The following is a 57,671-nucleotide window of genomic DNA, read 5'->3' as shown; positions in this document are numbered from 1 at the left end:
CCGATTGGGTATGTCCGGAAGGATATTTGGATACGGATGTTTCCGCCAAGGTCGTCAAATTTCTGAGCGGGCAAATACGAAGGTAAGACAGTAGGAGGGTAAAGCGAATGTTCACAAACAGCACTTTTTTTGTCACTGGGGGGACAGGTTCTTGGGGACATGAGCTGGTGAAACAGCTCCTCTACAAAAACCCGAAGGAAATCGTCGTGTTTTCCCGCAACGAAACGAGCCAAGTGGCTATGAAGCGGGCCTTCGACGATCCTCGGCTGCGGTTCTGCATCGGGGATATCCGGGATAAGGAGGCGCTTGTCGCGGCCAGTGAGGGAGCGGATTATTTTTATCATCTCGCTGCGCTGAAGCATGTACCGGTTTGCGAAGATCAGCCTTTGGAGGCCCTTAAGACCAACGTCACCGGAACACAAAATGTCATCGAGGCGGCCATCGAGAACAAGGTGAAAAAAGTGATTTACATTTCGACGGACAAAGCCGCTAACCCGTCGAACTTTTACGGCATGACGAAGGCGATCGGAGAAAAGCTGATCGTGCACGCCAATCTGCTGAAGTCCGAAACGAAATTCGTTTGTGTGCGAGGCGGCAACGTGCTTGGCACGAACGGAAGCGTCATTCATATTTTCTTGAAGCAAATTCGGGAGAAAAATGAAATCGGCATTACGGATACGGAGATGACCCGCTTCTTCCTGACGCTGGAGGATGCGATCGAGCTGCTGTTCAAGGCTTCGGAGGAAAGTTTGGGCGGTGAAATTTTCGTCATGATGATGCCGACCTGTAAAATCTTAGACCTCGCCGAGGTGCTGATCGAGGCGCTCGGGCGGAAACACGTAACGATTAAGGAGCTGGGCGTACGTCCGGGAGAAAAAATACATGAAATTTTATATTCCGAATATGAAAGTCCGAATACGATCGCTTATGACAGCCAATATTTAGTTATTCTGCCGACGCTGGAAATCCCGGGCTTAAGGCAGGCTTATGCCGATTATCCCTCCGCAGGGATGCTGAACTACAGCTCGAACGAAGGGTTGATGAATAAGGAAGAGATTCGCCGGCTTCTAGTCAAAGGCAGGTTTTTGCCATGAGAATACTCGTATTGGGCGGAAAGGGAATGGCCGGTCATATGCTTGTCGATTATTTGAAGCACAGAACCGGTCACGAGGTGGCTTTCACGGCGAGAGATACAGATGATCCGCAAGGGTTTTTATGGGATGCGGCCGACTTGCCCGGCATCGAACGGCTGATCGAACGAATAAGACCGGATGCGGTCATTAATGCGATCGGGATTTTGAACGATCATGCGGCAAGAAACGAAGAAACGGCATTTTACGTGAACGGTCTTCTTCCGCATCATTTGCGACGGATCTCGGAGCGGGCGGGCGCGAAGCTCGTTCATATCAGCACCGATTGCGTATTTTCGGGGGAGAAGGGCGACTACGAGGAAAGCGATTTGCCTGATGGAACATCCGTTTATGCACGAAGTAAAGCGATGGGAGAGGTGCGAAGTCCGCTGCACTTGACGATTCGCACCTCGATCATCGGCCCGGAAATCCGCGAGAGCGGAATCGGGCTGTTCGCATGGTTCATGAAGCAGGAAGGCGTCGTTAAAGGCTACACGCATTCCATTTGGAACGGCGTTACAACGCTTCAGCTTGCTAAATCGGCTATATGGATGATCGAGAACGACGTGTCGGGGCTTTACCATCTTACGGCTCCGGAGAAAGCAAGCAAATACGAGCTGCTTCGCATGTTTCAGCAAACGTTCGGCAAGGAAGACGTGACGATCGTGCCGGACGATGTCCTGCGGCTCGACCGTACGCTTCGAAATACGCGTCTCGATGAAGCCCAAGCCCACGCTGTCCCTTCGCTTTCCGCCATGTTGAACGAGATGCGCGACTGGATGGAGGGAAATCGATGACGGGCAGCCGGATTCTCATAACGGGTGCGGCCGGTTTTACCGGCCGTCACGCCTGCCGCCACTTTGCGGCTGCGGGATTTGACGTGTATGCGGTTGTGAGGCAAGGTGCGGGAGAGCCGTTCGACGACGGCTGCCGTACCTTGGCTTGCGAATTGACGGACAGTTCGGCCGTACGGAAGCTTGTAGACGGCGTGAAGCCCGATTTCGCGCTGCATTTGGCCGGCATGAACGCCGTTGCCGAATCGTGGAAGCGGCCCGCCGATTGCATGGAAACGAACTTGCTTGCGACGATCTATTTACTCGATGCCGTAAGGCTCGCCGTCCCTGCCTGCCGTATTCTTGCCGTCAGCTCGATGCTGAATTTCTCGATGACAAGCGGGGCGCCCAAGCCTCCTCATCCATACAGCTTGAGTAAAACGATGCAGCTTCTGGCAGCACAGGCGTGGGCTCATTTATTCGGACAGCCGGTGTTGTTTGCGCAGCCTTCGAATTTGATCGGACCGGGGCCTTCGAACGGTCTTTGCGGCTTACTGGCCAAATGGGTTGCCGATGAGGAATCGGGGGGGGCGTCCAGGCCGTTCACGCTGTCGTCATATGAGGAAAAACGGGATTTTCTCGATGTCAGAGATGCGGTAGCGGCGTATTCCGCGATTCTGCAACGGGGGGAAGAAGGAGCCGTTTACAAAATCGGTTCTGGTTTACAGCGGTCGCTAGGCGATACTGTCGAAGCGTTCAAACGGCGATCGGCAGCGGACCTGGCGGTAACCCTTCGCCCGAATCCGCTTGCGCCTCCGGATCCGGACGAGGTTGATTTGACTTTTATTTCCGGGCTCGGCTGGCGGCCGGCCATTCCGTTCGAGCAATCGATCGAAGATGCGCTTGCCTATTATCGACAAAGGAGAGGATAAACCATGCTGCCGAAAGTATCGATCGTTATCCCGTTCTACAACTGTCCGTATGTCGACCAAGCGATTCAAAGCGCAGTCAATCAGACATACCCGAACGTGGAGGTCGTCGTCGTGAGCGACGGCTCGACGCAGCATCTGGGCAGAGTAAAGCCGTATATGGACCGAATTAAGTTCATCGAGAAGCCGAACGGCGGGACGGCAAGCGCGGTCAACCGGGGTATCGTAGAGGCTACCGGCGATTACTTTGCCTGGCTCAGCTCGGATGACCGTTTTTATCCGCATAAGGTGGAGCATCAGTTATCCTATATGATGACTCACGGCGCTCGCGCCTGTTTTACGAACTATGACCGGATCGACGAGAAAAACCAAATTTTCGCTCATTCCGCCTCGATGCTGTTTCGGAACATTACGGAATTTTACACTACGTTCATGTCAGGCGACCCGATCAACGGCTGCACGGTCATGACGGACAGAAGCCTGATCATGGAGCTCGGTTATTTTAATCAGGGGCTGGCTCTAACCCATGATTACGATATGTGGTACAGAATCATCTTGAATGGCGTCGATTTTCATTTCTTGAATGAAACGTTGACACTTCACCGCACGCATTCGCGAATGAGAGAAATTACTCGTGCCGGGGAAGTGCTTCACGAATCGGCAATGATTCATGGAGCATACAATGCGCGAATGGCCGCCTATCTCCATCATCTGCATCAGATCGGGGTTTATTGACGATGCGTGTGTTGTTTATGTATATCATCCCGGGCGGAGGCGTCGATACGCTGAACCGGCAGCGGTGCCACGCATTGGCCAAGCGCGGAATCGAATGCCATTGTCTCTATTTTCATCCGGGCAGCGGATTGCAGAACATTAATGCCGAAGGGATCACGACCTTCATTACTAAGGAGCCGAACGAAATTATCGGAATCGTCAACCATTATCAATACCAAGCGATTATTGTAACTTCCGCTTATATGGAAGTGCGTATGCTTCGTTTGAAAGGGTTCGGCGGAAGAATCATTTTCGAAAATCAAGGTCTGGGAACGCTGGAGTGGGCTAGGCATGAAATGAAAAGCGGGAGCCCGCATATCAATGCATACGCCGATGGCCTTCTCCTTCCCAGAACGCCGCATTTGCTCGAGCTGACCAAGGAGTTTTGTCCGAACAAGCTGACGTTCAGCTTTAATAATCCGATCGATACCGATACGTTCTCCTACAGGAAGAAAGATAAGCTTCCATACCCGGTTCTCGCTTGGTTCGGCCGGATGGAGTACAACAAAAACTGGCGGGATTTTTTGTTCATCGGTTATCACCTGGTGCAGGAGTATCCCGATATGAAATTGTGGATGTTCCATGACCATACGCTAGCCCAACCCGGCGAAACGGAAATGTTCGAGTTGACGGTCAAGGATCTTGGCCTCGGCGACCATGTCGTGCTTCGTTCCAACGTCCCTCATGCGTCCATACCGGAAATTTTTTCGGCGATCGGGGATTCAGGCGGGCTGGTTTGTTCGACGTCGCGGGTAGAAGGCGCGGGATATGTCGTTTATGAAGCGATGAGCTGCCGCTGCCCGGTGCTGACGACCGATTCCGACGGTGTGAAGAGTGCGGTTGTTCACAATGTGACCGGCAAGTTTTACAATCACGGCGATATTGACGGAGCGGTACTTGAGGCGCTTGAATTGATGAGAGATACAGGGCTTCGCGAAAGGATTCGCATGCAAGCCCGGTCGCTTGTGGAAAACGAATTTTCCGTTGAGCGGTATTGCATCAACTTCTTCCATATGCTGCAAACAGTCGGCGCCATGTAAAATTCGAGGAGCGGGGTGAACCTATATGCGCGTATTGTTTGTTTACATCATACCGGGGGGCGGCGTCGATACGTTGAACCGTCAGCGCTGCCACGCGCTCTCTCAAGAAGGAATCGAGTGCCACTGCCTCTATTTCCAGCCCGGGAGCGGTTTGCAAAATGTCGAGGCGGAGGGCGTCCCGACTTTCGTAACGGGCAATCCTTCGGAAATGATCGCCATTATCAATCACTACCAGTACGAAGCGCTTGTCGTCACTTGCGCCTTTATGGAAGTGCGGATGCTCCGGCAGTTGGGGTATGGCGGGAGAATCGTTTATGAGATCCAAGGACTCGGCACGATGGCCGAAGCAAGACAAAAAATGGCTGACAGCCATCAGTATATCGCTGCCTATGCCGATGCCATATTGGTGCCGGCTACGCCTCATGTGCTCGATCTGTGTGCGGAGACGTTCCCGAACAAATTGACGTACAGCTTCAATAACCCGCTCGACACGAAAACATTCACTTACCGTAAAGTGCCCAAGCCCGATGCGCCCATCGCAGCTTGGTTCGGGCGGCTCGAATACAATAAAAATTGGCGCGATTTTCTCTTCATCGGCTACCACCTTGTACAGCAGAAGCCGGAGACGCAGCTCTGGATGTTCCACGACCATACGCTGGCGCAGGCGGATGATGCCGCGCTGTTCGAGCTGACGGTTGCGGATCTGAAGCTTCAGGGAAATCTCGTCATCCGCTCGAACGTACCGCATGCCGAAATGCCTGCGATATTCTCGACGATCGGCGACTCCGGCGGATTTCTGTGCGCCCCGTCGAGGGTCGAAGGAGCGCCTTATGCGGTAATCGAAGCGATGAGCTGCCGCTGTCCGGTGCTGACGACCGATTCCGACGGCGTGCGAAGCGCGGTCGTCCATAACGTGACGGGCAAATATTTCGATCACGGCGATATTGACGGCGCGGTAAGGGAGGCGCTCGAGCTTATGAACGACAAAACGCTCAGGGAACGAATCCGCCGTATGGGTCAAAAGCATATCGAGGACAGCTTCTCGATCGAATTGTACTGCCGATATTTTGTAGAGATGCTGCGGGAGGTAGGAGCATTATGAGTAAAGTGCTCGTTACGGGCGGCTGCGGCTTTGTCGGTTCGCATATTGCGGAGCGATTGGTCCGGGACGGGTTCGAGGTGGCGGTGGCCGATAATTTAAGCACGGGTAGACTGGACAATATCGCGGGCTTGAACGTACGGCTGTACCGGTGCGATATTTTGGACCCGGCGTTTCAGCAGGCTGTCGACGATTTTCTCCCGGATTATATCGTTCATGAAGCGGCGCAGGCGAGCGTGTTCAAATCGACGGAAAATATGACGCATGACGAAGCGGTGAACATTCAAGGCACGATACGGGTTATTGAAGCGGCTAAGCGCTGCGGAGCGAAAAAGATCGTGTACGCCGGATCGGCGGCGATATATGGCGATCCGGCGTATTTGCCGGTCGACGAAAAACATCCGGTAGGACCGAATTCGCCGTACGGCATTTCCAAATATGTAGCGGAAATGTATTTGCGTCTTGCCGCCGCACAATTCGGCATCGCATACACCGTCCTGCGCTACAGCAACGTTTATGGTCCGCGCCAAAACCATATCGGCGAGGGGGGCGTCGTCGCTAAATTTACAGAAGCTTTCCGCACGGGCAGCACGTTGACGATCCATGGAGACGGCGAGCAGACGCGAGATTTCGTCTACGCAGGCGACGTCGCGGAAGCGAATGCGATCGCCTTGAATGCAGGAAGCGGTGAAGCTTTTCATGTGTCTACCGGTACGAAGATCAGCGTCAACACGCTTCTGACCGAAATGTCGGAGCTGATCGGCGTAAAGCCCGATGTCCGCTACGAGCCGCCGCGTCCCGGCGATATTCGGCACAGCGTGCTTTCCAATGAGCGAACCGTCCAAAAGCTCGGATGGATGCCGCAAGTCACACTGCGGGAAGGGTTGAAACGAACGATCTCGCATTTTGGCATTTGATCGGGCGTTTCCAATGCGGCTTTTTCCGAATTGCGCAGGCTTCCTTTCATCTAGGAGGAACCGGTTTTATGCGAAATAGGAATGAGCATGTCTGTTCGAACAACCTTTTAATGGCGGGGGAGTGCTCGCATGTTAACCAGCATCGTCATTATTACGTTCAACAATCTTCATAAGACGATAAATTGTATCCAGAGCATTCGCACCTTTACATCACTGCCTTACGAAATCATTATCGTCGATAACGGCTCATTGGACGATACGGTTCCTTATCTGGAGCGGTTGGGCGGTTTGACGATCATTGCGAACAAGCGGAATAGGGGCTTCGCGGCCGGGTGCAATCAAGGAATGAAGGTTGCGAAAGGTGAGCTGCTGCTGCTCTTGAACAATGATACGATCGTTTCGCATCGATGGCTGGACAATTTGCGGCTGACGCTTGAGAGCGAGCCGAATGTCGGCATTGTCGGACCGAAATCGAATTGGGTCATTCCCGTGCAGACGGTCAAGCCGGTTTACGCTTCGGAAGCGGAGTATCATCAATTTGCCGATGCCTTTAATCGTCATGATCCGCTTAAATGGCGGGAAGTGACTTGCTTAAGCGGCTTTTGCATCCTATTCAGGCGGTCGCTGTACAAGAGGATCGGCGAAATGGACGAAAGCTTTATCTACGGCGTGCACGAGGATACCGATTATTGTTACCGGACGATTCGAGCGGGTTATAAGCTGCTTATCGCAGGCGATACGTTTGTTCATCACGAAGGCAATTCCGGATTTAAGGGAGGCTCCCTCGATATGAACGCGATTGCCGCTTATAACCGCCGTACGTTTCTGAAAAAATGGGGCGTCGATCCCGATAGGCTTGCGTATACTTGCGACGAGCTGTTTTTACCTGAAAATCGGGGACCGGCGGTGAAGACGTCACGACTGCCCGGCGGAATATTGGTTAAAGGAGCCGGCGATACGATCTATTATTTGGAGAGGGGCAGGAAACGGCCGATCGTTCCCGGCGATACGTTTTTTTGCTTCGGCTTCCGGCGCGAGCGCATTATTACGGTGCCGGATAACGAGCTTTCCGAAATACCTGACGGTCTTGCGATCGATTACGCTGGACCGTTTCCCGCCTATTTTCCGAGGACGTTCGTGGCGAAGGACTCGGGCACCGGCGTATATGTGGTCGCTCACGGCATTGTGATTCCAATTGCGAGTTACGAGGATTTTATTGCAATGAAATTTAGCGCAGACGAAATCGTACAAATTCCCGATGCCTATTTTTCCGGCCTTCATTACGGTTATGGACCGGGGCTTGAACCGGACAATGCATGCCAGGAGTACGAATTGATCGATTACAAATTATATGAGGCGCCTGGCGGAGGTTTGTACTATTCCGAAGGGCTGGAGCTGCGAGAGATCGCAGACGAAAGGTTATTTGACTGCTATAAGTGGAGTCCCGAGCGTGTTATGCGATTAACGGAGGAGCAGTTCGCCGCATGCCGAATCGGCAGGCCGATTGAGCGGGCGGCTGGCGAAAAGTAGACGACAAAGTTAGTTTCATAGGGTTCGGGGAAAGCCCGCGGGCAAAACGGCATGTTTCGCTGCAGGCATTGTTTCAGGCTGCCGACGGTTCGGCAGCCTGCACTTTTTTTAGTGGATCAGCGACGTATAGAAGAAGAGACTCTAGTTTTACGGTATACGCAAACGTTATAACGCCGGTGAATCATGTTTTATCAGCGTAACTCGCGGAAGCGGCTCTAAATCTCGGTAAACTTGCACGATCTTCATTTAAAGATCCTGTTTGCTTCTATGTAGGGGAGTTCTTGCAAACATGAAGCAGGCTTGCGCCTGCTTTATGTTCCCTTTTTTTTGCAAACGGCAACGATGTATTTCGGCTGCTCGTTTTTGACTTCGCCGAGGGGCACCAAGCGGGGGCCGACGATATGCTTCAAGTTTTTGGGGATGTAATGAACCTCCATACCGAACAATTGTCTTGTTAAATGGATGCCCATCGAATCGGTATCCTTCACGAACGTTTGTCCGTACAACTCCATAATATCGTATTCCTTCAACAGCTCGCCCACCAGCTCCGGAACGGTATATTCATAAAAATGATATTTGTTGTAATAAGGCCGCTCGCATAAGTATGTTCCCGGGTATGTTACGCTGCGATTCGGCGTGGAGACGAAAAAGAGGCCGCCCGGTCTAAGGACTCTCGCCGACTCTTTGATCCAGACGGAGCCGTCGGGAATGTGCTCGATCGTTTCATAGGAAACGACGACATCGACGCTTTCATTGTCCAAAGGCAGGTGCTGAATATCGCCTTGCCTAAAATGGGTATTCTCGCCGCCGTAATCTTTTTCCGCTTGAATGACGCTTTCCTCCGAAATATCGATGCCGTACACGCTGCCCGCGCCGGCCATCTGCAGCATTTTCGTTCCGTACCCGGCACCGCTCGCCGCATCAAGCACGATCTTGCCCTTAACGAATGCGCAAGCGAGCTCGTATCGGTACAAATGCTCGATAAGCGCATCGAAGTAGTTTTCTTTCATATCGTCGTTGACGACCATACGCTCGCCTGTGAATGAAACTTGGTTTTGCTCCAGCTTGCTAATAAGTTCTCGGTAAGCGATAAAAGGGTCCGTTGGGGCTGTAAGAACCCGATCGTTGAAGTGACGAAGCGTACGATACAGTTGGCGCTCTTGCTCCTTCTTGGAGAACGTCATACCGATTTGATCCTCCTTCATATCCCCCGTAAGCCAGGGAAGTCCTGGAAAGTATATTCTTCAGCCAGTTTATCGTACGTTTGAAATCGTTGTATTGCTTGGACGCTTGTACAGGGAGGCGACGATCGGGATGCTTCGATACGTACAGCAGCGGAAGCAGAAGCGGCTTCCCGCGCATATGCTGAGGATAGGAATGCGTTCTTTGCCTTCACCGCGAAATCAAACTATTGACGGGGGTTGTTCGATTGGATCAGCAAATAACGACTGTCATTTCCCACATGGCAAAATCCCATCTCGAGCTTGCCAGAATTATCGAAGCCAAGCGGCAATCGGTCGTTCACGCGGCGAAGCTTGTAACTGCGATTCCGAATGAAAATCCTTCGGTGGAAGGATTTGAGGGTACGACGGATTTTGCGCTGCAGGTAACGAAAAACGTTACTTCATACTTAAACAGTCTGGCGGATCTTGAAGAAGCTCTCGCTGAAAATTTGACGCAAGTGATGAAGGAATTGAACAGCAATGAAGGGGAATAATCGCAGAGGCAATAACCGCAAGGAAAATAACCCGACGCCCGGTCGAAACGAATCTTACATTCGTATGCTTGAGGCTTCCGCGAAAATTCAATATAACATAGCCGCCATTCTTGAGGCGAAAGCATATGAGGCGGACAAAGCCAAAAGCTGGATATGCAGCAATCTGCATCCTTCCCGGTATAAATCGCCGGATGAACTTCATAAGCAAACGCTTGATATTCACGATACGATCGTAGAGGTAATCGACGGAATAACCAAGATGGAGCAAGGCCTCGCCAGAAATCTGAAAATCGTTTTAGGCGGGGGGGAGAATGATTCCGAAGGCTATAACGACATGTTCGAGGACGACGGTGACCAATAATGAGCTACTACAGCAAGCAAAATGAGGCGAAGCTGCATATTTTGCAGTCGCTTGCAAGAAGTCAAAGGGCGCTTGCCAGAATGATTGAAGCATTGGCGGATATTCAGTCGGAAAGAGCGCGGAGTCTTTTTTCGGATGCCCGATCGGATCGGCCTTCTTCCGCCGGTGGAGGACCGCCGGGGCTAGACCGCCAGCTGGCGGAAAGCATTAAAGCGATTGCTGCCTGCCAGAAGGTTTTGGCTTTCAAAATGACAGGCGTTCGCGTTAACCGGATACGGCGAAGCCGGCCCGGGAAAATTTGGTTGAACCGCTCGATAGTATCATGTGCGAAGCAAGAAGGATAACCTGCCGTGTTAGGCAGGTTAGTTTGTTTTGTCAAACGTTCGGTTAACCGGCGTCCAAAAAGGAGAAAACAAGGTGATAGTCTCCATTCTATAATCACAGAATCTATCCCTTGTACATATAATGTTTAAGATTAGAGGCTTCTCTTCTGAACCGGCCCCCGTGATTCCAGCTCTTGTTGCATAAGAAATTTACTGCTGCTTTAGGATTGGTTATCGGCACTCATGGTTATTTTACTAGAATCTTGTTGAAGTAGAAACGAATTACTTCACTATGGATCAGGAAGTCAGGGGGAGAAATATGAATAACTTCTACACGCATACCGAATTACATGAATTGGGGTTGGCCGGATTCGGCAAAAACGTTTTAATAAGCCGTAAAACAAGCATTTATGGCGCAAAAGATATGCTGATCGGCGACGATGTCCGTATTGACGATTTTTGTATCCTTAGCGGGAAAATTAATATTGGAAATTATATCCATATAGGAACTTACACTGCTTTGTACGGTGGAGATAAAGGAATCGTAATAGAGGATTTTGCAAATATATCGTCTAGAGTTTCCATTTATTCAATAGGCGACGATTTTTCGGGTGAAACCATGACAAATCCGACGATCCCCGAAAACTATAAACAGGTAACCAGAGAAAGGGTAATCATTCAAAAGCATGTAATGATAGGCTGTGGAAGTGTAGTGCTGCCTGGGACAACGCTAAAAGAAGGAAGCGCGTTTGGCGCGCTCAGTCTCGTTAATAAGGACCCTAATGAATGGTCCATTAATGTTGGAATCCCCTTTAGAGAGATCAAAAAGAGAAGTAGAAACGTCCTTGAACTAGAAAGGAAATTTAAAGAAGAGAGAGACTATCGTGAATAAGTCTAAGCCGATTTATGTCACTCGTTCATCGCTTCCGCCTTTTGAAGAATATATAAATGAAATAAAATCTATATGGGATACGGCTTGGCTTACCAATATGGGAAAGTACCATAACCAGTTAGAACAAGAACTTATCGAATATTTGGAAGTGGACAATATTTCCTTATTTACTAATGGACATCTGGCATTAGAGCTTGTATTGCAGGCTATGAATTTAACTGGCGAAGTGATTACAACGCCCTTTACATTTGCTTCAACGACTCATGCGATTGTTAGGAATCGATTAACTCCGGTATTTTGCGATGTAAATCCCAGTGATTATACAATTGACGTGACGAAAATAGAAAATTTAATAACGGATAAGACAAGTGCTATTTTACCCGTTCATGTTTATGGAAACATTTGCAATGTATACGAAATTGAGAGAATTGCGAAAAAATATGATTTAAAAGTGATTTATGATGCCGCGCATGCTTTCGGAGAAAAAATTAACGGCCAAAGCGTAGGTTATTTTGGGGATGCATCTATGTTCAGCTTCCATGCTACTAAGGTATTTAATACGCTTGAGGGCGGAGCTGTTGCATTTGCCGATGAAAATATCGGAGAGCAGCTTTATACGTTAAAAAACTTCGGAATAAAATCAGAAGTGCTGGTTGAAGGGGTAGGATTAAATGCAAAAATGAATGAATTTCAAGCAGCGATGGGGATATGTAATCTGCGGCACCTGACGGAAGAAATTTCAAAAAGAAAAACTGTCGTGGAAAAATATCGAAATCGGCTGTCCGGTGTGAACGGAATAAAAATTATGCATGATGTAGAAGGAGTGCAGTCCAACTATTCCTATTTTCCGGCCGTTTTTGATGAACTGGCATTTGGATTTACCCGAAATGAAATATATGACAGGTTAAAACAAAATAATATTTTTGCAAGAAAGTATTTTTATCCCTTAACGAATACTTTTCATTGTTATCCGGAGCAATACGATGTAAATAACACTCCAGTAGCCCGGCACGTTGCCAAACGAGTGCTTACATTGCCTCTTTATGCCGATTTAGATTTAGAGGATGTCGATAAAATTTGCGATATTATACTTGAGGGTTAGGCGATCGAAAAAAGTTTTGAAAGGGGCTAAATCACGTGATCATACATGTTTATGCTATTTGTTGGAATGAGGAAAAAATGCTTCCGTTTTTTTTTGAACATTATGATCATATAGCGGATCAATACTATATTTTTGATAATGGCTCAACTGACAAATCCTTATCCATGTTAAGATCACATCCCAAAGTCAATGTCGAGAAGTTTGACGTGAACGGTAATTCTCTTGTGCTGTCGGCTATGGAGCTATTCAATCAGTTTTGGAAACAAAGCAGAGGCAAGGCCGACTGGGTTATTGTTTGTGATGTGGACGAACATTTTTATCACTTCGATCTTAGAGCATATTTGCAGAAATGTCTTTCTCAAGGAATAACGCTGGTAGTTCCCTGCGCATATGAAATGGTTTCGGATTGTTTTCCGAGTAAAAACAAACCGTTATATGAAACGGTAAAACATGGTGTAAGAAACCCCTTTTATGATAAACCTCAAATATTTAATCCAAATGGGATTCAAGAAATAAACTTTATTCCCGGCAGACATCAAGCCCACCCTGTTGGAAATATCATAACCCCCCCTATAACTGAAGTCCTGCTTTTACACTATAAATATTTAGGGTATGACTATATTACTTCCCGATATTCAACTCTGAAGCAAGGATTGCGTTCAGATGATATTGCGAATGGATTTGGAAGTCAATACTTAAGGAACAATCAAGAACTGTTAGAGATTTATAGCTATTTGATCAATCATGCTGTAAAAGTATTGTAGATCGAAACGATGAAATTTATGAATCATCCAGTGGGACTGTCCGAGGGTAACGATTAAGCGGGTCCCGGCTAATAGGAAAAACGCCTCCAAAACCGTTATACAAATGGCGATGGAGGCGTTTTTTGGCTTAAAGCCTCATAAAAAGAAGTCATCGGTTAGGCAGGGTTCATACGGGGTTTATCGATCCCCCACCGCAGCAGCAAGCCCGCATGGACAAGTCCGCCGCCGAAGCCGTAGAGCAGAACAAGATCCCCTTTTTTCACTTTGCCTTCTTGTACGCCGAAATCAAGCGCGAGCGGGATGGATGCGGCGGAAGTGTTTCCGCAGGTGACCAGGCTGTGCAGCGTTTTTTCGACAGGAATGCCGGTTTTCTCGCAAATGGACTCGATAATGCGCATGTTGGCGCTGTGCGGAACGAGCCAGTCGATGTCGTCCGTCGATATGCCGGCTTTGGCCGTTATCGTGCGGATGCCTTCGGTTACCGTGCCGACCGCCCACTTATACACTTCCCTGCCGTTCTGGATAAAACATTTCGTGTCGACGAGCGGCACGCCGTTCATCGTGTTGGAAAGTCCCGTTCTGTACACGTGAATGCCGCCTTTGCCGTCCGTTCCCATATGGGCAGCAAGAAACGACGGCTGTTCTTCGTCGCGCTCGACGAGGACGGCTCCCGCGCCGTCGCCGAATAAAATGCAGGTGGTACGGTCGGTATAGTCCGTAATTTTGGACATCGTATCGGCACCGACGACAAGAATTTTGCTGTGCAAGCCCGAGGCGATCAAGCCGCCCGCCATATGCACGCCATACGAAAAGCCCGCACACGTGGCATTCAGATCGACGGCACCTGTGGAGCGGATGCCGAACTTCGCTTGAAGCAGCGCGGATACGCCGGGGAACGGGAAATCGGGCGTATGCGTGGCGACGATGATCATATCGACGTCGTCTACCGATTTGCCGGACGTTTCGATCAGGCGCTCGACGGCCGAGGTGCATAAATCGCTCGTGTATTGATCCGCGGCGGCGATGCGGCGTTCGCGGATGCCGGTTCGCTGGACGATCCATTCATCGGTCGTGTCGATCATTTGTTCCAAATCCGCGTTCGTCAGCTTCCGTTCCGGGGTATAAGAACCGATTGCCGTTATTTTCGCATGGGCTGGCATTGGGGCACTTCCTTCCATGATGATTACCTAGTTATAGTACCTGGTACTAATTATATGTATAACGTAGCGTATTTATTTGCGATTGTCAACGCCGCGATTCCGGAAACGTTTACTTCACGCTTGTCTTTTGGATGATAGGCGAGTACATGTGCGCAATCGCTAAGGAATAAGGCCAAGCACCGCCGCGTTCGTCACGAATAACGGAAGTCAAAGGTCACGGAAGTCTAGTTTCGCGATTGCTTCCGGTATACGGTCGGGGGCAACCCTTTCGATTTAAGGAACGTGCGGGAGAACGTCTGGAACGAGCCGAAGCCGACCTCGTATGCAATTGCCGAAACAGGCAGGTCGCTTGACGACAGAAGTCCGCAGGCATGGCGGATGCGCAAGCCCTGCAGAAAACGGACAAAGTTTTGCCCGGTCCGGATTTTAAACAATTCGCTCAAGTGTGAGGCGTTGTAGTGATATTCGCGGGCGAGCTGCTCAAGCGTTATCTCTTCGCGATAGTTTTTATGGACATAGTGAATGATTTGCCAGAAGCTCGCTTTTCCCGGATGGCGGACTGTCTCGCCGCTAGGCCCGATTTCGGCACCATGCTGACGAATACGCAGACGGTCGAATAGAACGAGCGCCTCGAGCAGCTTCGATTGGATCATGACGCTGCGCATCCGCTCCTCGCTTATGTATTCCCCCATCATATCGTCGAATATTTCGAATATTCGGATCCATTCCCGATCCTTCAGTTGGACGTATGGAGGCAAAGTTGCAGAATCCTCCAGCACCATGGAAGCTAACCCGAGCTCGCCATATTTCGAATGAAACAGCAGCTCCAGATCGAAATTGCAAATGAACAAGCGAAACGGGGCGCCCGGGTCGCTTTGTATCGTATGAAATTGATAGGGCAGCAAAAAGATCAACGTTCCCGGCTCCATCCGATGCTCGGTTCCGTTGACGGATTCAAAGCCGCTGCCTTCGAGAACCAGGATCAGCTCAAGGAAATCATGGCGATGCGGGATTACCGTTTCGACGGTCTCGATTTTGAGGCTGAATGGAAATGAGGTGTGCATATTCGGATACTCGGTCAAATAGAGCGGATATTGCGGCATATTTACCTCCGGATGACGGCGGATGATGTTGCATGACGACCCGTTCATTATACCAAAAAAATGAGATGTTTGGCCGGACGGATGGCATGCGTCCGGTATTTTGCTGCGGATATAATGGGGCTGTACAAAACTAGGAGGTTGCAAATATGACGGATCGAAGAGGCATTGTAATTGATCTTGACGATTTACACGACGGCTGGCCCGACCTGATGAGCAAGGCGAATCTTAACGTGCTGGGCATTCATAACTGGAACCCGGAGCATTTGATAAGCGCCAAAATCGATACGCTCATCCGTTATTTCCAATCGGCCGAAGGGGCAAAGACGGTGGATCGGCTGGACAAGCTGAATATCGGACTTGAATTCGAGCTTCATGCGATGAGCTGGCTTTTGCCGAGAGAGCATTACAACGCTTTCCCGAACTGGTTTCGAATGGATGAGGATGGGGAAAGGACGGCGAAGGACAATTTTTGCCCGTCCAATGCGGAAGCGCTGGAGGTTGTCAGGACGAATGCCGTTACGTTGGCGAGGCGGCTGAAGCCGTCGACAAATCGTTATTACATGTGGCAGGATGATAACAAGCCGTGGTGCAATTGCGAGGAATGCCGAAGCTATTCGATGAGCGAGCAAAACTTGCTGGTCATGAATGCCATTCTGGAAGCCCTACAAACGGTTGATCGCGAGGCTGAGCTTTCCTATTTGGCCTATATGGCGACGCTCGAATCGCCGCCGGAGAAGGTGAAGCCGCGCGACGGCATATTTCTCGAAATTACGGGTCCGGGCATTCACCAAATGGACCAAGCGAACCCGCAGGGCATACACAATGACGGAAAATTTCAGCTTGCGCTGGCGCGGAATCTGCAAGTCTTCGGCGCTGCGCGCACGCAGGTGCTTGAGTACTGGCTCGACGCCTCGCTTCAGTCTCGGTGGAAAAAACCGGTAAAAAAGCTGTTTTTCGACGAAAAGACAGCTTCGAAGGACATCGAGTATTACAATTCGCAAGGTATAGGTTCCATCACTTCATTTGGCGTCTTTCTCGACGAACGATACTTTCGGGAATACGGCGAGCCTCCGGTTGAAGCGTATGGCCGGCTGCTGACGGAAGCGGATCGGGCAAGCGACGTCTGATGGGGAATGTCTCACTAGGGAAATGTGCAATCATAGCAGAATCGAGAAATGAATAAAGAAAAGGTTAGGCAGCTCGTTAAGACTGCTTAGCCTTTTTTAGTGCAAAGTCATAAAGTAAGGTAGTCTCCCGCTTCGCCGGAACGGCGCCCTCATGAATGATATTCGCTTCGCCGCCGCACCTTCCAAGCTGATTCAGGGTAGAGTGGGAAATGTGATGACGCCGCGACGCCCGTTCCCGTTTAGCATATAATATATCAAACGAAAATGCGGCATTCCCGCAGTAAAAACGCCGGCAATAGCTAATGTAAGCTATATTGCGGACGCGCTATTGTTATCGTCACCGGCGCATGCTAGACTAATTTGGAAGAGCGGAGATTTTTCAATTTTTTAGAAGGTATACCGGGGAGCGGCTCTAAATCTCGGTAAACGAACTTATCCCTAAGCTTAGACTTACGAATTCGCTTTCTGCGAAAGCGTTTAGGACGGCGAAGCCGTTTCTCCTTGGGTTCGAATCCGGGGGATCAGCGTCGGGCGCGTACTAACAGAAACGTTATAGCGGATGAAACGGTACGCAGCAATACGGAAGCGTTTACCTAATCGATAAACGGCAATGAGCGGCGTACCATACAGTCGCTTTATTCGTTTGTCCGGGAAGCGGGCGGCGATTCGGTACAAGGCCGGCCGATAAGGTCGATTTAAAGACGTGAAGCGCTCCCGAATCCATAGCATAATTGGCTTATAAGAGAAAACTTCCTTTCACTTTATTTTGGGCTGAGGTCCGGACATATTATGGCTACTAGGCAAACAGGAGGAACCGGGTATGCGCTTTAAAGATGTGTTTTCAATCATCGGACCGCCGATGGTCGGTCCATCGAGTTCTCATACAGCCGGCGCCGTACGAATCGGCCGTGCCGCCCGGCAGCTGCTTGGGGAAATGCCGACGCATGCCGATATCCAGTTTTTCGGGTCGTTTGCGGAGACGTATCAAGGCCATGGCACCGATCTGGCGATCGTCGCGGGGCTGCTTGATTACGATACCGACGACTTGCGCATACCAAGATCAATCGCAAACGCCGAGGAAGCGGGAATGACGATTGTATTCGGGCGAGGCAAGGGCATTTTTTCACACCCGAATACGGCGCGATTAACGATTTCGGCTAACGATAAAACGGTTATTTTAACGGGCGTATCGATCGGCGGAGGCAATATTGAAGTGGTGAGCGTGAACGAATTTATCGTCAAATTCACCTGCATTTACCCTACGCTTATTCTATCCCATGAAGACCGTCCGGGTATGATCGCGGAGGTTACGCGGATTATGATGCGGGAAGGCATCAATATCGGCTCGATGTGCAACGACCGTAAAGGCCGCAGCGGCGAAGCGATGACAGTGCTTGAGCTGGACAGTGCGATTACGCGGGAGCTAATGGCGGAGCTGGAGGCGATCTCGACGGTTCGCGAGGTGGCAAAAATCGATTTTTCGGAAAGGAACGGAAAGGGACAATGAGATTCCGCACCATTAAGCAAATGGTCGAAATATGCGAGCAGGAGGGCTTGACCTTCGGCAGTCTGATGCTGCAGGAGCAGGCGAAGCAGGCCGGGCAATCCGAAGACGAACAATTCGCCATTATGGCCAAGTATTATGAGATTATGAAAGAGGCCGTTCATAAAGGACTGACCGAAGATACGACGTCCCGCAGCGGTCTGGTCGGTCTCGATGCGCAGCGGGTTCAGAAGCGGGTAACGGCCGGGGATGCTTCTCTTGGAGGAGATGCAGGGACGGCGATGGCTTATGCGCTTGCGGTATCGGAAGTAAATGCCTCGATGGGCCGCATTATTGCGACGCCTACAGCCGGTTCATGCGGAATCATTCCCGGCGTTTTTGTCAGCAGTCAAGAACGGTTCGGCTGGGATGACAAGCATATGACGACGGGGCTGTTCAGCGCAGGAGCGATCGGCTACGTCATCGCCAATAACTCATTCGTTTCCGGCGCGGAAGGAGGCTGCCAAGCGGAGGTAGGCTCTGCGATCGGCATGGCAGCCGGCTCATTAGTCGAGCTTCGCGGCGGAACGCCGGCACAAGCGGCGCATGCGGTAGGGCTCGCACTCAAAAATACGCTGGGACTCATCTGCGATCCGGTAGGCGGCCTCGTAGAAATCCCGTGCATCGTCCGTAACGGTTTCGGTGCCGTCACGGCGCTGGCAGCGGCGGATATGGCTATGGCCGGCGTTCGCAGCGTCATTCCTTCGGATGAGGTCATCCAGGTTATGCTGGAGGTAGGAGCGGCAATGCCCGAGAAGCACCGCGAAACGGCGCAAGGCGGTCTGGCGCAAACGCCGACAGGCAAACAAATTATGAAGAAGCTTTACGGCAAAGGCTAATGCCGGTTTGCAACAACAGACGGCGTGGCGAACGGCACGGCAGCTTAAAAGAACGGCAATCAGGCCGTCTGCAAAGGATTATTATCCTGCAGACGGTTTTTTGTTATGAATGACAAGATCTTCAACGACCCGCACACCTCAGCCTCCGAATATATGGGGAATAATGAACCTTGGGGCATGTGCGGTTACTTTTTATTCTCTGATATGCGTAAGCACGGAAGCCGTGGAATCCTAATACTGGCTGCCGACATCTTCCGCAAACGCCGACGATAAAGCGACTAGGGCTTTCTCCTCACACCTTTTTCACGATTCGAACGATCGTTCAAATTATATTAATTTGTGCTTGAACGATCGTTCGACTATAATTGTGAAAGAGATTGACCAGTCGGTTGAATCGTTCAAGCTGAGAAGGAATTGCTGACAGCAGACGGCAGGCGGCAGGCGGTCGTAAAAAGAAAAAGGAGTGGAGTCGGTGAGGGGAATCATCAATTTTTCATTGAACAACAAGTTTGCCGTGTGGCTGCTGACGATCATCATTACGGTAGCCGGATTGTACGCGGGAACAAGCATGAAGCAAGAAACGCTTCCTAACTTGGATATTCCGATTCTGACGGTTACCGGGGTGTACCCGGGAGCATCGCCTGAGCAAGTCGTTGAAGAGCTTACCAAGCCGTTGGAGCAAAGACTCAAAAATTTGAACGGCGTTTCCCAAGTAGATTCGACTTCTATGGAAAACGTATCGTCAATTATTATCCAGTACGATTATAGCAAAGATTTGGATAAAGCCACCACCGAGGTACGGGATGCTTTGGCAGGCTTCGAGCTGCCTAAGGGCGTACAGGCTCCGAGTATCAACCGGATCAGCCTGAATGCTTTCCCGGTTATTTCGCTCAGCGTTTCCGGTGAGGGCAAGTCGCTGGAAGATCTGACGAGTCTCGTAACGAATGAAATCAAGCCTGCGATTGACGGGATTTCCGGCGTGGCCAGCGTAGAAATTTCCGGCCAGCATGTGAAGAACGTTGAGCTTGCGTTTAATAAGGAAAAAATGGCGTCGCTCGGCATTACCGAGGATACCGTCAAGGGCATCATTCAAGGCTCGGCGTTGAAAGTGCCGCTTGGCGTCTATCAAATGGGCAAAGAAGAAAAAACGGTCGTCGTCGACGGGAATATCGTTACGCTGGACGATCTGAAAAACTTGAATATACCGGCTATTCCGTCATCCGCCGGCGGAGCCGCTGCTGGAGCAGGCATGGGAATGGGAGCTCCCGGTGCGGGCGCTGAAGCTCAGCCTGGCGCGGGTCAAGGCGGAGCGGGACAAAATCCTTTGGCCGCAGGGATCCCGACCGTCAAATTGTCCGAAATTGCGGACGTTAACGTAGTCGGCAAAGCCGAGTCGATCTCGCGCACGAACGGCAGCGAATCGATCGGCATTCAAATCGTCAAAGCGGTTGATGCCAACACCGTCGAGGTCGTTAACAAAGTCAAAGATGAAGCCGCCAAAATCGAGAAAGAAAGACCGGGCGTCAAGCTGACGACGATGCTCGACCAAGGCAAGCCGATCGAGGAATCGGTCAATACGATGCTGAGCAAAGCGGCATTCGGCGCGCTGTTCGCCGTCATCATCATCATGCTGTTCCTGCGCAATATCCGGACTACGATCATTTCGGTCATTTCGATTCCGCTTTCGCTGTTAATCGGCGTTTTGCTGCTTAATCAAATGGATATCACGCTGAACATCATGACGCTCGGCGCTATGACAGTCGCTATCGGACGCGTCGTGGACGACTCCATCGTCGTTATCGAAAATATTTACCGCCGCATGTCGCTCCAATCCGAGAAGCTGAAAGGCAAAGAGCTGATCCGCGAAGCGACGCGTGAAATGTTTATGCCGATCATGTCGTCGACGATCGTTACGATTGCCGTATTCCTGCCGCTTGGCACGGTTAGCGGACCGATCGGCCAGCTGTTCATGCCGTTTGCGCTGACAATGGTTTTTGCGCTTTTGGCTTCGCTTGTGGTCGCCGTAACGGTCGTTCCGATGCTCGGTCATTCGATGTTCAAGAACGGCTTGAAAAACAAAAATAACCATGATGAAAAGCCGGGTGCGCTCGGGAACACCTATAAGCGGCTGTTGAACTGGTCGCTTAATCATAAGGCGATCGTGTTCGGACTTGCGATCGTCGTGCTGGTCGGCAGCTTGTTCCTCATTCCGCTTGTAGGCACAAGCTTCCTGCCGGAAGAGAAGGAAAAATATACGATGATCACGTATTCCCCGGCTCCGGGCGAGCTGGTTGAAGACGTAGAGAAAAAGTCGCTGGAAGCCGAAAAGCTGATTCTTAAACGCGAAGGCCTTATGAACATGCAATATTCGGTCGGCGGCAAAAATCCGATGAGCCCGGGACCTTCCAAGTCCGCCTTGTTCTACATTCAGTACAAAAATAATTATCCGAACTTTGAAGAAGAAACGAAGCTGCTGCTCGAGGATCTCCGCAAGCTCGAGCCCGCAGGCGGAGAATGGAATACGATGGATATGAGCGGCGGCTTCGGCGGCGGCGGTCTGAGTCTCTCCGTATTCGGCGAATCTCTGGACGATATTAAGCCTGTCGTCGATCAAATTCAGGGCATCATGGCAAACGACAGCACATTCGAGAAGGTTGAAAATACGATTTCCAAATCGTACGATCAGTACACGCTTGTAGCGGACCAGCAGAAGCTCAGCAAATTCGGCCTGGTAGCCGGTCAAATTGCGATGAAGCTTAGTCCGGTGCGGGATAATCCGGCGCTGACGACCGTGAAAGCGGACGGAAAGCAGCTCCAAGTGTTTATTCAGGTAGATAAGAAGTCGTTTAATTCGATCGAAGACATCAAGAACACGACGGTTACCTCGCCGCTCGGCATGGAAGTGCCGCTTAAAGATATCGTTGAAGTGCAAGAAGGGGCTTCCCCGAATACGATATCGCGCAAAGACGGCGTCATGCATGTCGATATCAAAGCAAATATTACGACGGCTAACGTAGGGAAAGCTTCGAGCGACCTGCAGGCCAAAGTAGATGAATTGAAGCTTCCCGACACTGTGAAGGTGGAGTTTGGCGGCGTTACGGAGCAGTTGAACGAAACGTTCAAGCAGCTCGGACTGGCCATGGCCGCGGCAGTCGCGATCGTTTATCTCGTACTTGTCATTACGTTCGGCGGCGCGATGACGCCATTTGCGATCTTGTTCTCGCTGCCGTTTACGGCGATCGGCGCTCTTGTCGGTTTGCTGTTCGCAGGTGAAACGATAAGCGCTGCAGCCATGATGGGTGCGTTAATGCTAATCGGTATCGTCGTCACGAATGCGATCGTATTGCTCGACCGCGTTATTCATAAAGAACGCGAAGGCCTCACTACGCGCGAAGCGCTGCTTGAGGCGGCCGGAACGAGGCTTCGTCCGATTTTGATGACCGCCTTGGCGACGATCGGAGCGCTGCTCCCGCTTGCTTTCGGCTTCGAAAGCTCCGGCATTATTTCCAAAGGACTTGGCGTTACCGTTATCGGCGGCTTGACGAGCTCTACGCTCCTCACCTTGCTGATCGTGCCGATCGTATACGAGTTCCTCGCGAAGTTCGGTAAGAAAAGAAGAAGGGCTCCCCTTCAAACGGAAGTCTAAGGATGTGATGCGCCGTGAACGATAAAAAACGCCTTATTCTCGATACGGCGATCAAATGTTTTGCGAATAAAGGCTATCACGCCACATCGATTCAAGAAATTGCCGATACGGCGGGCATCGCCAAAGGCTCCTTGTACTTTTACTTCAAGTCCAAGGAGCATCTCTTAATCTCGATCTTCGAGCACGGATTTACCGAATTTATGACCAAAATGCAGGCGATCGCCGGCGACTCGGACATCGAGCCCCGCGAAAGACTCATCCGTCTGACCGAGGTGCAGTTCGAGCAATTCGTCGAGAATCATGATTTTATTATGATGCTGTTCAAAGAGCATGCGCTCCATATCAATGAAGATATGAAGCAGTTTCTTTTCGGTCTGCGGGCTCAGACGATCGAGACGTACCGTTCGCATATACTCGCGATTTACGGCGAGGAAGCGAGGCCATACATGCTGGACGGAGCTTCGTTATTCAGCGGATTGAACCATGAATACTCGCAATATGTGCTGTTTGCTCCGGAAAGTCTCGACTTCCGCAAGCTGGCCGAGTTTTTGGCCGATCGTTTGGACGATGTCATGTTCAGCATGATAGCTAAACGGCCGGAGCCCATCCTGAGCGAAGCGAAGATCGAACAGTTTGCCGAGAAGGCTAAAATGTTTTCGTTCAAAAAAGCGCGTACCGTTTATGACGAAATATCGCTTCTTCGCAAGCTTATCGAAGGGCTGCAGCTCGAAAGCGCGCAGCGCGAGGATTTGCTTTCCAGTATCCAGGTGCTGGAAGCCGAATTCGACAAGCCGAATCCGCAGAAGGTCATCGTCAAAGGGATGCTGGCCGTACTAAAAAGCTGCAAGGAGAAAGAAATTCGTCAAGTGCTGCAGCATATCGAAGCCTATTTATAGTTCGGTTTAAAACCGCAGACGCCGTCTGCGGTTTTTTTTGCATTTGCCGTAGTACTTTTACCTCCGCTCGGGAATAGTAAAGTTGTCCGCCTCAGGCATAAGCCGATGTTTTTCGGGGCAAGCGGACTACAGATCAGGATACAGGGAGTGAATAACTTGTCAGGAATGTATCGCCGAAGTAAAAAGCTTTTCCTAATCGGGCTCCTCTCCATCGCACTGATCGTTGTGCCTACCCTTACGGCGCATGGATTCGGCGGGGGCTCGCAAGGGCCCGACGTATTTGCGGTACAAGGGATGCTGAAATCGCTCGGTTATTACGCGGGCCCGATTACCGGTTACTACGGAGAGCAGACGGTACAGGGGGTAAAAGCGTTCCAGAAAGCTTACGGGCTTCCCGCGACCGGAGCAGTGGACGGAAAAACGCTCGAGTCGATTTTATGGGCGTATGGCAATTTAAAAATACCGCGGCCGAAGCCTACTCCTAAACCGACGCCTAAGCCGCCGACACCGCAACCGCCGACGCCTGCTCCGTCAAAGCCGCCGACAACAGGCCTAAGCGCGGAAGAGCAGCAGATGGTCGATTTGGTCAATCAGGAACGTAAAAAAGCCGGTTTGGCGCCGCTAGCCGTCGATTCCGCCTTAGCGAATTCCGCTCGCTTAAAAAGCAAGGATATGGTCGATTTGAATTACTTCTCCCATGATTCGCCGACCTACGGCTCGCCGTTCGATATGATGAAAAAATTCGGCATATCGTACCGCACAGCCGGCGAGAACATCGCGTGCAACTCGTCCGTCGCTAAAGCTCATACTTCGCTGATGAACTCGACGGGGCACCGCGAGAACATTTTGAAATCGAGCTTCACTCACATCGGAATCGGGATCGTTGACGGCGGTCCGTGCGGCAAAATGTTTACGCAGCAATTTATTGGCAAATAACATGGCGCAGGCACAGTTACCGGAAACATTCATGGTCCGATTTGCGAATACCCCTCTGTCATGCTTCGTTATCGGAGGGAGCTTTATAAACAACCTCTAATAAGGAGTGGTTGAGTATGAAACATATTGTGAAAGGCATTGCGATGTCCATGCTGACACTAGCGATGATATCGGCGGTTTCCGGCTGCGGACGCGAGCAGCGCCAAGGCGGGACGGATATAGCGCATAAGGCGTCCGATCGGGGCGTGATGCCGAATGCTACAGGCAACGTCCATGGCTTGGGCAACCACTATAACGCTCAGGGCGGAACGGCTTGGCAGTCGCCGGGACCGTACAATACGCCGGCGCCGCTTAATGTGGCGGGTGACGGAAATACGAATCTGGAGAACAGTCAAGCGATCGCCAATGAAGTGGAAGCGATGGACGGCATCAAGTCGGCAAACGTGTTCGTCTTAGGCCGAACCGCCTTCGTAGGCTGCGGGCTCCATCCGGGAGCGGGCGTAACCAACGGCAACGATCCGTCGACGAATAATAAAACGATCGTTGACGTAACGGACCAAATGAAGACGCAGATCGCGGATAAAGTAAAATCGATGAACAAAAATATCGACAACGTATTCGTATCCGCCAACCCCGATTTCGTGCAGCGGATGGACGTCTACGCCCAGGATATCAAGAACGGCAAACCCGTATCGGGGTTCATCAAAGAGTTCTACACGACAGTCGAGCGCATCTTCCCGTTCCAGGCAGGCACGCCGGGACGGTAAGCAACAATAAAAGAACTTCCGCCGTTTGGCGGAAGTTCTTTTATTTCGGTAGGAGGTTCCGTAAATCACCAGTTGCCACTTAGGAACCGGTTCTCCATTTCGCATCAGGGAAACCACTGCCGATGTTCCTTACACAAAACTCAAAGAACCTTCCATCGCCCATCCGCCGTATAAAACAGCAGATGGAGGAACAGAAGGTTGGGTTGAGTGAAAGGGGCATCCGTTAAATCTTTAATTCCCCAAGCTTGATCAGCTCGACAACTGCTTGTGAACGACCTTTTACGTTCAATTTCTGCATCACATTGGAAATGTGGTTGCGCACGGTTTTTTCACTGATAAAGAGCTGCTGTGCAATATCTTTGGTCGTTTTGTCTTGCACCAGCAGTTCGAAAACCTCGCGCTCACGATGCGTGAGTAAAAACTTGCTTTTGTGGTCGCTGCCCTTCAATGTGTCACCCCTCCTTGCCTGGGATTTAGATAGTTACAAGGTAAAGGGATACAGTCAAATCATATTATGAGCGGCCATGACTTAAGGTGCTTTATATCATGAAAAATGGGCTTCAAACCCGTTTAAGGCTGATTTCCAAGGTACAAGTGGACCTGCAGGTATAGCTTTAACGGATTTCAGAATGGTAATTAGCAGAAGATGGGGAGATTCGTGCTTTCTGATTCTGGCGTACATACCCGAAGATGCTCGAATGAACGGAATAATGTGATAAAATGAAATCAGGACTAAAGTAGTTTAAGGGGGAATTACGATGAAATGGCAGGAAGTCAGAGATTTGTTTCCCGACCAATTTGTACTGCTTACCATACTTGACTACAAAGAAGAAGATGACCAAAAAATAATTACCGAAGTAGCGCCTATCCGGGCGGTATCTGAGAAGGATGCGAACAGAGAGTTTTTTGGCGCTGAACCAGGGAACATCGTTTATCACACTTCTAATAAGGATTGTGTCATTCATTTGCGCAAGGATCCTTTGTTGAGAGTGAGACGAGGCTCATGAAGATTAAATATGACGGACAACTCCTTACTACTACGATAACGATATGTTATCGCGGGAAAATATTGCAGATCGCAGATGCTGTAATTGATACAGGCTCATCGCATACCGTATTCAGCCCGGATGTGTTGGAGGTAATTGGTGTTACATATGAGAATGGTGACCCGGTTTATGAAGCTTACGGAATCGGTGGAACGGTACCTTTTTACACTAAAGTGATGGATTATATCCATGTTGATACTCTTAGGATAGAGCAGGTGGAAGTTGATGTCGGGATCCTCCCTAAATCGCATAAAGGATTGCTTGGATTGGATATTTTGAAAGCATACGGTTTTATTGTGGATTTGGATAAACTGGAACTTTACTCACCTCAGTGCAATGACCTTTAACCGCGACAAAAATACGGTGCGCTACTCCTCGAATTCTAATCTTCTTAAACTTGAAAATGGAATCCCAAGCTTCAAAATCTACCATTCCTATGTTACCTTTATTTGTATCCTTTACTATAAAACGATTCAAGGTGGGTAACGATGCGTGTTACGCAGCTAGAGATGTTTCGCGGATTGACGGCGATCGAGCAGGCGCGGCTGCACGGGAAGCTGGAGCAGATGAAAGCTTCGCATGGCGAAGTTATTTTTAATCAGCATGATGAAGGCGACAGTATGTTTATCATATATGCCGGCCAAGTCGAGCTGTTCACGCAAGGGGATGACGGACAGCTCCATCCCCTCGTTTTGCTGCGGGAAGGCGACACGCTCGGTGAAATGGCGCTACTTACCGGAGAGCCCCGAACGGCGACGGCTTTGGCGCAAGGCGACACGACGCTGCTGCGAATCGATGCGGCGACGTTCCTGGAGCTGACGAATGAAAGCCCGGCCATATCGGGCTATTTCATCCGCTTGTTGTCCAAGCGGCTCGTTTCGACTAACCGCGAGCTGCACAGCTCGAAGGAGGAGAAGCAGAAGCTGGTAGGCGACGAGCTAAACGCGCTCCCTGAACCCCTGCGGCGGAGTCTTCTGTATAGCGCTGCGGCGCCGTTTGCCAGTCTTCGTTTTCTCGCGTGCTATCTCGGTAATCCGGCTTTGCCTGAAGCATGGGAGGAGCACCGGAAGCTTGCCGTATTCGTCAATGCCGATCGTTTCGACCGCGATCGGATTACGATCGATCCGGCTTTTCGGAAGACGTTAGGCGAAGCTTTCGCTAAAGAGTTCGGGCATGAAGAGAGAACCGCGTACATTCGCGAGCTGGCGACTTATTTGACTGACGAGGGAAACGCGCTTGAAGCGGTCCGCTTATTGGGCGAGAGCGAGGAATGGAGGCTGCTACTCGAGTTGATCGACCGACTCGAAGAAGACGGGAAAGATAGCGTTCAAGACGACTGGCGGACGCCTGCGTTCGCATACATGGATCGCTGCCCGGATGCCGTGTTATTTGGCCGTTATGCGATATTCCTTCAATATGTAACGCATGAACTCGATTCCGCGAGCGATGCCGCTTTCGCGAAGCTGGAGGCGGCCTTGAGCGGCCGCAAGCACTATTTTACGGATGCTCAAGCCGAGGAGCTGTATCAGCTCGGCGCCGACTTTTGCAGGCGGCGAAGCGACCCCGACAAAGCGCTCGAATATATTAATATGGCGGCGCTTTTATCGGAAACGGTTCCGCATTCATCCACCGATTCGAATGGGGAAGGTGGGCGTTCATATTGGCAAGCAAAGCTGTCGCTGGACAATCTCAAGCGCAAAATCCGCGTGGAAGAGGCGGGCAAACGCTTTATCGGCCAAAACGGCTGGGGTGCGGTCATCGCCGTCCTGCTCGCAGCCGCATGCGTGCTGTTTTTCCGTTTGTCCGATCCGATCGGCGGTTTATCGCGGGAAGGAATGGATTTTGTCGGCGTAGCGCTTGCGGCTGTGCTGCTCTGGATCGTGAACATCGTTCCGGATTTTCTGGTCGCGTTATTTATGGCGATGTATTGGGTGCTTAGCGGCATCGCGGAGCCGAACGCGGCTTTATCCGGCTTCGCCGAGCCTGTTTGGTTTTATATGCTTTTCATTTTGGCGTTAGGTACGGCGATTACGAAGTCCGGCATTTTATACAGGCTTTCGCTGATCGCGCTGAGGGCGTTTCCCAAGAGCTACAACGGGCAGCTTTGGGGAATTACGATTAGCGGACTGCTGCTTAATCCGCTTATTCCATCCTCCACGGCCAAAGCTACGCTCGGCGTGCCGATCGCCAAGACGATTTCCGAATCGATGGGCTTCGCTCACAGAAGCAAAGGCGCAGCCGGGCTCGGTCTTGCGGCAATGGTGTTTTACGGTTTTATGGCGCCGTTTTTCCTGACCGGATCGTATACGAACGTGATGGCCTACGGCTTAGTACCGGGCCAGAACCAGCTTTCCTGGTTTGCCTGGATGGGCTATGCGCTGCCACCGCTCCTGCTTTTCGTCTTGGGGATGAAGCTTTGCATCAAGCTGTTTTTTAAACCGGATTCGCCCGGCAAACCGCTGTCGGACCAAGTACTGCAGGAGCAGTTTCGCATTCTCGGCAAGCTGACTAGGGACGAGAAAACGACGCTTGCCGTAACGATCGGCTGCATCGGTCTCATGATGCTGCAGCCGCTGCATGGCATCGATAACGTATGGATCATGCTCCTCGGGTTTGCGGCTTTGATCGTTGGCGGCGTGCTGGACAATAAGACGCTAAAAAGCGGCATCGATTGGCCGTTCCTGCTGTTTATCGGGGTTGCTTTCAGCTTTACGCAGGTCGCTGCGCAGCTTGGCGTCGTCGATGTGCTGACGGGTTCGCTTGCGGAATATATGGAGCCTTTTATGGGGTCGCCATATGCGTTTTTGCTCGCCGTTATCGTGATTTCGTTCCTCGTTACGCTAGTGATCCGGGACGATCCGGCGGTCATCGTGCTGGTCATGTCGATGCTGCCATTGGCGGCGCAGATCGGCATTCACCCGTGGGTGCTCGTGTTTGTCATTTTGCTGTCGACGGACCCGTTCTTTTTCCCTTATCAGTCGCCTACTTATTTGACGGCCTATTACAGCAGCGAGGAAAAAGCGTTCACGCACAAGCAGGGGAAACGTGTGGCGTTATGTTATGCGGCTGTCGTCGTCGCTCTCGTAGCGCTTTGCGTGCCGTACTGGAAGTTCATCAATCTGATCCTGTAGCCTATAGCAGGCCGCAAGAGAGCGGTTATAGCGTTACAAAGCTTGGGTTTCATTGCTTACCCCCGGGCAAATCGTTACAATGGGATATAGCACGGAGAGTGGGGAGCGTTCAGTAATGACTGCGTGGTATGAACAAAGCTTTGGCAAAGATTATTTGACCGTATACAAGCATCGGGATTTGGAATGCGCCATGTCCGAGGTACGCAAAATGATCCGCTGGCTCGATCTGCCGATGGGGGCTGAGGTACTCGATTTATGCTGCGGGATGGGCCGCCATTCGCTCGCGTTGGCCGAAGCCGGTTATCGGGTGACGGGGATGGATTTGTCGGATGCGCTGCTCAGACAGGCTACAATGTACGATACCGAGCATTCGGTTACCTGGGTACGCGGCGATATGAGGGACGTGCCGCTTAAAGGGCCTTACGATGCTGTGGTCAACCTGTTTACGTCTTTCGGGTATTTTGCGGATGACCATGAGAATATACGCGTTCTTCATGAAATCGACAGGCTGCTGGAGGACGGCGGCAGGTTCATTATCGACTTTCTGAATGCGTTTTACGTTGAACGGCATCTCGTGCCTTTTACGAAGCGCGAGGATGGAGCTCATATTATAGAAGAAAGCCGTTCGATCGAAGACGGCTGCGTGCGCAAGCTGATCGTCATCCGTGAAGAAGGAAAGCCGGAGCGCCGGTATATGGAGCAGGTTAAGCTGTACCGGATCGGCGATTTCGAAAGGATGCTTACGGCTACGTCGCTCAAAATAGACGGTATTTTCGGCTCGCCCGACGGGACGCCATTTCAAGAATCGGCATCCAAAAGACTTATTTTGGTCGGCACGAAAAGAGCGGGGGAGCAGCATGGCGGTTAATCCGATTATACGCGGTACGAAAATATGGGAAGACGGCGTGCTTCAGGTGAAGGTCCCGCTGCCTTTTCCATTAAGGTGGGTAAACGGCTATATTTTGCGGGGGCAGCAAGGGTTCACCGTCATCGACCCGGGTTTACATACGAAAGACGCCGAGACGATTTGGGAGCAAACGCTAGACGAGAATGGCATCGGTTTCGGCGATATCGAACAGGTTGTGCTGACTCATCATCACCCGGATCATTACGGGATGGCGGGCTGGTTTCAGGAGCGCAGCCATACGCCTGTCCGCATGTCGGCCGCAGGATATGACCAAGTCAAGCAGCTATGGCGGGACGGCATGCCGATAACGCAAAAGATCGCCGACTTGTTTCAAAAGCACGGCTTGACAGGCGAGCCGGCTGAGCGGCTTGTGCCCCATCTCGACAGCTTCGTCCCCCTTGTTTCGCCTCAGCCGGAAGTTGCGGTTATCGAGCCCGGAGCTGCCGTGCAGCTTGGCTCAAGAACCTTCGAGACAATCCATACGCCTGGTCATGCCGAGGGCCATCTATGTTTTTATGACAGGGAACGGCGTCACATGTTTTGCGGGGATCATGTGCTTCCGCAAATTTCTCCCAACGTCAGCTATATTCCAGGTTTTGATGAAAACCCGCTTAAATCTTTTCTGGATAGTCTTCGCGACATGCAGCAATATGAAACGGACAAAGCGTATCCGGGTCACCGGGAGCCGTTCGCATCGTTCGTACGGCGTGCCGGCGAGCTGATCGCGCATCACGATGAGCGGCTCGCGCTCATGCATGCCCGCTTAGCCGAGCCCATGACGGCATATGAGCTTTGTATTCGGATATTCGGTACCCGGCTATCGATTCATCAGCTTCGGTTCGCCTTATCGGAGACGCTTGCGCACCTGTTTTATTTGCAGGCATTGGAGCGCATCCGTGAAGAGCAACGGGACGGCATCTCGGTGTTTCGGGCTTGTTGAGGCAGACGAGCCGTGACGTAAAGAATTGTTGCCTTCAGGCAAAAGGTTTCCATTGACAAAAAAAGATTGGATGCCTACAATTTAAATCAGGAACCTAATCTTTTACCGCCTGCATAGGATAAGTAAAGCTCGACAGCTAGGCGTTCGTTCCTTTGAGCCCCAAATTTCCAACCTCTAACAGCCGCTTATTCGTGATCCGGAGCAGCGACAGTAGAGGTGTTTTTATAACTCAGTGTTGCCCTTACGCAACAAATTTAGCTAGTACCATGTTTTGCGGTTTTGCATATACAAGAACGGAGATGACACAAGATGAGCCAAGACACAGGAATAGGGCTCGCGCAAGAGCAACAAGCCGGACAGCCGAATGCAGCATGGCGTATCAATGACGGAAGGGCGTCGCTGCCGGAAGTGCACCGGTCGCTCAAAGTGCCGGTGAACGGCTCGTGGTTCAAAAAGTTTTTAGCCTTTGCCGGGCCGGGATATTTGGTTGCCGTCGGTTATATGGATCCGGGTAATTGGGCGACGGACATCGCCGGAGGCTCGGCATTCGGCTACACCTTATTGTCGGTCATCCTGATTTCCAATTTGATGGCGATTTTGCTGCAGGCGCTCGCCGGCAAGCTTGGCATCGTCACGGGAAGGGACTTGGCGCAGGCTTGCCGCGATCATTATCAGAAGCCTGTCGCATTTACGCTGTGGCTGTTGTGCGAGCTTGCGATAGCGGCCTGCGATCTTGCGGAGGTTATCGGCTCGGCGATTGCGCTCAACCTGCTGTTCGGCATTCCGCTCGTATATGGCGTAATGATAACGGCAGTTGATGTTTTGATCGTGCTGCTGCTGCAAAATAAAGGGTTTCGTTATATCGAAACGCTCGTAATCGTGCTGATCGTAACGATCGGCGGATGCTTTCTCGTGGAAATGTTCCTGGCGAAGCCCGATATGGGCGGCATCGCCAGAGGGTTCGTGCCAAGCGCAGAAATCGTAACGAATCCGATGATGCTTTATATCGCCATCGGGATTTTGGGCGCGACGGTTATGCCGCATAACTTGTATTTGCATTCGTCGATCGTGCAGACGCGCAGCTTCGAGCAAACGAGCCTCGGCAAACGTCAGGCGATCAAATACGCCACTTGGGATTCGACGATCGCTTTATTTTTCGCTTTATTCATCAATGCGGCCATTCTGATTATCGCTGCGGCTACGTTCCACAGAGCCGGCATGACGGAGGTTGCAGAAATCCAGGAGGCGTACAATTTGCTGACGCCGCTGCTGGGGACGACGATCGGCAGCATTCTTTTCGGAGTCGCGCTGCTGGCTTCGGGGCAAAACTCGACATTGACGGGAACGCTGGCCGGGCAAATCGTTATGGAAGGTTTTCTGAACCTGCGGCTTGCGCCGTGGCTGCGCCGGCTCATCACGCGTTTGATCGCGATAATCCCCGCCGTGATCGTAACGGCCATGTACGGGGAGAGCGGGACGGCGCAGCTGCTTATTTTGAGCCAGGTTATATTATCGCTGCAGCTTTCGTTTGCGGTCATTCCGCTTGTGAAATTCACGAGCGACAAAGCAAAGATGGGCGAGTTCGTCAATCGGCCGTGGCTGAAGGCGCTGGCTTGGACGGTCGCGGTTATTATCGCCGCCTTGAACGTTTATTTGCTGGTTCAAACGTTTTTCGGATGGTAAACGAAGGGGTTGAACAAACCGGATTAAGCTCCAATAAAATGGGCCATGAGCTTCAATACGACAGCTTACCGTCAGCGTGCAAATCAAACCGCCCGCGAGGCGGTTTTTTTGTTCAAATTTTCCGGTTACCACGCCGGTCCTTTAAAGGAGGGCAAAGCCGTTCATTCCTACGCTGCCATTAAGGCTCCTCTATATGCTTTAGTCCGAAAATAGCCCGCTTGGAGCAAGGAATCGAGGTTCGCCAAACGCTGGAGTCCGAATTAGCCGGCTTGGAGAACGGATTTACCGGTGTGCCTAGCAAAATACCCGCTGGAAGCAGGCGTTTTCGGACTACGGGCGGGGAAAGGAAGCCGGACTCGATTCCAAGTGGGCAAAATCGGACTGCAAGCGACGAACAGGATGGGCAAGCGGGTATGAATACCGGTTAGAGGACGGTAAATGTCAGACGTGACAGGAAGCGCCGAAGACGAACAAGAGGTAATGGGGATGGGGCACCAAAGGAGCTTAGCCATGGCCACATTTGAAATCGTGTTTCTACCTCGTAATAGCCGTTTATCCTTGTTGAAATCCGTTCAAAAACTTGGACAAAATATGGTTATAAAATATCCGGGGGCTCGTATACATAGTAGTACAAACAGGCACTCGGCGAATTGTCGGGATGCCGGACATTCGGGCAGCAGGTTTAGCGACTTGCCGCTAACGATACTGCGTTTCGGTCGAAACGCTCGAGGAGGAATCGTAATGGCTATGAAAGGACGAATGCGCTGGCTGGCCGCAGCGGCGATTATCGTCGTGCTGACGTCCGGTTGCTCGACATTCAAGGATAACACCAGCCAAGGAATCGATCCGCCGCCGATCGGGGCGGAGGAAATGATGAACGGCGGCAAGCAGGCGGGAACGGAGACGAGCGCTCCGGTATCCGCCGCGGAGTCTCAGCAGGTAACGGTCTACTATAAGAATGAGAAAGGCTTCATCGCGCCCCTCAGCATCAACGTTCCCAAGAAAGAGGGGATCGCGGCGCAAGCGCTCGAATATTTGGTGGACGGAGGGCCTGCCCAAAGCATGCTTCCCGCAGGCTTTACGGGCTTGCTGCCCAAAGGAACGAAGCTTACGGTGAACATCAATAGCGAGCAAAAGCTGGCGACGGTCGATTTTTCCAAAGAATTTGCCGCATATAAAGCCGAGGACGAGCGAAGACTGTTGGAAGCCATTACTTGGACGCTGACCGGCTTTACGACGGTGGATAAAGTGCAGCTTCGGTTAAACGGCAAGGATCTCAAGGAAATGCCGGTCGCCAAAACGCCGCTCGACGCTCCGCTCACCAGAGCGAAAGGGATTAACATGGAGCTCGCGCCGGGAGCCGAAATCGGCCAATCGACGCCGGTTACGGTATACTTCTCGAATACGGATGCGGACGGCAATCGTTATTTCGTTCCGGTTACGCGGATGATCAACCGGACGGAGCAGGATCAAGTGGCGAAAGCCGCCATCGATCAGCTTATTAAAGGCCCGTCCTCCAGCAAAGGGCTGTCCAAGGTTGTTGCGCCGAATGCAGAAGTGCTGGCCGTCAAGCTTTCGGAAGATAAGAGCACGGTAACCGTCGACTTTACGGATAAAATATTGGAGCAGGACAAAAAAATATCCGCTGACGCGCTGCAAGCGGTCGTTCTCTCGGTAACCGAGAATACCGGAGCCTCCAAGGTGCAAATCATGGTTAACGGGGATGTAAAAGTAACGGCCGCGAATAACGAGAATTTAAGCAAGCCGGTGATAAGGCCGACAAACATTAACCCAGTCAAAATGTAAAGGGCCATTATCCGCTGCCGAATCGAAGAAGAGGGCGAAGGCCCTCTTTTTCCGCGTTTGATCCGGAGATCCCGTGATGCGGCAGCAGCTGCTCAAAACTAGGCATCTTGGGGTTCCTTGATCGGTTTTGGTAAAATGAAGTATACTTTACGCTGAGGGGGACGACTGTTATGAGAATAGACGGAAGGGCCGGCGACCAGCTGCGGCCGATTACGATAACGACAGATTACATAAAACACGCGGAAGGCTCCGTGCTTATCGAGGTTGGGGATACGAAGGTCATTTGCACCGCGACGGTGGAGGACCGCGTTCCGCCTTTTATGAAGGGGCAAGGCAAAGGCTGGATCACGGCGGAATATTCGATGCTTCCGCGCGCCACTCAGGTCCGCAATCAGCGCGAATCGGCTAAAGGTAAGCTCGGGGGCCGGACGATGGAAATTCAGCGGCTGATCGGGCGCGCGCTTCGTTCCGTCGTCGAGCTCGATAAAATCGGCGAGCGCACGATTACGCTCGATTGCGACGTCATTCAAGCTGACGGAGGAACGCGCACGACATCCATTACGGGGGCTTTCGTCGCCATGGCGATTGCGATTAACAAGCTTGTCGAGGCGAAGCAGCTGGCGAAATTTCCGATTACCGATTTTTTGGCGTCGGTCAGCGTCGGCATAGTGGGCGGCGAGCCCGCGCTTGATTTGTGTTACGTTGAGGATTCGTCCGCTAAAGTCGATATGAACGTGGTCATGACCGGCCAAGGCAAATTCGTCGAGGTGCAAGGAACGGGCGAAGAAGCCCCGTTCTCGAGAGACGAGCTTGACAGCCTGCTGGAGCTTGCAGAATCGGGCATCCAGTCGATGATCGAGCTGCAGCGTCAGGTGCTTGGTCCGATTGCGGGACGAATTGGGGGAACGGCGCATGCGGCAACTGTTTCAGGCAAATAAAACGCTTGTCATCGCCACGAGGAACCGCGGGAAAGCAGCAGAATTCGCCAAACTGCTTCAGCCCTTCGGCATCGAAGTGAAGAGCTTGAACGAGGTGCCGGATATGCCCGATATCGTCGAGGACGGGGCTACCTTCGCGGACAATGCGCTGATCAAAGCCCGCACGATCGCCGAAAGGCTGGGCGAGCCTGTTCTGGCCGACGATTCGGGACTTTGCGTAGATGCGCTTAACGGAGCGCCCGGCGTCATATCGGCGCGTTACGCTGACGAGCATGCGACCGACGCTATGAACAACGCGAAGCTGATTGCCGAGCTGGGACAGCGCGTACAGCCGCATGAACTGCCTGCGCAAGCGGGCGGCGAAACGGCCGGCGGCGAGCGGCATCCGCTCGTGCTGAGCGGCGCCGCCTTCGTCTGCGCGCTTGCGCTGTACGATCCGGCATCCCGCGAAACGCTGCATGTCGAAGGCGAGTGCCTCGGCTTCATCATCGGCGCTCCGCGCGGCGAAGCCGGCTTCGGCTATGACCCGCTCTTCTATGTGCCCGAGCTGGGCCGCACGATGGCGGAGCTTTCCGCCGAGCATAAAAATAAAATCAGCCACCGCGGCGAAGCGCTGCGGAAGCTGACGGCAATACTGGAGAGCGGGGGATAATCCCGCTCTCTTTACTTTATAGTGGGAACTGTTGTCTGCGCTTGAGTCCGAAAATATCCGCTTGGAGCAAGAATTCTAGGTTCCCTATCACTGTAATTCGATTTCGCCTGCTTCGCGAATGGATTCGCCGATGTGCCGGGCCAAAAAGCCGCATCAAGCGGGCAATTTCGGCCTGCATGCGAGGAGGCGAATCCGGAATCGATTGCAAGCGAGCAAAATCGGGCAGCAGTGTTGCAAGCGATGAGCGAGGGACTCCGCAACGCGCGCCTCCCGTCGCACGGTGCTCGGTCACACGTCGGCGGTCGAACCTTCTTGTTAATCCTTGTTTAAAACGTTCAGTACCCGCGCTCGTATTGCTTCGGCAGCTGCGGTTTTCCGCCGAGCGCGCGAAGCGCATGCGTCGCCCAATACGGATCGCGCAGCATGCCGCGTCCGACGGCGACAAGGTCGGCATCGCCATTGGCGACGGTCGCTTCTGCAAGCTGCGGCTCGTCAAGCAAGCCGACGGCGATGACGGGGACGTTTAGCTTCTCTTTCACCGCGCGAGCGAACGGCACCTGATAACCGGGATAATTGCCCGGCTTCCGCGGTCCGGCGGGCCCGCCCTCGCCACCGGTGCTAACGTGGAACAGGTCGACGCCGGCTTCCTTATACCGTTCAAAGACCGCAAGGCTATGGTCCAGATCGTACCCGCCTTCCATATATTCGATCGCCGATACCCGCATGAGAAGAGGCATGCCGTCCGGGAGGACGCTTTTGACCTCGCGAATGATTTCACAGCCGAATAATGCGAGATCTTTGCCATATTCGTCGTCTCTCCGATTCATGCCGGGAGAGTGGAATTGGTGGATTAAATAACCGTGCGCCCCGTGAAGCTCGATCGTGTCGACGCCGGCTGCGACGGCCCGTCTTGCGGCTTCGCGGAAGCGGCCGACCATATCGCGTACCTCCGCGGTTTGCAGCGCACGGGGCATTTTGGCGTCCGCAGCGAAAGGGATCGCAGACGGCGCTACCGGAACGGCCGCATCAAGCGCCTTTCTTCCGGCATGGGCGATTTGAATGCCGATCTTGGACCCGTAGCGATGCACTTCGGAAACGATGCGCGCAAAGGCCGGGATGTGATCGTCCGACCAAAAGCCAAGGTCGTAGTCGGAAATGCGGCCGTCCGGCTCGACATCCGTCATTTCGACGATAATTAGGCCGGTACCGCCAACAGCACGCGATACGTAGTGCACCAAATGCCAGTCGTTCGGCTTTCCGTCTTTATCCGCTACGGAATATTGGCACATCGGGGGCATGACGATCCGGTTGGACAAGGATAAATTTTTGAGCGCAAAAGGCTCGGCTAAACGCGGCATGGCTGCTTTCTCCTTTTCGATGAGTTAATAGATATTGTACGCAATAAACTTTATTTTGAAAAGTCGTTTACCTTTCATGCATAGCCATCGAAAAGGAAGTGAATATCGATCGGGAGGGGGCAACCTGCGATCTGCTCAGAAGTGTCGTCGAATAGCGGTTGGGCGTCGTCCGACCCGCATCGCAAAAAAAACAAGCGGCCGTTTTCGGACGTCCGCTTGCTTCGGGATATAAGACAACTACATGCTGATTTTATAGGTTCGCAGCCAGGTGTCCATCTGAATCAAATACGCGAATAGCTGCGGCGTGCTCATCAGCTGTCCGAACCAAGGAAAGTTGGAACGCGGCGTCGCCGTGTCGATCAGTTCTCGTATATTGGCGGCATTGATTAGCGGGAGCAGCGGAGAAGTAGAGTCGTTCACGATATCGCCGAGCCATACTCTAACTTTTTCGAGGTAATTCGGGTTATGCGTTTTCGGATAAGGGCTTTTTTTGCGGGTGAGCACATCGTCAGGAAGAATGCCGGCCATCGCTTTGCGGAGAATGCCTTTTTCCCGGTCGCCGGCCGTTTTCAGCTCCCAAGGAATATTCCAAACGTATTCGACAAGCCGGTGATCGCAGAACGGAACGCGGACCTCCAGTCCGACCCCCATGCTCATCCGGTCCTTGCGGTCCAGAAGCGTGGGCATGAACCGCGTAATGTTCAAGTAGGAAATTTCTCTCATTTTCCGCTGCTGCGGTGTTTCGCCGTTCAAATGGGGAACCTCGTCGAGCGCTTGCCGGTACCGATCCTTCAAATACTGCTCCGGCTTCGTCCAATCGATCAGCTCGGGCGACATGATTTGCAGGCGTTCCGTGAAAGCGAGAGACCATGGGAACGTTTCGGCCTGCAGCGCATCTTCGCGATGAAACCACGGGTACCCGCCGAAAATTTCATCTGCAGCTTCTCCGGATACGGCTACGGTTGCGCCTTTTTTGATTTCGCGGCAGAACAGGAAGAGCGATCCGTCGATATCGGCCATACCGGGAAGATCCCTTGCCTGCATGGACGGAATCAGCGAATCCGCAAGCTCCGGCGTATCGAATTGGTACGAATGCGGCTGCGTACCGAGAAATTCGGTCATCCGTTTTATCCAAGGCGCGTCGGAATTGGGCTGATAAGAATTGGCCTGAAAATGCTTGTCGTTGTCCACGTAATCGATTGAATAAGTATGCAGATTCCCTTGGTTGTTCCGTTTGTAATAAGATGCGGCAATCGCGGTCAGCGCGCTCGAATCGAGACCGCCCGACAGCAGCGTACAAACGGGGACGTCGGAGACAAGCTGGCGTTCCACCGTATCGATAAGCAGCTCTCGTACGCGTTGTACCGTAGCGTCCAAGTCCTCGGAATGCTCCGAACCGACTAACGTCCAATAAGGACGAATGCTCGAGCCGTTGCGGTCGAATACCATCGCATGTCCGGGCTTCAGCTCATTCAACTTTTCGTAAACGCCGACACCCGGCGTGCGTGCAGGGCCGATCGCGAACAATTCGGCGAAGCCCTGCGCACCGACTTTGGCGGGGAAGTCGGGATGAGCGAGTATCGCTTTCGGCTCGGAGCCGAATAGAAGCACGCCGTCCAGCTCCGCGTAGAACAGCGGCTTTACGCCTACTCTGTCGCGTGCCAGAAACAGCGACTGCTCCTGATCGTTCCACACGGCAAACGCAAAAATGCCGTTCAAACGGTCGAGGCAAGCCCTGCCCCACTCGATGAACGCGACAAGCAGCACTTCCGTATCGCAATGCGTCGTAAATTTGTACCCGCGCTGAAGGAGCTCCTGGCGCAGCTCGATCGCGTTATACAGCTCCCCGTTATAAACGAGCGTGTAGGCCACATCTCCGTTCAGCCGGGTCATCGGCTGCGCGCCGTTCTCCGGATCGATGACGCTGAGACGCCGATGACCGAGAGCGCAGTGCCTCGAGATCCACGTCCCGGAGGCGTCCGGACCGCGGGCGGCCATCGTTTCGGTCATATTTACAAGAATGGAAGGATGGCGGGTCAAATCGTTTTGCCAATCGATCCACCCCGTTATTCCGCACATTCGCAATCATCTCCTTCCAGCTTACTGACATCAAGCATCGATGCCCGATTCGACATCAGCGACCATAATGATACAGGGTATGCGGCAAAAGCGGAGAAGATGTCTGTCCGGAAATGCGGCGGTCGGGTGAGACGTGGAGCGAGCGTGTGCAAACAAGCAGGACTTTGGACAAGTGAAGGGTACGCGAAAATGCAATGTATAGGCGGGGATCCACCGCGGAACGGGTTTAAGGGAAAGCTTGCGGGACTCCGGACAAATGAAGGGGTGCGTGCGTTATACAAAGTATGCGGGATGCGGACAAATGAAGGGGGACGTGCGTCATACAAAGTATGCGGGATGCGGACAAATGAAGGGGGACGTGCGTCATACAAATTATGCGGACGCGGACATGCAAAAGGCGGGATCCATTGTCCCGCCTTGCTTCGTACCTCGGAGAGCCTGATAGCGGCGAGGCGAGGTAGCGCCAGTGTGAAAGAAGCCGCTCATGTATGAAGATGAAGCTTACAGCTGGCTTTCTATGACGCTGCATGCTTGCTTGATTTTTTCGACCTCATTGCGAATGTCCATTTCGCCCGTCGTATTTTGCAGCTTATTGCAGCTTTCTTGAATTTTGCGGGTTTGCTCCTTGACTGCCGTGCTTGCCATCCGGATCACCTCCAATGTGAAAATGTCGTTACCCCGACGGTTGTAGTATGACTGATCGCGGCGTTTGCTATGTACGTTTTTTTGGGAAGCGGTCCGAAAGGCGAAATCCAGATGGTGCGGCGTGACGACGAGACGGCTTCATGTTAGACTGAAGGGGAGGCGGCCTTACAGGGAAGGGCATTTTTTAATAGCTTACAATTCGACGGTAAACGCCGGCAGGCGGAATATCCGTGGCCTGTATTTTTTATCGAAGCCGTACGATGCAGCGAGGTGACTTTAGTGGCGATCAAATGGGATGGTCATACGCATACGAAATTTTGTTATCACGGCAGCAGCGCCGAAGAGGAGCTCTATATCGAGCGCGCTCTAAGCTTAGGGTTCGAGCGTTACACAATTAGCGAGCATCCGCCGCTTCCAACACGCTGGATTCCGTCCAACGACAAGCTGATGGCGGAGCTGGCGATGTCGGAGGAGGAACTCCCCGCTTATATCGCTTATGCCCAGGAGATCAAAAAGCAATATGCCGGCAGGATCGAAATTGCGGTCGGGCTGGAATTCGATTATTTGCAAGGACGAACCGATTACACCGAAATAATGGTGGACAAGTGGTATAAGGAGCTCGAAGACGTCGTTTATTCCGTTCATTATTTGCCCGGCGTCGACGGGATGCGCTGTATCGATTTTACGCCTGACGATTTCAAGGATGGACTTCTCGCCCATTACGGCTCGATCGCGAATGTCGTGGACGAATATTATAACCATGTCGAGGCGGCTATCGCCTTTGCAGCAAAGCTGCCGATGCGCAAGCGGATCGGGCATATCAATTTAATCGAGAAGTTCAGACTGGCGCTTCCGGAGTTCGACGATACGCAAATCCGAAGCAGGCTGGAAGCGATCATTCCGCAGTTGGAAGCGGGAGGAGTAGGCATCGACGTCAACACGGCGGGGCTTCGCGTTCCTACCTGCGGCAAGCCTTACGTACCGGAATGGTTTTTGCAGGAATGCGTAAAGCGGGGAATCGAATGCGTATACGGCTCGGATTCCCATCGTCCCGATCATGTCGGAAGCGGCTGGGACTGGTACGAAGCCCGAATGATCGAAGCGGAAGCACGAGGGTGAACGGCCAGCCTTTATCGCGCTTGTAACCGGAACTGCAGGAGGCGCAGGGCAAATAAGTAGTGAATGCTTCAGAACATGGAAACCGCCTGAGCCTACGAGCTTTGCAGCGGTTTTTTTATGCGCGCCGGAACCGGCATATTACGCGGAAGAGGATGTCGAGGCGGCTCGGATTTCCATGAACTTTTGCATAGGTCGTTTCGGCATGTACTGGGTTGATGACGAAATATGCCGGTCTGCTGCCATACAATTTCTTCTCCACACAAATTAAAAAAGCGCCCGTTCAAGGAACGGACGCCCGGTAGAATAAACGCGGTAAGCTTACATTTTTTTGCCCAAAACGTGATCGAACGGAATGAAGCCGATCTCGCGGCTATCCGTGCTGTGGTTCCGGTTGTCGCCCATGACGAAGATGTGATCATCCGGCACGACGTATGTTTTTTCGGCGGTCGGGTTCATTTTTTCTTTCACGTACGGTTCATCGAGAAGCTCGCCGTTTTTGTATACTTGCTGGTTTTTGATTTGGATGGTATCCCCGGGTTTTCCGATAACCCGTTTCACGAAATAAATGTGATCGTCTTCCTTACCGGTGATGAAGCTCAGCAACCCGTTCTCCATCAAGTCGTCCTTGAATGTCCGCTTGCGGTCGACGCGGCTGTCGATGATCACGATATCTCCATAGTCCGCCTCAAATGCGAAGGTATGGGTCAGTTTGGATACGAAAATACGTTTGTTGTCCTGCAGGGTCGGATCCATGGAATGCCCGAGTACTTTAGTCGGCTGAACAACGAAGGTGCTGATCAGTAGCGAAATGATGACGGCAATGGCAATCGAGCTGCTCCAGCTCCACACTTCACGCAAAATTTTTTTCATATGTTACCTCCGTTGACAGATCGCTGAAAGGTATGTGCGACCAAGCTGCTATTCCACCAGTATAACGCGCCAAGAATCATGCCTGCAAGTTATGCATAATTTGGAAACGAAACCCTAAGTGGTTTAACCGCGCCCGCTACAAAATTATGGTGCATTATGGATAAATGGAATTGACGCCCGAACCCCAATTATGCTACTATTAACCTCACGATTATCATATGCGGGTGTAGTTCAATGGTAGAATGCCAGCTTCCCAAGCTTGAGGCGAGGGTTCGATTCCCTTCACCCGCTCCATAAATGAAGAAGCAATGAAGGAAGAGAACCCGATCGAGGGGACGACCGTCCGTGAAGGCTTCGAGGAAATACATAAACAGGACGAGCGTCAGAATCTACCGCCAGCAGCTCCGAGAGGAGCGAATTTCAAATCAAGATTCTGAGTATTCCCTTCACCCGCTCCATAAATTAATAATCATTTATGAATAGTTTGAAGGGAAGAGAACCCGATCGAGGGGACGACCGTCCGTGAAGGCTTCGAGGAAATACATAAACAGGACGAGCGTCAGAATCTACCGCAAGCAGCTCCGAGAGGAGCGAATTTCAATCAAGATTCTGAGTATTCCCTTCACCCGCTCCATAATGAAGAAGCAATGAAGGGAAGAGAACCCGATCGAGGGGACGACCGTCCGCAGCGGACGTTTTTTTATTTAAAGGGAGTATGAGGATAGCCGACTACCCGATTTCAAAAAAAAAATATGGAAAGTCTTGCGTCATCCGGATATTCGTGCTATATTATAGTTCGCTTGTGTCCCAGTAGCTCAGTTGGATAGAGCACTCGCCTTCTAAGCGAGTTGTCGGGGGTTCGAATCCCTCCTGGGACGCCATTTCATAATTAACGTTCAGCCGCCTTCTTAGAGGGCGGTTTTTATGTTGTCCGGCGATGCGGCCATATTCCTAGAATGCCGGCGTGCAGGATCGCAAGGATATTGCCGTCAGGCCCGTACTCGCCAATGCCGGTGAATGCCGCTGGCCCCATGCTCGCTAAAGTCTGCTGAACGAAGCAGGCTTCCCGACAATTTTTGCAATTTTTCTCCGTTCGCGGTACGATCAAAGGCAATACTACATACATGATTGGTGGAGATGGATGTGACCGACATGGAGAAAAGCAATGTGGTCTTGCTGCCGCAGTCGATCGACTTCTACCAAATCGAGCTGACGCGCATGCTGGAAACGGACCGGTTTGCGGAAGCGGCCGGCTTGCTCCGTTTCCTGATCGGCTGCGAAAGCGGAGACCCGCGCGCTGACGAGGAATGGCTGTCGCTGCTGAACTGGCTGGAAACGACGTTTCCGGGGGTTAGGGAGCCGAACGGCGGCGGATTGGCGGATGCCGGATCCGGGCGCTTCGATGCGTTCGAGGAACAGAGCGAAGATGCAGACGAAGAGGAATCGGAAGCGGATTTGCTCAAACGCCGCTTGAACGATAAAGCGGACACGGACGACGCCTTCGTCTTAAAGCTGCTTGAGAAGCTTGAGCGGGCAAGCACGCTGCCGGAGCAATTGATCGCGCTTGAGCAGCTTGCGCTCATTCGCGGCGACGACGAGCATATCGAAGCTGCGCTCATTAAATGGCTGCAGGCGGCTCCGCTATCGCCGATCGATCAGTTTACGGCCCTGCAGGCGCTCGGACGAAGAGGGGTGAAGACGGAAATTATACTGGCGAGACCGGGCGGGCAAATTCGGGTGAGGCCGAACCAAACGCCGCAAAATCCCGAGCAATTTCCGGAAGCCGCGAGAAAGCCGATTTCCGTATTCGCCGAAGCGAGCGGAGATGCCGATCCGATGCTTACCGCGTATGCTAGGCAAACATGGTTCGATTTTTTGGCATTTTATTACGGTACGGATATTTACGATCGCTTGAAAGGCGGGGACGAAGGCCAAAGCCGCATTTGGGCGGCGGCGCTGCATAAACAGTCCCTTGCTGCGCTGCAAGGAGAAGGAGCTGCGGCGGACGAAGAGCTTTACGCCCGTTACGGGCTGCTTCCTGAGCAGGAAAACGACTGGCGGGACGCGCAAAAAGCGCTGAAAGCTTTTACGCCGGGGATATAAAGCTGATTAGCTTGAAATGAAAACGGTTTGTGATATAATGGAATGGTTATAATGGCGGACAAGACGACCGTAGTGCGTTGTCCAAAGCCAGTACGTGATAAAACGACGGTACATTTTTTGGAGGGGAAGGCATAAAATGAAAGCAAGCTGGGAAAAAATAGAGAAGAACCAAGGTGTTCTTACTGTAGAGGTTGACGCAGAGCAAGTTGCTGTCGGATTGGACAAGGCGTTCAAGAAAGTTTCCGCTAAGGTAACGGTTCCGGGCTTCCGTAAAGGAAAAGTGCCGCGGGCGCTTTTCGAAAAGCGTTTCGGCGTAGAAAGCCTTTATCAGGATGCGATCGATATTTTGCTGCCTGAAGCTTACATGGATGCAGTAAAAGAAACGGGCATCGAGCCGATCGATCGTCCCGAAGTCGACGTCGAGCACATCGCCAAAGGCGAATCGCTGAAATTTACGGCGAAGGTTCTCGTGAAGCCTGAAGTTTCGCTTGGCGAATACAAAGGCATCGAAGTGGAAGAGCAGAACGCTGAAGTGACAGCGGAAGAAATCGAAGAAGAACTGAATCGTTTGCAGCAGCGTCATGCCGAGCTGAATGTAATCGAGGAAGGACCGGCTGAGAACGGCGACATGACGGCCATCGACTTTGAAGGCTTCGTAGACGGCGTTGCATTCGACGGCGGCAAAGCGGAAAACTATTCGCTCGAGCTTGGCTCGAACAGCTTCATCCCGGGTTTTGAACCGCAAATCGTCGGCATGGCGAAAGGCGAAGAGAAGGACATCGAAGTAACGTTCCCTGAAGAGTACCACTCGGAAGAGCTGAAAGGCAAAGCTGCGGTATTCAAAGTGAAGGTTAACGAAATCAAGCGCAAATCGCTTCCTGCACTCGACGACGAATTCGCCAAAGACGTCAGCGAATTCGATACGCTTGACGAGTTCAAGCAGGACATCGAGAAACGCTTGAAGGAGCGCAAAGCGGAAGAGCTGAAGCGTAATCAAGAGAATGCCGTGATCGAGAAGGCGGCTGCCGCTGCGGAAGTCGAAATTCCATCCGTCATGATCGAAACGGAAATCAACGGCATGCTCCAAGACTTCGAGAACCGTCTTCGCATGCAAGGCATGAACCTGGAAATGTACTACAAATTCTCCGGTCAAGACGAGCAACAGCTGCGCGGGCAAATGCAGGAAGACGCTGAGAAACGCGTACGCAACAATCTGGTGCTCGAAGCGATCGCCAAAGCGGAGAACATCGAAGTATCCGAGGACGATCTGAATGCAGAACTGGAGAACATGGCGCAGCAATATCAGCGTTCCGTTGAAGAGATTCGCACGATTCTCGATGCTAACGGCAACCTGGCAGCCATGAGAACCGATTTGGTCGTTCGCAAAACCGTAGATTTTTTGGTTGAGCATAGCAAAAACGGATCCAGCGCTGCGTAATCATAAGTGAAGAAGCATCCGAGGGGCACGTCGCAGAACGTGCCTTTCTTTTCAGTCTCTCAGTGAAGCAAATTGTGGAAGCGGCTCGAGACCTGCGGTAATCGTCTGCGTTAAAGAGGTCGGTAGTCGTTTCTCCTTGAATCAGGCCCATTTTCCCGTCCCGCAGGCGAAAATGACTTTGCCAAACAAACATGCTACAATGAGAAGACGGTTATCGCATCGTTTCATTATTGCCGGCAGGGGTTCTCTCCTTAAGGGTAGTGGACGGCGCGGCAGCTCGAGCTTCATTTTGTGGAGCTTATTTGACCAGGAAAGGGGTTGGCTGTATGAGTCTAATACCTATGGTTGTGGAGCAGGAAGCTCGCGGAGAGCGGTCATACGACATCTATTCCAGACTCCTCAAGGACAGAATCATCTTTATCGGAAGCGCGATCGACGATGATGTAGCCAATCTTGTCATCGCTCAGCTGCTATTTCTGGACGCGCAGGATTCCGGGAAAGATATTTTCCTGTACATCAATTCACCGGGCGGTTCGGTAACGGCCGGACTCGGCATCTACGATACGATGCAGTTCATCAAGTCGGATGTATCGACAATATGCGTGGGTATGGCCGCAAGTATGGGCTCTCTCTTGCTCACGGCAGGCACCAAAGGCAAACGTTTCGCTCTGCCTAACAGCGAAGTGATGATCCATCAGCCGCTGGGCGGGGTAAGAGGCCAGGCGACCGACATCAAGATTCACGCCGATTGGATCATCCGCACGAAGCAAAAGCTCAATCAGATGTATGTCGAGCACACGGGACAGCCTTATGAGAAAATCGATCGGGATACCGATCGCGATAATTTCATGAGCGCCCAAGATGCGAAAGCGTACGGCTTGATTGATGAAGTCATCTCTCGCAAGGACTTGATTTAAAGGGGGGATTGGATTGTTCAAATTCAACGATGAAAAAGGACAACTGAAATGTTCGTTCTGCGGCAAGTCGCAGGATCAAGTGCGTAAACTTGTAGCAGGACCGGGCGTTTATATATGCGACGAATGTATCGAGTTGTGCACGGAGATCGTCGAGGAGGAGCTCGGTCACGATGAGGAGCTCGATCTGAAGGACGTTCCGAAGCCGAAGGATATCCGGGTCATTCTCGATCAGTATGTCATCGGACAGGATCAAGCGAAGAAATCGTTGTCGGTGGCTGTTTACAACCACTACAAACGGATTAACTCGCAAAGCAAGCTGGAAGACGTTGAACTGCAAAAAAGTAATATTTTGCTGCTGGGCCCGACAGGTAGCGGTAAAACGCTGCTGGCGCAAACGCTCGCCAAAATTTTGAACGTACCGTTTGCGATCGCCGATGCCACTTCGCTTACCGAAGCCGGTTATGTCGGCGAAGATGTCGAAAACATTTTGCTGAAGCTGATTCAAGCGGCCGATTACGATGTGGAGAAAGCCGAACGCGGTATCATTTATATCGACGAGATCGATAAAGTGGCCCGCAAGTCGGAAAATCCTTCGATTACCCGCGACGTATCCGGGGAAGGCGTTCAGCAAGCGCTCCTGAAAATACTCGAAGGTACGGTTGCTTCGGTTCCTCCGCAAGGCGGACGTAAGCACCCGCATCAAGAATTTATCCAAATCGATACGACGAACATCCTGTTCATCGTGGGCGGAGCCTTCGACGGCTTGGAATCGATCATCAAGCGCCGTATCGGCAAAAAAGTGATCGGCTTCGGCACGGACGGCATGAAAGCCGACTTGAAGCCGGGCGAATATTTGTCCATGGTGCTTCCGGAGGACTTGCTGAAATTCGGCTTGATTCCGGAATTCGTCGGCCGGCTGCCGGTTATCTCGACGCTGGAGCCGCTTGATGAAGCCGCTTTGGTCCGGATCTTGTCCGAACCGAAGAATGCGTTAGTCAAGCAGTATCAGAAGATGCTCGAGATGGACAACGTGAAGCTGGAATTCCAGAACGATGCGCTGGAGGCGATCGCGAAGGAAGCCATCAAGCGGAATACCGGTGCAAGGGGCTTGAGAGCGATCATCGAGGCGGTCATGCTCGACGTCATGTTCGAAGTGCCTTCCCGCACCGACGTTTCGAGCTGCCTGGTGACCGAGGAAGTCATCCAGCAGAAGGTTGCTCCGGAGCTGATTACCAAAGAAGGCAAAGAAGCTGCCGGCAAGTCGAAGAAAAAAGAAGAGAGCGCGTAAGCGTATCATAAGCGCATAAACTCCTCCAATCCGGAATGCCTCAGCAGAGGCTTTTGGAGCGGAGGTGTTTGGCGTCATGGGAGAGAGACGATCATGTATCATAGAACCGACACCGTACCCGTCAAAGTGGGGAATTTGACGATCGGCGGGAACAATGATGTGATTATCCAGAGCATGTGCACGACCAAAACGGCCGACGTAAAAGCGACCGTTGCGGAAATTCACCGTCTCGAAGAAGCGGGCTGCCAGCTTGTTCGCGTAACCGTCAACAACAAGGAAGCCGCGGAAGCGATCAAGGAAATCAAGAAGCAGATTTCGATTCCGCTCGTATCGGACATTCATTTTGATCACCGCCTTGCGCTGATCGCCATTGAGAACGGGATCGATAAAGTGCGGATCAACCCGGGCAATATCGGGAAACGGGATCGTGTAGAAGCGGTCGTGCGCGCCTGCAAAGAGCGGGGGATTCCGATTCGCATCGGGGTGAACGCCGGATCGCTCGAGAAGCATTTGCTCGATAAATACGGGTATCCGACGCCGGAAGCGATGGTGGAAAGCGCGCTTTTCCATATCGGCATTTTGGAGGAGCTCGATTTCCGTGATATCATCGTTTCGCTGAAAGCCTCGGACGTGCCGATGGCCATCGCGGCTTATACGAAAGCGGCCTCCGCTTTCCGCTACCCGCTGCATCTTGGTATCACCGAGTCCGGAACGCTTTTCTCGGGTACGGTCAAAAGCGCGGCAGGTCTCGGAGCCCTGCTGTCTCAAGGAATCGGTTCGACCGTACGCATATCGTTAAGCGCCGATCCGGTCGAAGAAATTAAAGTTGCGCGTGAAATGTTGAAGGCGTTCGGCCTTATTTCGAATGCGGCGACGCTGATTTCTTGTCCGACCTGCGGGCGTCTCGATATCGATTTGTTCTCGATCGCCAATGAGGTTGAAGAATACATTTCCAAAATAAAGGTGCCGATAAAAGTGTCCGTTCTGGGCTGTGCCGTAAACGGTCCGGGTGAAGCCCGCGAAGCCGATATCGGAATTGCGGGAGCGCGCGGAGAAGGCATGCTGTTCCGCTACGGGGAAATGATCCGGAAGGTGCCGGAGCATGAGCTTTTGGCCGAGCTGAAAAAAGAAATCGACATCATCGTTAAGCATTTCGAAGAAACCGGAACGATTCCGGGTCGTCGTCACTAATCGTAAAGAGCTGCACGCAACGGGCAACCGGAGCTGCAGCTTTTTTTGTTTGTATCGGCATAACTTGTACCCTATAATACCCTTTCGTTTGACGCTTAAAAACATCGTTGAAATTTTTAAGCCTCTTCGCATAGTTTGCCATCCATTAACAAATAACAAGAGGAAAGCATATTTAACCATAAATAAAAGGAGAGTTACGGATGGCGGCTTGTTTACGTATTGTACGCATGCTTATGGCTGCGGGATTGATCTTCGCGGGGGTAAACGGCAATGGCATGTTTGCCGCTGCAAGCGCGGACCCGATACATTCGAACGGGGGCTCTAGCGAGCCGGCTGCAAAGCCCGCCAAGCGGGGGGTTATCGTCATCGACGATTTCGGCAGCGACATGAAAGGGACGAAGGAAATGATGGAGCTGCCGTTTCACGTAACGGTAGCGGTTATGCCGTTTCTGCCTACATCGAAGCGGGATGCGGAGTGGGCGCATAAGGTCGGGCATGAGGTCATCGTACATATGCCTATGGAACCGCTGAAAGGAAGGAAGAGCTGGCTGGGGCCTGGAGCCATTATGACCTCGATGTCGGACGAGGAAATTCGCAAGCGGGTAAATGAGGCGATCGACGCCGTTCCGTTTGCGGTAGGCATGAACAATCATATGGGCTCCAAAGCGACAGGCGATGAGCGGGTGATGACGATCGTATTGGAGGTTTGCCGGGAGCGCGGTCTTTTCTTTCTGGACAGCAAAACGAATTACCGCAGCGTCGTTCCGGTATTGGCAGCCAAAATGGGCGTAAAAACGGTCGATAATCATATGTTTTTCGACGACATCGCGACACAGGCTCATATCTCGAAGCAAGTAAGGCTGTTTCAAAAGCATTTGCGTGAAAACGACCTGACGGTTGCCATCGGGCATGTAGGCGATTCGGGCAAACAAACCGCGGCCGTCCTGCTTAGGCATTATCCGGACTTGGCTAAAGAAGCGCAATTCGTTCCCCTAGCCAATGTCGCTACCGTTCATGCGAAGAACGGGAATTAGCCGATTCGGTATAGGTAAAGTATTGATCGATTGCCGAACGTAAAGCATCGACCAACTGCTTCTGCTTTTCGGGAACGGTGAGCTGCTGCCTGTCGCCTTCGTTAGATATAAAGCCCATTTCGACAATGACTGTCGGACATACCGAATGGTTCAAAATATAGAAGGTTTTGCCGAATTCCGGCTGGGTAGACTGTTTGTACAATTTATTCATGGATGCCTGAAGAAAATTGGCCAGCAAAATACTGTGGCTGTTGTTCTGATGGAGAACGACGCCGCCGGTTCTGCTGCGGCTTTTGGACCAGTTGACATGCAGGCTGATCATGATTTTGGGGTACAGCTGATTCGCGATCAAACACCGCTGCGCCAGGTCGCGGCGGTGACGGCTTGACCGCAGCCAATGATTGTCTTCGCTGAGCGCATAATCGCCTGTGCGGTTCAGAACGGTCCGGTAGCCTTTGCGGTTGAGCTCGGCGTAAAGCATTTTGGCCATCTCCAGGTTAATATCCTTCTCCAGCAAATTGCCGTTGACCGTTCCGCCGTCAATCCCGCCGTGGCCGACGTCGATTACGATATCGGGTCCGGCAATGAACGCCGGCGTAGCGTAAGCCTGCTCCGTTTGCAGAAAAACAAATCCGCACAGCAGCACCAGGACCCGTATCCGCGTCAAGAAATTCCGCATATGCTCAATCTCCTCTCAGCAGCGCCTTACATTTCAAATACACATATTCAGTAGCCTTCGCAAAATCGGCAAAGTCATGCATCCGCTCACTTCCCACATGTTAGGGGGTAAGTTTTTTTGCGGAAAATCGGGAGATCGAATGCGGAAATCGGTTCAATCCATGGATAATGCTGGCTGCAGCAGGCAATACTAGCAGGTAGGAGATTTTATCAAAGAACGTTCCATACCGCGCCGAAGCAAAGGTGTCCGGTCAGAAGGGGAGGACGAAGCAGATGAGTGTGAGTTTAATTTTAATGGTAATTCAATTATTTTTTGCGGTAGTTATCGGGTTGTATTTTTGGAATTTGTTGCGTAATCAGCAAACGAATCGTTCTGCAATCGACCGCGAATCGAAAAAAGAGCTGGAAAAGCTGCGCAAGCTGCGCTCCGTTACGCTAACCAAGCCGCTCTCCGAGAAAACGCGGCCGGCGGCAATGGGCGACATCGTAGGCCAAAAGGAAGGGCTTCGTGCGCTGAAGGCCGCTCTGTGCGGACCGAATCCGCAGCATGTAATCATCTATGGACCTCCCGGCGTCGGCAAAACGGCTGCTGCCCGCGTCGTGCTTGAGGAAGCGAAAAAAAGCGGCAATTCGCCGTTTAAATATGACGCCAAATTTACGGAAATCGACGCGACGACAGCACGCTTCGACGAAAGAGGGATCGCCGACCCGCTTATCGGCTCCGTTCACGACCCGATTTATCAAGGTGCGGGTGCGATGGGCGTAGCGGGAATCCCTCAGCCGAAGCCGGGAGCGGTGACGAAAGCGCATGGAGGTATTTTATTTATCGATGAAATCGGCGAACTGCATCCGATTCAGATGAATAAATTGCTTAAGGTGCTCGAAGACCGGAAAGTATTCCTCGAGAGCGCGTATTATAATTCCGAGGACGGCAATATCCCCGGTTATATTCACGACATTTTTCAAAACGGTCTGCCTGCAGACTTCCGGCTAGTAGGCGCAACGACCAGGACGCCGCAAGAAATTCCACCGGCTATTCGCTCGCGCTGCATGGAAATCTTTTTCCGTCCGCTGCTTCCCGAGGAAATCGGTCAAATCGCAACGAATGCCGTCCGAAAAATCGGATTCCCCGAAAGCCGGCAAGCCGTCGAAGTTATCAAAAGGTACGCGACGAACGGACGGGAAGCGGTCAATATCGTCCAATTAGCAGCAGGTTTAGCTATGACCGATAACAAAGAGGAATTGGGAGCAGCAGACGTCGAATGGGTCGTCAGCAGCAGCCAGCTATCGCCTCGTCCGGAGAAAAAGGTGCCGGGCCAGCCGCAAATCGGCTTTGTCAACGGATTGGCCGTTTACGGACCGAATCTCGGCACGCTGCTTGAAATCGAGGTTACCGCTATTCGCGCGAGCGAGCCGGGCAAAGGCGTCTTTAATATTACGGGAGTCGTCGATGAAGAGGAAGTTGGAGGCGGATCGCGCACGCTGCGCCGCAAAAGTATGGCTCGCGGGTCTGTGGAGAATGTATTGACGGTGCTGCGCCGTCTCGACATGACCCCAGACGATTACGATCTGCATATTAACTTTCCCGGCGGCGTTCCGATCGACGGACCTTCCGCCGGCATATCGATGGCGACGGCTATTGCGTCCGCGATCCATCGGATACCGGTCGATAATCGCCTGGCCATGACCGGCGAAGTGAGCATTCACGGCAACGTCAAGCCGATCGGAGGCGTAGTCGCGAAGGTGGAAGCGGCCGTGCAAGCGGGTGTTACGAAGGTGATTATTCCGCGTGAAAACTGGCAGGAGCTGTTTACGTCGCTGGAAGGCATAACGATCGTCCCTGTCGATACGATCGAAGACGTGCTTCACGAGGCGCTTGGCGTAAAGCTCGGCGACAGGACGGTCCATGTGCCGGCGGCAAACGATGTCATTGCGGCATCGCCCGGAATTGGTGTTTTGAATTAAGTTTTGGTAAAATAACTAAGATCGCTAAAGTTACTGCGATCCGTTAATGAACAGCAGCTTTTGGTTTCACATACATTGGAGGTGCTGGAGCAATGGGTCCGACCAAAACGAAGGTTAAACGGCTACCTCTGCTGCCGCTCAGAGGACTTCTGGTGTATCCGAGCATGGTCCTGCATTTGGATGTCGGGCGAGAAAAGTCGGTACGCGCGCTGGAACGCGCGATGGTCGACGACAGCTTGATTCTCCTTTGTTCCCAATCGGAGATGAACATCGAAGAGCCTACCAAGGAAGATATATACCGCATCGGAACGATCGCCAAGGTGCGTCAAATGCTTAAGCTGCCGAACGGCACCATACGCGTTCTTGTGGAAGGAACGGCTCGTGCGGAAGTTGTGGAATATCTTTTCAACGACGAATATTACGAAGTGAATGCGAAGGAGCTTCCGGAGCAGGAGCTTGCCGATCCGGAAATCGACGCGCTGATGCGGACGGTGCTAACCCAGTTCGAGCACTACATCAACCTGTCGAAGAAAGTGACGCCGGAAACGCTAGCGGCGGTGTCGGATATCGAAGAACCGGGAAGGCTTGCGGATGTCATTTGCAGCCACTTGTCGCTCAAAATCAAAGACAAGCAAGAAATTCTCGAAACGATCGATGTCAGGAAGCGGCTTGAGAAGCTGCTCGACATCCTCAACAATGAGCGCGAAGTGCTTGAGCTGGAACGCAAAATAAGCCAGCGCGTCAAGAAGCAAATGGAAAAGACGCAGAAGGAATACTATCTGCGCGAGCAGATGAAGGCGATCCAGAAGGAGCTCGGCGAGAAAGAGGGCCGCGCGGGGGAGATCGAAGAGCTGCGCAATCAGCTTTCCGAAGCGACCGTCCCGGATAAAGTCAGGGAGAAGATCGAGAAGGAAATCGACAGGCTGGAGAAAATGCCTGCATCATCCGCCGAAGGCAGCGTAATCCGGAATTACATCGATTGGCTGCTTTCGCTTCCTTGGTCGAAGACGTCGGAGGACGACCTCGACATCGTGAAGGCCGAGGAAATTTTGAACGAGGATCACTACGGGCTGGAAAAACCGAAGGAACGCGTGCTCGAATACTTAGCCGTGCAGAAGCTGGTGAAAAAGCTGAAGGGGCCGATCTTATGTCTTGTAGGGCCTCCCGGCGTCGGCAAAACGTCGATCGCCCGCTCGATCGCCCGCTCTCTGGGACGCGAATTTATTCGGGTATCGCTCGGGGGCGTTCGCGACGAAGCGGAAATCCGCGGACACCGCAGAACGTATGTAGGCGCCATGCCCGGACGTATTATTCAAGGGATGAAGACGGCGGGCACGAGCAATCCGGTCTTTTTGCTCGACGAAATCGACAAGATGGCGATGGATTTCCGCGGCGACCCGGCTTCCGCTCTGCTCGAGGTGCTCGATCCGGAGCAAAACAGCACTTTTAGCGATCATTTTATCGAATTGCCTTTTGATTTATCGAACGTTATGTTCGTAACGACGGCCAACGCCGTTCACAATATTCCGCGGCCGCTGCTTGACCGTATGGAGATGCTCTACATTCCGGGTTATACGGAAATCGAGAAGCTCGAAATCGTCAAAACCTACTTGCTGCCTAAGCAGGAGCGGGAGCACGGATTGGAGCCCGGCCAGCTGGAGCTCAAGGAAGCGACCCTGATGAAGGTCATCCGCGAATATACGCGGGAATCCGGTGTGCGCAATCTGGAGCAGCAGACCGCAAGCTTATGCCGGAAAGCGGCGAAGGAAATCGTCACGGATCCGGACAAAAAGGTCGTTATCGATAATGACAATCTGAAGGATTATCTCGGACCTTCCAAGTTCCGCTACGGAATGGCCGAGGAGCAGGATCAGATCGGCGCCGTAACCGGGCTTGCCTGGACGGAGGTTGGCGGCGATACCCTGGTTATCGAAGTGACCGTTATGCCGGGCAACGGCAAGCTGACGCTGACGGGCAAGCTGGGCGACGTCATGAAGGAATCCGCGCAAGCGGCATTCAGCTACACGCGTTCCCGTGCGGAAATGCTGAAAATCCCTTCCGATTTTCATGAGAAGAACGATATTCACGTTCATATTCCGGAAGGCGCCATTCCGAAGGACGGTCCGTCCGCAGGGATTACGATGGCGACGGCGTTGATCTCGGCGCTTACGGATATTCCGGTATCGCGCGAAGTGGCGATGACCGGAGAGATTACGCTCCGCGGTCGCGTGCTTCCGATCGGCGGCTTGAAAGAGAAATCGTTGGCCGCTCATCGTGCGGGAATCCGTAAAGTGTTGATGCCGAAGGATAATGAGAAAGACATTCTAGAAATACCGGAAAGCGTCCGCAAGGATATGACGTTCATCCCGGTAGCCCATATGGACGAAGTACTCGAGCATGCGCTCGTCAAGCCTGCGGAAAAGGTGGCAACGCCGCAGTAAACAGCGTCTAAACCCCAAGAGCGGAATGCTCTTGGGGTTTCGCGCGGAAATAAACCGATTCGGAGCGCTCCGGGAAGCCATGCGATTTAGGCTGCTCAGAGCATCGGATTTCATTGGGTTTAAACGCCCTTGGAAAGGGAGTGTCAGGGATGAAAGTAAATAACGCCGAATTTGTCATAAGCGCGGTAAGCCCGTCGCAATATCCCGAGGACGGACTGCCGGAAATTGCGCTGGCCGGCCGTTCCAACGTCGGGAAGTCGTCATTAATCAATAAGATGATCAACCGTAAAAATTTGGCTCGTACAAGCTCGAAGCCGGGCAAGACGCAAACGCTTAATTACTATAAAATCAACGAGGATTTATTTTTCGTCGATTTGCCCGGTTACGGTTATGCGCAGGTGTCCAAATCGGAGCGCGAACGCTGGGGCAAGTTTATCGAGCAGTATTTGACGCAAAGAGAAGAGCTAAAGCTCATTTTACAGCTGGTGGACATCAGGCATGCCCCCTCGAAGGACGATCAGTCGATGTACGAGTGGCTTAAGCATCTTGGCCTTCCGGTATGCGTCGTAGCGACGAAGGCGGATAAGATAAGCCGCAGCCAATGGCAAAAACACGTAAAGCTCGTAAAGCAAACGCTTGGTTTCCACTCGGCCGACCGCTTTGTCTTGTTTTCATCGGAAACCGGCATGGGGAAGGACGAGCTTTGGGATATCATTTTGGAAAAGATGGCTTGGAATGAGGAAGAAGAAGCGGAGGGGCAGCCGGAACTACACGAACCGGAGCCGACCGTATAAAATGTCAAAGCGCCGGACGGTCTTTAAACCCGATTCGGCGCTTTTTCTATGAGAATGAGCGTTTCGTCCTATCAAAGCGGCTCGCTTCTGCATTTACTAGTAATAGAAATGTGCAGAGGAGGATTTGCTATGCGGCCCAAAAAACGTCCGGCCAAACGTGTCAGTCCGGCTCGGAGAGCAGTGATCAAGAAGAAGGTTGCAGTCTATGTGAAGTCGTTGCAGGAGCACGCCGACATTGAGAATGTGGTGACCCTGACAACCGGCATCATCAACAAAAATGCAAATACGGAATTTTCCCACACGGAGGTGGTAAACCGGCGCTCATCTCCCGTTCAGGTGAGAGTCGTCGTGTTTAGCTGGAACAATCCGAATAATCCGGTTGTTCTGTCCAGCGTGGCGCAAAATATCCCGGCGAACTCGTTCCGTACATTTAATACGAACATTTCGGTCGTCAATTTTCATTACGAGACGGTCATTCTGGTTTCGAATACGACAAATGTCGTAGCCAACCATTTTGGATTGAACAGCGTCGGGGGAGTGCCTACCTCGCCGCAAGTAGGAGACACGGTGCTTTTCAAGGACTTGGTTATGATCGTTTAGAGCCGGAATATACAAAGGCTGTCCTTCGAAAGGAGGGCGGTTCTTTGTTTTTTTGGCGATCATAATCGGGCGAACATATTTTGCAGCGATGTGAAAATTGCGGTAAAATAAAGATAACTCCCCATCCATAACCAAGGGATACGGAGAAATCGAAACGGAAACATAAGGTTATGGCGGGAATCTCCAATCTAAAAGCGGTTTTTTCAGCAAATTTGCCTGAATCGTCTGATTTCGATGCAGGAATATTGATGCAGCCTGTAGTATAATCATTAATGTAACGGATTCAAAGGGCTTAAAAAACAGAATCGAGGGATTTTTATGGCGCAAAGGTTAGCGACCGAATACGTCAAAACCTGCCTGGAGTTAACGGAAGCACAAATGTCGAAATTCATATCGATGTTTCATGAGCATCAGAATCTTCTGCAAGTAAAAGTGCTGGACAACGGAAGCCAAGAGGTCGTTTTAATGGACCGCCCGGGAGATCAAATCGCGTTGTCGTTCGAGCGCATAATGGGCAAATATGTATTTGAAGGCTCATGCCGTTTTACGAATCCGAACCTCGTCAATCTAATGCGCAAAGCCGTTTCCGAGTTTAAAGGCAGTGCAATCGTCAATCGCATTTATATCGGGTACACGATGGTTTATCATTACGCCTCCGGATCCGTCGTTAAAATCGTTGA

54 protein-coding genes and 2 tRNA genes (2 of these 56 cut by a window edge) are annotated in these 57,671 nt (G+C 52.0%); 46 read left to right on the top strand and 10 right to left on the bottom strand.

What is annotated here, in order from left to right:
- The 9 genes from wecB to DQG23_RS08520 form a co-directional block, all read left to right on the top strand.
- Window positions 1-86, top strand: the 3' portion of a protein-coding gene (wecB, locus tag DQG23_RS08560; protein ID WP_113030487.1) for a non-hydrolyzing UDP-N-acetylglucosamine 2-epimerase. Its footprint begins 1,003 nt before the window's first position; the window shows 86 of its 1,089 coding nt (coding positions 1,004-1,089); its start codon lies off the left edge, out of view; its stop codon occupies window positions 84-86.
- A 21-nt stretch (window positions 87-107) separates the two neighbouring features.
- Window positions 108-1,094, top strand: coding sequence for a polysaccharide biosynthesis protein (locus tag DQG23_RS08555; protein WP_113030385.1), 987 nt, complete (start codon window positions 108-110; stop codon window positions 1,092-1,094).
- Complete coding sequence (locus DQG23_RS08550; RefSeq protein WP_113030384.1) at window positions 1,091-1,927, top strand: dTDP-4-dehydrorhamnose reductase family protein; 837 nt, start codon at window positions 1,091-1,093, stop codon at window positions 1,925-1,927. The genes DQG23_RS08555 and DQG23_RS08550 overlap by 4 nt, the downstream gene beginning before the upstream one ends.
- Entirely contained in the window at window positions 1,924-2,835 is a 912-nt protein-coding gene (locus DQG23_RS08545; protein WP_113030383.1) for an NAD-dependent epimerase/dehydratase family protein, read from the top strand. Before DQG23_RS08550 ends, DQG23_RS08545 begins: the two co-directional genes overlap by 4 nt.
- Window positions 2,836-2,838: 3 nt before the next feature.
- Window positions 2,839-3,567, top strand: coding sequence for a glycosyltransferase family 2 protein (locus DQG23_RS08540; RefSeq protein WP_113030382.1), 729 nt, complete (start codon window positions 2,839-2,841; stop codon window positions 3,565-3,567).
- A 2-nt stretch (window positions 3,568-3,569) separates the two neighbouring features.
- Window positions 3,570-4,646: a glycosyltransferase family 4 protein gene (locus tag DQG23_RS08535; protein ID WP_113030381.1), complete on the top strand. Its 1,077-nt coding sequence runs from the start codon at window positions 3,570-3,572 to the stop codon at window positions 4,644-4,646.
- A gap of 25 nt (window positions 4,647-4,671) precedes the next feature.
- Window positions 4,672-5,748, top strand: a complete 1,077-nt coding sequence (locus DQG23_RS08530; protein WP_113030380.1) for a glycosyltransferase family 4 protein — start codon at window positions 4,672-4,674, stop codon at window positions 5,746-5,748.
- Window positions 5,745-6,662: an NAD-dependent epimerase/dehydratase family protein gene (locus DQG23_RS08525; RefSeq protein WP_113030379.1), complete on the top strand. Its 918-nt coding sequence runs from the start codon at window positions 5,745-5,747 to the stop codon at window positions 6,660-6,662. Before DQG23_RS08530 ends, DQG23_RS08525 begins: the two co-directional genes overlap by 4 nt.
- A 129-nt stretch (window positions 6,663-6,791) precedes the next feature.
- A complete protein-coding gene (locus DQG23_RS08520; RefSeq protein WP_113030378.1) occupies window positions 6,792-8,192 on the top strand; it encodes a glycosyltransferase family 2 protein in 1,401 nt (466 codons plus the stop codon).
- 311 nt (window positions 8,193-8,503) lie between these two features.
- On the opposite strand, the gene DQG23_RS08515 is transcribed toward DQG23_RS08520, so the two are convergent.
- Window positions 8,504-9,376, bottom strand: a complete 873-nt coding sequence (locus tag DQG23_RS08515; protein ID WP_158560352.1) for a class I SAM-dependent methyltransferase — start codon at window positions 9,374-9,376, stop codon at window positions 8,504-8,506.
- A 245-nt stretch (window positions 9,377-9,621) separates the two neighbouring features.
- On the opposite strand from DQG23_RS08515, the gene DQG23_RS08510 reads away from it, so the two are divergent.
- From DQG23_RS08510 to DQG23_RS08485, 6 genes are all read left to right on the top strand, one after another.
- On the top strand, window positions 9,622-9,909 hold the full coding sequence (locus tag DQG23_RS08510; protein ID WP_113030376.1) for a nucleoside-diphosphate sugar epimerase: 288 nt from the start codon (window positions 9,622-9,624) through the stop codon (window positions 9,907-9,909).
- Window positions 9,896-10,270, top strand: coding sequence for an alpha-helical endospore appendage domain-containing protein (locus tag DQG23_RS08505; RefSeq protein ID WP_113030375.1), 375 nt, complete (start codon window positions 9,896-9,898; stop codon window positions 10,268-10,270). The genes DQG23_RS08510 and DQG23_RS08505 overlap by 14 nt, the downstream gene beginning before the upstream one ends.
- Window positions 10,270-10,614 carry a hypothetical protein gene (locus DQG23_RS08500; RefSeq protein WP_113030374.1) on the top strand — a complete coding sequence of 115 codons (345 nt, stop codon included), beginning with the start codon at window positions 10,270-10,272 and terminating at the stop codon, window positions 10,612-10,614. Before DQG23_RS08505 ends, DQG23_RS08500 begins: the two co-directional genes overlap by 1 nt.
- Window positions 10,615-10,912: 298 nt before the next feature.
- Window positions 10,913-11,485: an acyltransferase gene (locus tag DQG23_RS08495; RefSeq protein ID WP_113030373.1), complete on the top strand. Its 573-nt coding sequence runs from the start codon at window positions 10,913-10,915 to the stop codon at window positions 11,483-11,485.
- On the top strand, window positions 11,478-12,587 hold the full coding sequence (locus DQG23_RS08490; protein WP_337589394.1) for a DegT/DnrJ/EryC1/StrS family aminotransferase: 1,110 nt from the start codon (window positions 11,478-11,480) through the stop codon (window positions 12,585-12,587). The genes DQG23_RS08495 and DQG23_RS08490 overlap by 8 nt, the downstream gene beginning before the upstream one ends.
- 35 nt (window positions 12,588-12,622) lie before the next feature.
- Complete coding sequence (locus DQG23_RS08485; RefSeq protein ID WP_113030371.1) at window positions 12,623-13,351, top strand: glycosyltransferase family 2 protein; 729 nt, start codon at window positions 12,623-12,625, stop codon at window positions 13,349-13,351.
- Window positions 13,352-13,506: 155 nt separating this feature from the next.
- Here the strand turns inward: DQG23_RS08485 and DQG23_RS08480 are convergent, their stop codons facing one another.
- Entirely contained in the window at window positions 13,507-14,511 is a 1,005-nt protein-coding gene (locus DQG23_RS08480; RefSeq protein ID WP_113030370.1) for a ketoacyl-ACP synthase III, read from the bottom strand.
- Window positions 14,512-14,735: 224 nt separating this feature from the next.
- Window positions 14,736-15,614, bottom strand: coding sequence for an AraC family transcriptional regulator (locus DQG23_RS08475; protein WP_158560351.1), 879 nt, complete (start codon window positions 15,612-15,614; stop codon window positions 14,736-14,738).
- A 146-nt stretch (window positions 15,615-15,760) separates the two neighbouring features.
- Here DQG23_RS08475 and DQG23_RS08470 point away from each other — a divergent pair, with 146 nt between their 5' ends.
- The 7 genes from DQG23_RS08470 to DQG23_RS08440 all read left to right on the top strand — a co-directional run bounded on the left by DQG23_RS08470 (window position 15,761) and on the right by DQG23_RS08440 (window position 25,368).
- Entirely contained in the window at window positions 15,761-16,741 is a 981-nt protein-coding gene (locus tag DQG23_RS08470; RefSeq protein ID WP_113030368.1) for a DUF4838 domain-containing protein, read from the top strand.
- 820 nt (window positions 16,742-17,561) lie between these two features.
- The gene (sdaAB, locus tag DQG23_RS08465; RefSeq protein ID WP_113030367.1) at window positions 17,562-18,248 is read left to right on the top strand and encodes an L-serine ammonia-lyase, iron-sulfur-dependent subunit beta; all 687 of its coding nucleotides are present in this window, start codon (window positions 17,562-17,564) and stop codon (window positions 18,246-18,248) included.
- A complete protein-coding gene (gene sdaAA, locus DQG23_RS08460) occupies window positions 18,245-19,123 on the top strand; it encodes an L-serine ammonia-lyase, iron-sulfur-dependent, subunit alpha (RefSeq protein ID WP_113030366.1) in 879 nt (292 codons plus the stop codon). Before sdaAB ends, sdaAA begins: the two co-directional genes overlap by 4 nt.
- A 472-nt stretch (window positions 19,124-19,595) precedes the next feature.
- Window positions 19,596-22,769 (top strand): efflux RND transporter permease subunit, encoded by a 3,174-nt coding sequence (locus DQG23_RS08455; RefSeq protein WP_113030365.1) that lies wholly within the window; start codon window positions 19,596-19,598, stop codon window positions 22,767-22,769.
- A gap of 14 nt (window positions 22,770-22,783) precedes the next feature.
- Window positions 22,784-23,665, top strand: a complete 882-nt coding sequence (locus DQG23_RS08450) for a TetR/AcrR family transcriptional regulator (protein ID WP_113030364.1) — start codon at window positions 22,784-22,786, stop codon at window positions 23,663-23,665.
- A gap of 165 nt (window positions 23,666-23,830) precedes the next feature.
- Window positions 23,831-24,601 (top strand): peptidoglycan-binding protein, encoded by a 771-nt coding sequence (locus DQG23_RS08445; RefSeq protein ID WP_113030486.1) that lies wholly within the window; start codon window positions 23,831-23,833, stop codon window positions 24,599-24,601.
- A gap of 116 nt (window positions 24,602-24,717) precedes the next feature.
- Window positions 24,718-25,368, top strand: coding sequence for a YhcN/YlaJ family sporulation lipoprotein (locus tag DQG23_RS08440; RefSeq protein ID WP_113030363.1), 651 nt, complete (start codon window positions 24,718-24,720; stop codon window positions 25,366-25,368).
- 223 nt (window positions 25,369-25,591) lie between these two features.
- Here the strand turns inward: DQG23_RS08440 and DQG23_RS08435 are convergent, their stop codons facing one another.
- Window positions 25,592-25,816 (bottom strand): helix-turn-helix domain-containing protein, encoded by a 225-nt coding sequence (locus tag DQG23_RS08435; RefSeq protein ID WP_010271013.1) that lies wholly within the window; start codon window positions 25,814-25,816, stop codon window positions 25,592-25,594.
- A 310-nt stretch (window positions 25,817-26,126) separates the two neighbouring features.
- On the opposite strand from DQG23_RS08435, the gene DQG23_RS08430 reads away from it, so the two are divergent.
- From DQG23_RS08430 to DQG23_RS08390, 10 genes are all read left to right on the top strand, one after another.
- Window positions 26,127-26,375 (top strand): hypothetical protein, encoded by a 249-nt coding sequence (locus DQG23_RS08430; RefSeq protein ID WP_113030362.1) that lies wholly within the window; start codon window positions 26,127-26,129, stop codon window positions 26,373-26,375.
- The gene (locus DQG23_RS08425; RefSeq protein ID WP_113030361.1) at window positions 26,372-26,761 is read left to right on the top strand and encodes a retropepsin-like aspartic protease; all 390 of its coding nucleotides are present in this window, start codon (window positions 26,372-26,374) and stop codon (window positions 26,759-26,761) included. The genes DQG23_RS08430 and DQG23_RS08425 overlap by 4 nt, the downstream gene beginning before the upstream one ends.
- 141 nt (window positions 26,762-26,902) lie before the next feature.
- Window positions 26,903-29,545 carry an SLC13 family permease gene (locus tag DQG23_RS08420; protein ID WP_113030360.1) on the top strand — a complete coding sequence of 881 codons (2,643 nt, stop codon included), beginning with the start codon at window positions 26,903-26,905 and terminating at the stop codon, window positions 29,543-29,545.
- Between the two features lie 115 nt (window positions 29,546-29,660).
- Window positions 29,661-30,413: a class I SAM-dependent methyltransferase gene (locus tag DQG23_RS08415; RefSeq protein WP_113030359.1), complete on the top strand. Its 753-nt coding sequence runs from the start codon at window positions 29,661-29,663 to the stop codon at window positions 30,411-30,413.
- Window positions 30,403-31,392 carry an MBL fold metallo-hydrolase gene (locus DQG23_RS08410; protein WP_113030358.1) on the top strand — a complete coding sequence of 330 codons (990 nt, stop codon included), beginning with the start codon at window positions 30,403-30,405 and terminating at the stop codon, window positions 31,390-31,392. The genes DQG23_RS08415 and DQG23_RS08410 overlap by 11 nt, the downstream gene beginning before the upstream one ends.
- Before the next feature lie 309 nt (window positions 31,393-31,701).
- The gene (locus tag DQG23_RS08405) at window positions 31,702-33,075 is read left to right on the top strand and encodes an Nramp family divalent metal transporter (RefSeq protein ID WP_113030357.1); all 1,374 of its coding nucleotides are present in this window, start codon (window positions 31,702-31,704) and stop codon (window positions 33,073-33,075) included.
- Between the two features lie 218 nt (window positions 33,076-33,293).
- Complete coding sequence (locus DQG23_RS41770; RefSeq protein ID WP_146762264.1) at window positions 33,294-33,503, top strand: hypothetical protein; 210 nt, start codon at window positions 33,294-33,296, stop codon at window positions 33,501-33,503.
- Window positions 33,504-33,816: 313 nt separating this feature from the next.
- Window positions 33,817-34,881, top strand: coding sequence for a GerMN domain-containing protein (locus DQG23_RS08400; RefSeq protein ID WP_238177801.1), 1,065 nt, complete (start codon window positions 33,817-33,819; stop codon window positions 34,879-34,881).
- Between the two features lie 170 nt (window positions 34,882-35,051).
- Window positions 35,052-35,819, top strand: a complete 768-nt coding sequence (gene rph, locus DQG23_RS08395; protein WP_113030356.1) for a ribonuclease PH — start codon at window positions 35,052-35,054, stop codon at window positions 35,817-35,819.
- Window positions 35,794-36,471: a non-canonical purine NTP pyrophosphatase gene (locus DQG23_RS08390; RefSeq protein WP_113030355.1), complete on the top strand. Its 678-nt coding sequence runs from the start codon at window positions 35,794-35,796 to the stop codon at window positions 36,469-36,471. Before rph ends, DQG23_RS08390 begins: the two co-directional genes overlap by 26 nt.
- Before the next feature lie 335 nt (window positions 36,472-36,806).
- Here the strand turns inward: DQG23_RS08390 and DQG23_RS08385 are convergent, their stop codons facing one another.
- From DQG23_RS08385 to DQG23_RS42065, 3 genes are all read right to left on the bottom strand, one after another.
- The gene (locus DQG23_RS08385; protein WP_113030354.1) at window positions 36,807-37,829 is read right to left on the bottom strand and encodes an NADH:flavin oxidoreductase/NADH oxidase; all 1,023 of its coding nucleotides are present in this window, start codon (window positions 37,827-37,829) and stop codon (window positions 36,807-36,809) included.
- A 237-nt stretch (window positions 37,830-38,066) separates the two neighbouring features.
- On the bottom strand, window positions 38,067-39,908 hold the full coding sequence (asnB, locus tag DQG23_RS08380; RefSeq protein ID WP_113030353.1) for an asparagine synthase (glutamine-hydrolyzing): 1,842 nt from the start codon (window positions 39,906-39,908) through the stop codon (window positions 38,067-38,069).
- 501 nt (window positions 39,909-40,409) lie between these two features.
- On the bottom strand, window positions 40,410-40,553 hold the full coding sequence (locus DQG23_RS42065) for a hypothetical protein (RefSeq protein ID WP_158560350.1): 144 nt from the start codon (window positions 40,551-40,553) through the stop codon (window positions 40,410-40,412).
- Between the two features lie 279 nt (window positions 40,554-40,832).
- Between DQG23_RS42065 and hisJ the strand changes: the two genes are divergently transcribed.
- Entirely contained in the window at window positions 40,833-41,672 is an 840-nt protein-coding gene (gene hisJ, locus DQG23_RS08375; RefSeq protein ID WP_113030352.1) for a histidinol-phosphatase HisJ, read from the top strand.
- Between the two features lie 318 nt (window positions 41,673-41,990).
- On the opposite strand, the gene lepB is transcribed toward hisJ, so the two are convergent.
- Window positions 41,991-42,542, bottom strand: a complete 552-nt coding sequence (gene lepB / locus DQG23_RS08370; RefSeq protein WP_113030351.1) for a signal peptidase I — start codon at window positions 42,540-42,542, stop codon at window positions 41,991-41,993.
- Window positions 42,543-42,762: 220 nt separating this feature from the next.
- Between lepB and DQG23_RS08365 the strand changes: the two genes are divergently transcribed.
- The 7 genes from DQG23_RS08365 to ispG all read left to right on the top strand — a co-directional run bounded on the left by DQG23_RS08365 (window position 42,763) and on the right by ispG (window position 49,479).
- Window positions 42,763-42,836 (top strand) — tRNA-Gly (locus DQG23_RS08365).
- Window positions 42,837-43,346: 510 nt separating this feature from the next.
- Window positions 43,347-43,423: transfer RNA gene (locus DQG23_RS08360), tRNA-Arg, on the top strand.
- Between the two features lie 271 nt (window positions 43,424-43,694).
- Window positions 43,695-44,645: a hypothetical protein gene (locus DQG23_RS08355; protein ID WP_113030350.1), complete on the top strand. Its 951-nt coding sequence runs from the start codon at window positions 43,695-43,697 to the stop codon at window positions 44,643-44,645.
- A gap of 136 nt (window positions 44,646-44,781) precedes the next feature.
- A complete protein-coding gene (gene tig / locus DQG23_RS08350) occupies window positions 44,782-46,083 on the top strand; it encodes a trigger factor (protein WP_113030349.1) in 1,302 nt (433 codons plus the stop codon).
- A gap of 326 nt (window positions 46,084-46,409) precedes the next feature.
- The gene (gene clpP, locus DQG23_RS08345; RefSeq protein WP_113030348.1) at window positions 46,410-47,000 is read left to right on the top strand and encodes an ATP-dependent Clp endopeptidase proteolytic subunit ClpP; all 591 of its coding nucleotides are present in this window, start codon (window positions 46,410-46,412) and stop codon (window positions 46,998-47,000) included.
- A gap of 13 nt (window positions 47,001-47,013) precedes the next feature.
- The gene (clpX, locus tag DQG23_RS08340) at window positions 47,014-48,288 is read left to right on the top strand and encodes an ATP-dependent protease ATP-binding subunit ClpX (RefSeq protein ID WP_113030347.1); all 1,275 of its coding nucleotides are present in this window, start codon (window positions 47,014-47,016) and stop codon (window positions 48,286-48,288) included.
- A gap of 93 nt (window positions 48,289-48,381) precedes the next feature.
- A complete protein-coding gene (gene ispG, locus DQG23_RS08335) occupies window positions 48,382-49,479 on the top strand; it encodes a flavodoxin-dependent (E)-4-hydroxy-3-methylbut-2-enyl-diphosphate synthase (protein WP_113030346.1) in 1,098 nt (365 codons plus the stop codon).
- On the opposite strand, the gene DQG23_RS43710 is transcribed toward ispG, so the two are convergent.
- Window positions 49,433-49,621: an SPOR domain-containing protein gene (locus DQG23_RS43710; protein WP_113030345.1), complete on the bottom strand. Its 189-nt coding sequence runs from the start codon at window positions 49,619-49,621 to the stop codon at window positions 49,433-49,435. The genes ispG and DQG23_RS43710 overlap by 47 nt on opposite strands.
- A gap of 58 nt (window positions 49,622-49,679) precedes the next feature.
- Here DQG23_RS43710 and DQG23_RS08325 point away from each other — a divergent pair, with 58 nt between their 5' ends.
- Window positions 49,680-50,513 carry a divergent polysaccharide deacetylase family protein gene (locus DQG23_RS08325; protein ID WP_113030344.1) on the top strand — a complete coding sequence of 278 codons (834 nt, stop codon included), beginning with the start codon at window positions 49,680-49,682 and terminating at the stop codon, window positions 50,511-50,513.
- Here the strand turns inward: DQG23_RS08325 and DQG23_RS08320 are convergent.
- Window positions 50,485-51,192, bottom strand: coding sequence for an N-acetylmuramoyl-L-alanine amidase family protein (locus tag DQG23_RS08320; protein WP_113030343.1), 708 nt, complete (start codon window positions 51,190-51,192; stop codon window positions 50,485-50,487). The genes DQG23_RS08325 and DQG23_RS08320 overlap by 29 nt on opposite strands.
- Before the next feature lie 272 nt (window positions 51,193-51,464).
- Between DQG23_RS08320 and lonB the strand changes: the two genes are divergently transcribed.
- The 5 genes from lonB to DQG23_RS08295 form a co-directional block, all read left to right on the top strand.
- Entirely contained in the window at window positions 51,465-53,156 is a 1,692-nt protein-coding gene (gene lonB, locus DQG23_RS08315) for an ATP-dependent protease LonB (RefSeq protein WP_113030342.1), read from the top strand.
- 92 nt (window positions 53,157-53,248) lie between these two features.
- Window positions 53,249-55,597: an endopeptidase La gene (lon, locus tag DQG23_RS08310; RefSeq protein ID WP_113030341.1), complete on the top strand. Its 2,349-nt coding sequence runs from the start codon at window positions 53,249-53,251 to the stop codon at window positions 55,595-55,597.
- Between the two features lie 149 nt (window positions 55,598-55,746).
- Window positions 55,747-56,391: a ribosome biogenesis GTP-binding protein YihA/YsxC gene (yihA, locus tag DQG23_RS08305; protein ID WP_113030340.1), complete on the top strand. Its 645-nt coding sequence runs from the start codon at window positions 55,747-55,749 to the stop codon at window positions 56,389-56,391.
- Between the two features lie 129 nt (window positions 56,392-56,520).
- A complete protein-coding gene (locus tag DQG23_RS08300) occupies window positions 56,521-56,991 on the top strand; it encodes a hypothetical protein (RefSeq protein WP_113030339.1) in 471 nt (156 codons plus the stop codon).
- A 318-nt stretch (window positions 56,992-57,309) separates the two neighbouring features.
- A protein-coding gene (locus DQG23_RS08295) for a non-ribosomal peptide synthetase module (protein ID WP_113030338.1) crosses the window boundary here: on the top strand, window positions 57,310-57,671 show its 5' portion. It continues 217 nt past the right edge of the window; only the first 362 of its 579 coding nucleotides appear in the window; the start codon lies at window positions 57,310-57,312; its stop codon lies off the right edge, out of view.

The organism is Paenibacillus contaminans (assembly GCF_003285015.1).
Taxonomy (GTDB): domain Bacteria; phylum Bacillota; class Bacilli; order Paenibacillales; family NBRC-103111; genus Paenibacillus_V; species Paenibacillus_V contaminans.
The sequence above is the reverse complement of the archived record's forward strand: the minus strand, read 5'-3'. Positions and strand labels throughout refer to the sequence as shown.

Coding starts and splice junctions, on each gene's coding strand:
- DQG23_RS08320 (WP_113030343.1), bottom strand. CDS start 51,192: ATGCGGAATTTCTTGACGCGGATACGGGTCCTGGTGCTGCTGTGCGGA.
- DQG23_RS08325 (WP_113030344.1), top strand. CDS start 49,680: ATGGCGGCTTGTTTACGTATTGTACGCATGCTTATGGCTGCGGGATTG.
- DQG23_RS08390 (WP_113030355.1), top strand. CDS start 35,794: ATGCGGCAACTGTTTCAGGCAAATAAAACGCTTGTCATCGCCACGAGG.
- lonB (WP_113030342.1), top strand. CDS start 51,465: ATGAGTGTGAGTTTAATTTTAATGGTAATTCAATTATTTTTTGCGGTA.
- DQG23_RS08420 (WP_113030360.1), top strand. CDS start 26,903: ATGCGTGTTACGCAGCTAGAGATGTTTCGCGGATTGACGGCGATCGAG.
- DQG23_RS43710 (WP_113030345.1), bottom strand. CDS start 49,621: ATGGCAAACTATGCGAAGAGGCTTAAAAATTTCAACGATGTTTTTAAG.
- lon (WP_113030341.1), top strand. CDS start 53,249: ATGGGTCCGACCAAAACGAAGGTTAAACGGCTACCTCTGCTGCCGCTC.
- asnB (WP_113030353.1), bottom strand. CDS start 39,908: ATGTGCGGAATAACGGGGTGGATCGATTGGCAAAACGATTTGACCCGC.
- DQG23_RS08425 (WP_113030361.1), top strand. CDS start 26,372: ATGAAGATTAAATATGACGGACAACTCCTTACTACTACGATAACGATA.
- DQG23_RS08550 (WP_113030384.1), top strand. CDS start 1,091: ATGAGAATACTCGTATTGGGCGGAAAGGGAATGGCCGGTCATATGCTT.
- clpP (WP_113030348.1), top strand. CDS start 46,410: ATGAGTCTAATACCTATGGTTGTGGAGCAGGAAGCTCGCGGAGAGCGG.
- DQG23_RS42065 (WP_158560350.1), bottom strand. CDS start 40,553: ATGGCAAGCACGGCAGTCAAGGAGCAAACCCGCAAAATTCAAGAAAGC.
- DQG23_RS08515 (WP_158560352.1), bottom strand. CDS start 9,376: ATGACGTTCTCCAAGAAGGAGCAAGAGCGCCAACTGTATCGTACGCTT.
- DQG23_RS08445 (WP_113030486.1), top strand. CDS start 23,831: ATGTATCGCCGAAGTAAAAAGCTTTTCCTAATCGGGCTCCTCTCCATC.
- DQG23_RS08400 (WP_238177801.1), top strand. CDS start 33,817: ATGGCTATGAAAGGACGAATGCGCTGGCTGGCCGCAGCGGCGATTATC.
- DQG23_RS08545 (WP_113030383.1), top strand. CDS start 1,924: ATGACGGGCAGCCGGATTCTCATAACGGGTGCGGCCGGTTTTACCGGC.
- DQG23_RS08300 (WP_113030339.1), top strand. CDS start 56,521: ATGCGGCCCAAAAAACGTCCGGCCAAACGTGTCAGTCCGGCTCGGAGA.
- DQG23_RS08505 (WP_113030375.1), top strand. CDS start 9,896: ATGAAGGGGAATAATCGCAGAGGCAATAACCGCAAGGAAAATAACCCG.
- DQG23_RS08470 (WP_113030368.1), top strand. CDS start 15,761: ATGACGGATCGAAGAGGCATTGTAATTGATCTTGACGATTTACACGAC.
- DQG23_RS08355 (WP_113030350.1), top strand. CDS start 43,695: ATGGAGAAAAGCAATGTGGTCTTGCTGCCGCAGTCGATCGACTTCTAC.
- DQG23_RS08520 (WP_113030378.1), top strand. CDS start 6,792: ATGTTAACCAGCATCGTCATTATTACGTTCAACAATCTTCATAAGACG.
- DQG23_RS08495 (WP_113030373.1), top strand. CDS start 10,913: ATGAATAACTTCTACACGCATACCGAATTACATGAATTGGGGTTGGCC.
- lepB (WP_113030351.1), bottom strand. CDS start 42,542: ATGAAAAAAATTTTGCGTGAAGTGTGGAGCTGGAGCAGCTCGATTGCC.
- DQG23_RS08440 (WP_113030363.1), top strand. CDS start 24,718: ATGAAACATATTGTGAAAGGCATTGCGATGTCCATGCTGACACTAGCG.
- DQG23_RS08540 (WP_113030382.1), top strand. CDS start 2,839: ATGCTGCCGAAAGTATCGATCGTTATCCCGTTCTACAACTGTCCGTAT.
- DQG23_RS08405 (WP_113030357.1), top strand. CDS start 31,702: ATGAGCCAAGACACAGGAATAGGGCTCGCGCAAGAGCAACAAGCCGGA.
- DQG23_RS08535 (WP_113030381.1), top strand. CDS start 3,570: ATGCGTGTGTTGTTTATGTATATCATCCCGGGCGGAGGCGTCGATACG.
- DQG23_RS08555 (WP_113030385.1), top strand. CDS start 108: ATGTTCACAAACAGCACTTTTTTTGTCACTGGGGGGACAGGTTCTTGG.
- tig (WP_113030349.1), top strand. CDS start 44,782: ATGAAAGCAAGCTGGGAAAAAATAGAGAAGAACCAAGGTGTTCTTACT.
- DQG23_RS08525 (WP_113030379.1), top strand. CDS start 5,745: ATGAGTAAAGTGCTCGTTACGGGCGGCTGCGGCTTTGTCGGTTCGCAT.
- DQG23_RS08500 (WP_113030374.1), top strand. CDS start 10,270: ATGAGCTACTACAGCAAGCAAAATGAGGCGAAGCTGCATATTTTGCAG.
- DQG23_RS08410 (WP_113030358.1), top strand. CDS start 30,403: ATGGCGGTTAATCCGATTATACGCGGTACGAAAATATGGGAAGACGGC.
- ispG (WP_113030346.1), top strand. CDS start 48,382: ATGTATCATAGAACCGACACCGTACCCGTCAAAGTGGGGAATTTGACG.
- DQG23_RS08530 (WP_113030380.1), top strand. CDS start 4,672: ATGCGCGTATTGTTTGTTTACATCATACCGGGGGGCGGCGTCGATACG.
- DQG23_RS08430 (WP_113030362.1), top strand. CDS start 26,127: ATGAAATGGCAGGAAGTCAGAGATTTGTTTCCCGACCAATTTGTACTG.
- sdaAB (WP_113030367.1), top strand. CDS start 17,562: ATGCGCTTTAAAGATGTGTTTTCAATCATCGGACCGCCGATGGTCGGT.
- DQG23_RS08415 (WP_113030359.1), top strand. CDS start 29,661: ATGACTGCGTGGTATGAACAAAGCTTTGGCAAAGATTATTTGACCGTA.
- DQG23_RS08480 (WP_113030370.1), bottom strand. CDS start 14,511: ATGCCAGCCCATGCGAAAATAACGGCAATCGGTTCTTATACCCCGGAA.
- DQG23_RS08475 (WP_158560351.1), bottom strand. CDS start 15,614: ATGCCGCAATATCCGCTCTATTTGACCGAGTATCCGAATATGCACACC.
- yihA (WP_113030340.1), top strand. CDS start 55,747: ATGAAAGTAAATAACGCCGAATTTGTCATAAGCGCGGTAAGCCCGTCG.
- sdaAA (WP_113030366.1), top strand. CDS start 18,245: ATGAGATTCCGCACCATTAAGCAAATGGTCGAAATATGCGAGCAGGAG.
- rph (WP_113030356.1), top strand. CDS start 35,052: ATGAGAATAGACGGAAGGGCCGGCGACCAGCTGCGGCCGATTACGATA.
- DQG23_RS08385 (WP_113030354.1), bottom strand. CDS start 37,829: ATGCCGCGTTTAGCCGAGCCTTTTGCGCTCAAAAATTTATCCTTGTCC.